Raw genomic sequence first — 55053 nt, 5'->3', positions numbered from 1 at the left:
CGAAAATGAGCCACATCATGGAAGCGCTGTTTAAGGCTTTGCCGGGCGCTTTGGAAGAGAAATGCAGCTTGCGCCGCCGTCCCCCGCTCCGGGGGGCCACGAACCGGTATAAGATGCGCCGACGAACTGTTTTACGCGGGACCGCCCATGCTTTTCGACGCGCCGACCATCGAGCAGCTTTCCATCGTCATCTCCCAGGTGACCGGCCCGGCCTTTCTGCTCGCCGCCGAGGCGCAGCTTTTGGGCGTGCTCGTCTCACGGCAGGATCGGATCGTGGATCGCGCGCGCGAGCTTGCCGATCTCGACGACGGACACGCCCAGGCGCATCGCAAGGTCGAGGTGCCGATCCTGCGGCGGCGCGCCGTGCTGGTCCACCGCTCGATCTATTGGGGCGTGGCGAGCTGCGTCGTGACGAGCTTTCTCGTCATCGTCGCCTTCGCATCGGCGTTTTTCCGCTTCCGTCACGAATTCGGCGCGGGGTTTCTGTTCATGATCGCCATGGGGCTTTTCACTGCGGCGCTCGTCGCCTTCGCCCTGGAGATAAAGCTCGCTTACGCGGAAATCGACGCCGCCGACACGTTGATGAGGCAACGGGACCGGCGGCGCGGCCATCTGAAGGCGCCGGCGCAGGAGTGATACGAGATCCACTCGATTGGTTCGGCGTATCCCGGACGCTCGCGCCGTTTGGACACACAGGACTCACCGCGGTCATTGCGAGGAGGCGGAGCCGACGAAGCAATCCAGCGCCGCATCGCTGCCCTGGATTGCTTCGCTTCGCTCGCAATGACGGGCTCTGGGCAAAACCAGCGCTCTTGTGGCTGTGGAGTCCCGGTCGGGCTTTCAGCCCGCCGGGAATGACACGTCCCCATCTATTCAAACGGAAGCTGCGTCAGCCCTCCCCGAACACGCGCTGGAAAATCGTATCCACATGCTTGAAGTGGTACGAGAGATCGAACAGCTCGTCCAACTCCGCCGGCGAGAGTTTGGCGCTCACATCCTTGTCCTTGCCGAGGAGATCGCGGAACTCGCCCTCGCCCCGCCAGACCGGCATGGCGTTCCGCTGCACCATGGCGTAGGCGTCCTCGCGCGAGACGCCCTTTTGCGTCAATGCGAGCAGCACGCGCTGCGAATGGACGAGGCCGCCGAGCTTGTCCAAATTCTTCTGCATATTCTCGGGGTAAACGAGAAGGTTCTCGACGACATTGGTGAGCCGCGCCAGCGCGAAGTCGAGCGTCACCGTCGCGTCGGGGCCGATCATGCGCTCGACGGAGGAATGCGAAATATCGCGCTCGTGCCAGAGCGCCACATTCTCCATGGCCGGAATCGCCATGCCGCGCACGAGGCGCGCGAGGCCGGTGAGATTTTCAGTCAGCACCGGATTACGCTTATGCGGCATGGCCGACGAGCCCTTCTGGCCCGCGGAGAAATATTCCTCGGCCTCCAGCACTTCCGTGCGCTGCAAATGGCGGATTTCAATGGCGAGCCGCTCGACCGAAGACGCGACGACGCCGAGCGTCGCGAAGAACGCCGCATGGCGGTCGCGCGGAATGACCTGCGTCGAGACGGGCTCGGCGACGAGGCCCATTTTGTGCGCCACATATTCTTCAACGCGCGGGTCGATATTGGCGAAAGTGCCGATGGCGCCGGAGATGGCGCAGGTCGCGACCTCTTTGCGGGCGTGAACGAGGCGTTCGCGAGCGCGGGTGAACTCCGCATAGGCCTGCGCCATTTTGAGCCCGAAGGTGGTGGGCTCGGCGTGAATGCCATGCGAGCGGCCGATGGTCGGCGTGAATTTATGCTCGTAAGCGCGCTTCTTGATTGCCGCGAGCAGCGCGTCGACATCGGCGATCAGCAGATCGGCGGCGCGCGAGAGCTGCACGGCGAGGCAGGTGTCGAGCACGTCCGAGGACGTCATGCCCTGATGCACGAAGCGCGAATCCGGGCCGATGAATTCGGCAAGATGCGTGAGGAAGGCGATGACGTCATGTTTCGTCACCCGCTCGATGTCGTCGATGCGAGCGACGTCGAACTCGACGAAATCCGCCTTGTCCCAGATATTCTTGGCGCTTTCCTTGGGGATGACGCCGAGCTCGGCCAGCGCGTCGCAGGCATAGGCCTCGATCTCGAACCAGATGCGGAAGCGCGTCTGCGGCTCCCAGATCGTGGTCATCTCGGATCTAGAATAGCGAGGGATCATGGGCGCAGCTCAGGTCTGGAACGCATTGGGAGGGCTCGCGCTAGCATAGAGCGGCGGAAAGCGCAAAAGAGCGCCTCGGGACCGCGAGCCTTCGGGCTCGCAGCCCATCCCGTCGTTGCGAGCAGAGCGAAGCAATCCAGAGCGTCATCCAGGCCCTGGATTGCTTCGTCGCTACGCTCCTCGCAATGACGGACGCCAGCGCATGCCCATCATCGCTACTTGGCCGCGCTGGACCAGCTTCCCGGCATTTCCCGGCTTCTCTCCCACCGCCCCAAAAGAAAACGCCCGCATGAGCCATGCGGGCGTTTCTTTGTTCCTAAAGAGAGACGCTTACTTCTTGGCCGGCGCAGGAGCCGCGGCCGGCGCGGCGCTCTTGGCTTCGAGCTTCTTGCGCTCTTCCTCGGCCTTCTTCTGCAGCTCTTCCTGCAGCTTCTTCTGCTGCTCCTCGAGCACCTTGGGGTCGATCGCCGGGCCGTCGAAGGCTTTGCCGAAGTCGTTCAGCGGCAAATAGAAAGTGACCTCGGTATTGGCCTGGTTCTTGACGATGACCGTCATTTGCTGGGCCTTCTTCATGCCGTCGACCGAGGCCTTCTTGACCTTCGCCTCGGCGAAGCAGCCGTTCGGGAAGCAGATCTCGAAGGCGCCGGCCTCCATGGCTCCCTTGTCGATGGCGAAGCGGAAGCCCGGCTTCAGCATCAGGCCCGGCGGCAGCAGCAGACGGATGATCTTGGTGTCGTCGCCCTTGGGATCATAGACCGCGAGCGCGAGCAGCGGCTGCGGCGCGTCGCCTTCCTTCGCGGCGGCGCCGAAATCGCGGGTCGTGTAGCAGACTTCCTTCTTGGTCGCCGGATCGCTGCCGCAGACCTTGGTCCAGTCGGGCTGCACCGCCTGAAGCGTGGCGGTGATGGGGCCCTGCGCCCCGCCTGCGGCAGGCTGCTGCCCGGCAGCGGCCGGAGCCTGCTGGGCTTGCGCCGAAACGCCGGCGAGCAGGAAAGCGCCTGCCAGCGCGACCGCGGCGGACCGCGAGAAGAGGTTCGACATTTCCGAAGTCCCTTTCGATTGCTCTCTAGCCGGCGCTCTTCCGGCTTCTAAACAGCTCTTGTTGTCTCGTCTTGCGGGGGCCGCCCGCCTGCGCGGACGAAAAATGGAACGCCCTTGGAACTTTTGCCCCGACCGCGATTCTCCCCCGGCGCAGCCGCCGCGCCGGAGCGACGGCAAAGCTCTTACCTTGTCGCCGCGGCAAATTCCAGCGGTCCCCGGCGCTCATAAAGCCCCCGCGAGCGCCGATTACGTTAAAATTTCATAAATGAGGCGGAATGACGCCCGGTCTCGGCTTCTTGCCGCCATAGCTTCGACTATTGTCGCAGCATGATCTCTTCCGCGATTCGCGGCCGCCTAAAGAGGCGCCGCCTTCCGAGCCTCGCCCTTGCGCTGCTGACGGCCTTTGCGCCCGGCGGTCCGCTCATGGCGGGCGAGCCTACTCATGGCCTGGCGGCGCATGGCGCGCCGGCGCTGCCGCCGGACTTCGAGCATCTCCCTTACGCCGACCCGCAAGCAAAGAAAGGCGGCAGGCTGCGCGTCGGTCTCGCCGGGACATTCGACAGCCTCAACCCCTTCAATCTCAAATCCGGCTCCACGGCCCAGGGCCTCGTCGGCAATATCTTCCAAGGAATGATGGCGCGGTCGCAGGACGAGCCTTTCACGCTCTATCCGCTCATCGCGCAATCGCTCGACATCGACGCCGCCCGCGCCCATGTGACCTTCCATCTCGACCCGCGGGCGCATTTCTCCGACGGCAAGCCGATCACCTCGGAAGACGTGCTGTTTTCCTTCAATCTCCTCAAGTCGAAGGGCCGCCCGCAGCAGCGGGTCGCCTATGGGCTCGTGAAATCGATCACAGCGCCCGACGCGCAGACTGTCTCCTACGATCTGACGGGCGTCGGCGATCGCGAGCTGCCGCTCATTCTCGCCATCATGCCCGTGCTGCCCAAGCACGCGACCGATCTCGAGCGATTTTCGGACGCAACGCTCGCCAAGCCCCTTGGCTCGGGCCCCTATATCGTTGCGGATGCGCAGGCCGGCGCGCGGCTGCTGTTGAAGCGCGACCCCAACTATTGGGGCGCGGATGTCCCGAGCCAGCGCGGCTTCTACAATTTCGATGAGATCGACATCCAATATTTCCGCGACGGAAACGCGCTGTTCGAGGCCTTCAAGGCCGGCTTGATCGACTATCGCGAAGAGACCAGCACGACCCGCTGGTCGACAGGCTACGACTTCCCAGCGCTACGGGATGGCCGCGTTGCAACCGAGGCGTTGAAGAACGAGAACCCGAAAGGGCTCGAAGGCTTCGTCTTCAACACGCGGCAAACGATCTTCAAAGACATCCGGCTGCGTGAAGCGCTCGGCATGATGTTCGATTTCGAGTGGATCAACGCCAATCTCTATTCGAACCTCTATACGCGCACGAAAAGCTTCTTCGATGAATCGGAGCTTTCCGCCTCCGGACGTCCGGCGAGCGAGAAGGAGCGCGCTTTGCTTGCGCCCTACCCCGACGCCGTGCGCGCCGATATTCTCGACGGAAAATGGCGCCCGCCGGTCAACGACGGTTCGGGCCGCGATCGCGACATGGCCAAGCGCGCGCTCGAATTGCTGGCGGCGGCCGGTTATCATGTGAATGGCGACAGGCTCTCCAAGGATGGCGCGCCGGTTTCCTTCGAGATCATGGTGAAGGACCGCAATCAGGAGCGTCTCGCGCTCAATTACGCGGCCTCTCTCGCGCGCATCGGCGTCGAGGCGCGCGTCAGGCTTGTCGACGAAGTGCAATATCAGCGCCGGCGCCAGAAGTTCGATTTCGACATGATGATCGGGCAGTATCTCGCTTCGGCCTCGCCCGGCAATGAGCAGCGCATGCGTTGGGGCTCGGCGAGCGCGACGCAGGAATCGTCCTTCAATCTCGCCGGCGCCGCCTCGCCCGCGATCGACAGCCTGATCGTTGCGCTTCTCTCCGCGCAAAGCCACGAGGATTTCGTCGCGGCGGTGCGCGCCTATGACCGCGTTCTGCTCTCGGGCTTTTATGTCGTGCCTTTGTTTCACGCCTCCGAGCAATGGATCGCGCATTCGACCGACCTCGCCCGGCCCGAGCGCCTGCCGCGCTACGCAGCGCCGCTCTTTGGCCCGACGCTCGAGAGCTGGTGGAGGAAAAATCCATGACCGCGCGCGCCGCTGTTTCCGAGAGAGAGGAAGCGGCGCTCGTCCGCGCCCATCCGCTGACGCAGTTCGGCTTCGACGCCCTCGTCGCCGGCGCGGCGAGGCCGCGCCCCGGCGGGCTCGCCTTTCTCGATAACGTCGAAGGCGCAACGGACCACGTCACCTACGCCGATCTCTACCAGCGCGTCGGCGCTTGCCTCTCCAAGCTCCGCGCCCTCGATCTCGCGCGCGGCGAGAGAATTCTCATCTGCTCTCCACCCGGGGCGCAAGCCTTTGTAGCGCTCGTCGGCGTGCTCGCCGCGGGTCTTGCGCCAACGCTCGCGCCCATGCCCCTCCCCCAATGGCGCGCAGCCATCGCTCACGGAGCAAAGACATTGCAGATCGCCGCGCTGTTCGCGCCGGCGCAAATCTGCGCCCTCGATTTCGAGGAGGCGCTGCTCGACATCGCCGCCAATACGCCGTCATTGCGCGTGATCGGCGCGCTTCATGGCGCGCTCGACGGCGCCGCTGATTTTTCGGCGCAAGCGCTCGCGGCGCAGATGTCGCCGCGCGTGCCGCTCTCCGAAGATTGGAGCGACGACGAACGCTTCGATGTCGGCGCGCTCGACGAGAGCGGGAATGTCCGTTTCGCTTCGCAAGGCGCGCTGCTCGGCGCGGCGCTCGATCTCGTGCGCGCGACTCGCGCCGCGCGCGAAGCGCCCATTCTTTCACTCTATGCGCCGAGTTCGCTCACCGCTCTCCTCGCGGGCCCGCTCGCCGCGTTGCTCGCAGGCGCGCCGCTGCATTTTCTTGCGCCTTTCACCACGGCGCGCTTTCTCGAAACGCTCGATGCGCTTGGGTCGGCGCGATTGATTGCGCCGGTTTCCATCCTCGCCGATCTCGAACGCGCCGGACTGCTCGACAATGGCGCCATCGCCGCAGTCGTCGCCTTGGGAGATGGCGCCGCTTGCGTCGGCGACTCGCAAGAACGCTGTCCGATTATCGCGCTGCGCGCTGAAGACGACGCGTTCGTTTTGCGCAGACTCTGACAGAGCGTCCGCGCCCCGTCATTGCGAGAAGCGCAAGCGACGAAGCAATCCACAGTCACATCACGGCCCTGGATTGCTTCGCTTTGCTCGCAATGACGGCGGCGAATGATGGGCGCGTCACATTGTCTCGTGTTGACGCCGGTCAATTACAGCCTCGAGTCATCACGTCAAAGTGCGTGCGCGACGAGATCGCGCAGGCGCTTAAGCAATTGCGCGACTCGTCGCCACGAGGGGCGCATGGGGCGTTGGTGTGGAGGAAACTGAATGTCGCTTATCACCTGGACCAAGGAGCAATTCGCGACCAACGTCAGCGCACACGACGCGGAACATCAGGAAATATTCAGGCTGGTGAATGTGCTCGGCGACGCCGTCGCCAGTGGTGACAGAACCTCGATCGGCAAGGAGCTCGATGCGCTCATCGACTATGTGGTGAAGCATTTCGCGGCGGAGGAAGCGAATTTCGCGCAATATGATTATCCAGCCGCAGCCGGCCACAAAGCCGAGCATGACAAGCTGGTGGCGACTTGCGCCGATTTGCAAAAGAAATTCCACGCCGGCGAAGCGGAGGTGACCGGAGAGACGGCCGGCTTCGTGGTCGGCTGGCTGACGGACCACATCCCCAATATCGACCGGCTCTACGGCCCTTATCTGAACGCGAAGGGCGTCGCCTGATAAGTCCGATACTCGAGAGCGCCTTTCCCGCTTAGGCGGGAAAGGTCAGCCGGTTGATAAACCTCTGAGGCGGCCTCGTCCTTCGAGACGCGAGCATTCGCTCGCTCCTCAGGATGAGGCCCAACACCATTTCCGTTTGAACAGCTCGCATCGGGTCTTGTCATTCCCGGCGGGCTGAAGGCCCGACCGGGAATCCAGAGCCATGATAGCCGCCTTTGCTCTGGATTCCCGATCGCTCGCTGCGCGAGCGTCGGGAATGACTCTGGCCGCGCTTATCTGTGTTTTTCCAGCCACTGCAGAACGAGCGGATCGTCGATTGCGCCGGTCACGGCGATCACCCCGCCGTCGGGCGCCACAAGCGCGGTGAACGGCAATTCGCCCCGCCACGTTTTATCAGCCTCGAAATAGAGCTTCTCGACGAAATCATCCGCAAAACCGTAATGCGCCGACTTGCCGAGCCCGGCCTTCTCGGCGCGCGCCGCCGCCCGCGCGCGATCTTCTTCGCTATCGACGTTGACGAAGACGATGTCGACATCCTTGTGTTCGGCCGTCATCTGCGCCCATTGCGCCAGCTCGGCGAGGCAGGGCGGGCAGGTGACGGACCAGAAGTGAATCATCAGCGGCCGCCCCGCATGCGCCTTGGCGATCTGCGAGAAGGCGCCGCGACCATAGGGCTTGAAATCGAGCGCATGGGCGCTCGAAGCGGCGACAACCACGAAGGCCAAGAGAGATAGACCAGCGGCGAGAGTGTGCCATCTGTCATTCCCGGCGAGCCAAAGGCTCGACCGGGAATCCAGAGCAGAGACGCGAAAGCCGCTCCTTGATTCCTGCGCGCGTCGGGAATGACAGGCGGCACGCAGATTGGCGATCACCTTCTTCATCGCACTGCGGCACTCTTCTCGTCCCGGGGAAGCGGCAGCAGGCGATAGCCCTCCTTATGCGTAACCCACGAAAGATAAGCCGCGCCCTTGTAGGCGACGAGCTCCGGATGATCCGAGGCGTCGTCGGTCTGCGCGAGGATTTTCGGCGCGCTCCAGCTTTTGCCGCCATCACGCGAGAGCTGCAGCGGGATGGTCGTCGTCGTCCCGTCGAACTCCTTCCAGACGCGATAGAGACGGCCTTTCGCCCCGAGCACGACGGGGTGGCCCGGGGCCTTGGCGTCGTCGCCGAATTTCTCGGGGCTGGAGAAGCTTTTTCCCGAATCTTCGCTATGCGCGTAGAAAAGCCCCTGCCGATTCTTGCCCTTCGTGAACCAGACCGCGTGCCATCCGCCATGGGCGTCGACGGCGAGGCTGGGGCCGTGGTGCGGGCAGGAATTGATCGCCCAATTATCGTCGGAAACGCGCCCGCCCGTCAGCGTTGCGCCATCGGCGGAAAGCTTCGCGGCGTAGTGATCGCGAACATTGCCGTCGAAGACCTGCCGCCACAGAAACACCGGCAGGCCGTCGCGATCCAGCGCCGCAGACATGCGGCAACATTCGCAGGCGTGGTCCATCAGGATTTTTTTGCCCGCAAAGCTCTGCCCCTTATCGTCCGACCAGGCGAAGGCGACGCCGCTGCCCTCGAACTCCTTGCCCTCGGCCTTGGCCTTCAGAGCGTTGGTCTTGTCGAGCCAGCCGGCGTAGAGGCGCCCCTTGGGCGTGACGACGAAAGTCTCGAAGCGCTGCCCGCCGGACGCGAGCAGCGCCTGGGGCGGGGAGAAGCTTTTGCCGCCGTCGGTCGAGCGCGCCGTGAAGATCGTGCCGATCATCTGCTTGTCGGGCCGCGTCGTATAGCTGGCGAGCAGCGTTCCGTCGTCGAGGGGAACGATCTTCGGCCGTGCGTCGCCATGGGCGTCGATGACGCCGTCGCTGACCGACGCGATCGCGACGGGCGCGGAAAAGCTTTTGGCCCCGTCCGCGGAAGAGGCGACATAGACCGTCTTTTCGATGGCGTAAGCGACCCAAAGCTTGCCCTTGGCGTCGTACGCCGGATTGACGGTCGCGGCGCAATCCGGCTTGCGTTCGGCGCAGGCCAGCGCGCTATGTCGATGCCCTTCGGCCGGCGCCGGAGCCGGCGCGCCGAGCTCGGCGTCGGCGCCGCCGCTCACGCCGAACGCGGCGGCCGATATGATAATCACGCGCGGAATGGCCATCGACCCCATGACTTCCCTCTAATGGTTTCGCTTCAGCGGAACTTGAAGGTCTGACCGACATCCATCGCGCCGCCGGGCGGGGCAGGAACGACAACCGCCGCCAGTATTTTCTTCACCATCTCGGCATGCGCCGGGCTCGTCGTCTTGTCGATCGTCACTTTCTCGATCTTGCCAGAGGCGCCGACGATGAAGCTCGCCCTCACCTCGCCCGGCCCGGAGGCGTTTTCCTCCGGCGTATGCTTGGCGATCTCGGCGTAGAGCAGACCGAGATATTTGCTCTCGGACATGCCAGAGGCGGGCTCGGGCGCCGTTTGAGGCGCGGGTTTCGGCGCGGCTGGCGCAGGCGCCGGCTTTGCCGCTGCGGCGGGAGCTGGGGCGGACGACGGCTTGGGGGCCTCCGCCCGCGCGGCGCCGGTAAGGACGAGCGCGCAAAGAAATGCGACGCGCCCGCTGAGGAGAACCTTCATGGCGTGCTTCCAACAAGAGAAGCGGCGGGCTCTTGCGAGTCCGCCGGCAAAGGTCAATGGAAGGCGAAGGCTTGGCTTACAAAGGCGGAGCCGCAGCTACCCGGACCGCGTGACGAGCCCACGATGCGCCGCGCCAGCGCCGCATGCGCCGGGGTCGAGCCGGAAGCCGAAACGCCCGAAATGCCGCCGCCGGCGTTCACATGAAAGGTCACATGGGCCGTGCCGGCGCCGAGGCTCGTCGAGCCCGGCGTATGCTGGCGCAGCGAGGCGGCGACATGGGCGAGGCAGCTCGCCTGCGACGCGCCGCTGGTGGCGCCGCCCGCATTCGGCGCGCCGGCGCGACGACGCGCCTGCGCTTCGCGGCGTTGCTCGGCGCGCTCGATTTCCTTGCGCTCTTCCTGCTTTTTCTCGAGCTTCTCGGTGTCGTCCTTTTTCACCGCGAGCGGGATCGCGTCCGGCGCCATCACGACCGGCGGCGGCAAGGCGAGGTCCGGCTGCTCGACGGCGACCGGCGGGGGCGTGTCCTCCGCAGCGCTCACTTCCTGCTGCTCGATGAAGTCGCCCTCCTGGACGAGATCCATGGAGAGCGAGTCGAGCGAGATCGTCTTGGGCGCCGGCGCGTAAAGGAAGGCCGCGAAGACAGCGATATGCGCGGCGACGATCACCGTGACGGCGACGGGGCGCAGCCACGGCGGATTGACCGGCGGCGCGCCTTCCGGCTCGTCGGGCTGGCTGGCGTAGTCGGGGCTGAGGGCGAAGTCCGTCATTTCGCCGCCCCTCCCGCCGGAGCCGGCGCGGCGGGCGCAGCAGGCGCAGCGGCTTTCGCCGCCGAGCCGGTCTTGCTGCGCGAATTGGTCATGATGGCGATATGGGTGATGCCATTCGTCGCGAGTCTGTCCATCACCGCGACGACTTCGCCATAGACCGCCTCGGTGTCGCCGCGGACATGCACGACGCGCGTGACGTCCTCGCCCATCATGGCGCGAATGCCGTCGATGAGCGCCTCCTCGGACACCGGATCGGCGCCGAGCGACACCTTGCCGTCCTTGCCGACCGTGACGACGATCGGGTCCTTCTGATTGATCGGCTGCGCGGCGCTGGCCTGAGGCAGATTGACCTTCACGCCTTTGGCGAGCAGCGGCGCGGTCACCATGAAGATGATGAGCAGCACCAGCATCACGTCGACGAGCGGCGTGACATTGATGTCGGCGAGCGGCTGATAAAGGTCGTTGTTGTTCTTGAAGCGGGTCGGGAGCGCCATTTATGCGGCCTCCTTTTGCGAACGGCGGGCGTTCGGCGCGCTGGTCATGCGCAGCGCCTCGTCCTCGATGTAATGCGCAACCTGCTGGCCGAGGCGCGAGAAGGAGGAGCCGATACGGTTATAGCCGACCGAAGCCGGAATGGCGGCGGCGAGGCCATAAGCGGTCGCGGCGAGCGCTTCCGCAATGCCCGGCGCGACAACCGCGAGGCTGGTGTCCTGCGACTGCGCAATCCCGGCGAAGCTCGTCATGATGCCCCAAACCGTGCCGAAGAGGCCGACGAAGGGCGCGACCGAGGAGATCACGGCGAGATTGGGCAGGCCGCCCTCGGCCTTGGTGAGAAATTCGCGGGCAGCGCGGCTCATATTTTCGGCAATTCGCTCACGCTTGTCGCCGGTCGTCTCATCGGGAAGATCGAGCGCGAAAGCTTCCCGGCCAGCAGCGGCGACGGGTTCGAGAAGGCCGACCGGCCCGCCCGCGCGCGCCTCCTTAGTCGCCTTGGCGATGCGAATGACGGCTGTGGCGCCTTCGATGATCAGCACCCAGGTCCAGACCGAAGCGAGAAGCAGAGCCGCCATGACGACCTTGCCGACCGGGCCGGCGTTGAGAAACATGGCGAGCGGGGAAAGCGACGTATGGTCCATAGAACTCACTCATCCTCGACGGCGCGCGCAGAGCAGCAACGGCGTCTGACATTGATTTTATTGTGATCTTGGACGCTCAAGGGCGTCTCTGACCGGCGATCTTACCCGCATGCAGCACGCGAGCCAGCGCTAGGTTCCGCCGATCGGAAAGTTTCTAAACTATAGAGGGTGGCGCTCGGGCCCCATTGATGGACGGCGACGAGCAACCGTCCCGCGCGAATGTCGCCGCCACGCTGTAGGAAACCGGCCTCTGCGCCTGCAGCGGCCGCGTCACCGGCGCGAGCCGCTCTGGCAGAACAGCCGCCGCCATGCTCGCCGCAAGACAGCACGGGCAATGATGCTTGCCGGCGTAGTCGGTCCCGGGCGCCTTGTCGCTCGCGGCGTCGGCGCGCTGCGTCATATGACGCTTGAAGCACGCGAACAGGCCTACGGCAGTTTTATCGTTGTTTTTTAATACGGTGTCAGTCGCGCCCGCGACCGCCGCGCCTGACGCGGACACGCCGAACATCAGCGCCCATACCGCAGCGATGACGATCGCTACGCGTATTCTTTCGCCGATGTCCCGCATGTGTGACATAAAAGTCTCTTAATGGATTTTTTGATTTCTGACAACGCAAGCAATCTTGGAATGCTTCTCGGCCAGCGGCAGAGTTCATTGCGTCGCGCGATCAAGGTTAACGTGATGGACCAAAATCGCGATCACGCCGTGAGGCGCCTTTTTCGCGGGCGCCTTATGGCTTCTCGGGACTGTCTGCCGGCCCATGCGTCAAAGGCTACTCGCATCGCTGATCGTCTGTGTCGCTTTGCTGACACAGCTCGGCGCATCGCTATGGGGCGCCGCCGCGGCGCGCGAGGGCTATGCGGGGTGCCACAAGCAGACGGCGATCGTTTTGGCGCCGGACGCGCGCAACGACCCGCCCGCGCCCTTCGACGCGCCAGCGCCGCATGACCACGCCTCCTGCTCTCTCTGCCAGCTTGGCTTCACGGCGATCGACAGCGACGCGCCGAGCCTGCCGGCGGGACGCCCCGCGCCCTATTGGCGTGTCTCGGCCGCCGAGTTGGCCGTCCCGCCGCGCGCCAAAATATTCAATCGAAACGCGCCCGCCCGAGCGCCGCCATTCCAGGCCTGATCCACTCCGATTAAGCGTAACGGCGCGCCGCGCCGGGATCAGACGCGCCGCCTTGTCCGGCGCGAAGAGGGAACACCAACAATGTACCGCCATTACCTCCTGCGCGGCGTCTCCGCCTGCGCTTTGACTTTCGCCGCTCTGTCGCCCGCGCAGGCGACGCATACGCTGCCGACCATCGACGTCAGCGGCCAGCATCATCATGCGCCCGCTCGCAGTTCGGCTCCTGCCCGCGCCGCCGGGCCAGTCGCCGCGCGGCCCGGCGTCGCCAGCGCGCCCGCGCCATCGCCGATCGTCTCGCGCTGGTCGCCGACCCTGCCCGACGGCCGCCCCGCCTTCGTCGAAAAGTGGCAGTTGCCGAATACGGTCGCGAGCGTCACGCGCAAGCAGATCGAACGGCAGATCAACATCGTCGATACGGAAGACGCGGTGAAATACATGCCGAGCCTTTTCGTGCGTAAACGCAATAACGGCGACACGCAGGCGGTGCTGCAGACCCGCACCTGGGGCGTCAGCTCCTCGGCGCGCAGCCTGGTCTACGCAGACGACCTTCTGCTCACCGCGCTCGTCGGCAACGACAACACCATTGGCGCGCCGCGCTGGGGCCTTGTCGCGCCGGAAGAGATCGAGCGCGTAGATTTCCTCTACGGCCCCTATGCGGCGCAATATCCGGGCAACTCGATGGGGGGCGTGCTGAAGATTACGACGCGCATGCCCGAGAAGCTGGAAGTGTCGATCAAGGACACGCTCGCGGTCCAGGATTTCTCGCAGTATGGAATGAACAAGGGCCTCGTCAACAATGTGACGAGCTTCTTCGCCGGCGATCGCATAGGCGACCTGTCCTGGACGATCTCAGGCAATTGGCAGCGCGGCTCGCAGCAGCCGCTCACCTATGTGACCTCGCCCAATTTCTACCCCAACGCCTATCTGGCGACGAACGTCTATGGGACGACCTTCGCCAATGTGATCGGCTCGACCGGCAATCTGGCGAATGATCAGGTGAATGCGAAACTCAAGCTCGCCTATGACTTCAGCCAGACGATCCGAGGCACTTACACTTTCGGCTTTTGGTCGAATGACGGGACATCGATTCCCGAGAATTACCTTTTCTCCGGATACGGCCCGGTTTGGGGCGTGACGACCGCGGGCCGGGGCTTGAACAACACCGCGCTGCAAAATTTTGCGACTCAGGGCTATTACCGAATCCAGGAAAAGATCATGGTCAACGCGGCCGCGATCCGATCCAACAGCGGCGGCCCTTTCGATTTTGAAGTCTCGGCCTCCAACTTCACCTATCTGCAGTCCGATCAGGTCTCGCCCTGGTCAGCCGCCATTCCCTTCGGCGGCTACACGCAGACAGGCCGCAACACGGTGTTCACCGGCACCTATTGGACGCTCTTCGATATGAAGGGCATTGTTCGCCCCCCCGAAGGGCTGTTGCAGGGCCACGACATCAGCTTCGGCTTGCATGGCGACCAATTCCACCTCAACAATCCTGTGTGGCTGACGGCGAACTGGCCCTCCGGCACGGCCGCGAGCACCGGCGCGGCGGTTTCGATCGCGCAGGGCACGACCCGCACCCAGGCGCTCTGGTTTCAGGACGCCTTCCCGATTGCGCATAATCTGAAGCTCACCGCCGGCTTACGCGGCGAGCATTGGACGGCCTCGGAGGGCTACAATCAGCAGGCCGGCGTCAATAATTTCGGCACCAATCTCACTGGCAATCCGCTAGGTTGGCTCCCGATCTACCAGCCGAACCTGTACAGCACGCGCTTCTCGCCGAAGGGGACGCTCGAATATATCGTCGACGACAAATGGACGATCAGGGGATCAGTCGGCATGGCTAATCGCTTCCCGACGGTGCGCGAGCTCTATAATCTCGCAACCGTGGGGGTGAACGGCGTTGCGACCAACCCCAACCCCAATCTGCGGCCTGAGTCGGCCCTCAGTAAAGAATTAACGGTCGAGCGGAAGCTTGGCCTGGACGGTCTTGCGCGAGTCTCGTTCTTCGACGAAGAGGTGCGCGACGCCATCATCAACCAGCTGACCTTCTCGCCTGGCACGAACATTCCCACGCAGGCGCCAACAAATGTTCAGCGCATCCGCAACAGCGGCGTCGAAGTCGCCTTCCAGAAGGACAATTTTGGCTTCAAGGGGCTGGAGGTGCTGGGCAGCGCAACATGGCTCAATGCGCGGATCATCTCCAATCCGACCTGGGCGCCGAGCGTCGCCAATTTTGAATACCCCTGGGCAATCTCGGTCGCAGGCAAGACTGTGCCAAATGTTCCCGAGTGGCGCGGGACATTAGCTTTCACCTACCGTCCCGACGACCAATGGGCCTTCACACTCGCAGGCCGCTACCAAAGCAAGATGTGGCGCACCATGGCCAATAACGACCGCGCCTATGGCATATATCAGGCTTTCGATCCTTTCTTTGTCGTCGACACAAAGGTCAACTACAAGTGGAGCGAGCGGCTGTCCTTCGACTTCGGCATCGACAACATCGGGAACTACAGATATTTCCTGTTCCATCCCTTCCCGCAGCGAACCTTCTATTTCGCCGCGAAGTATGACTACGGCGCCGCCAAGCATCCCGAGCGGGGAATCTTTTATGCGGGGAATGAGAGCGGCCTGCCCGACGTGAGGAACTGGTTCCAACCGGTCGCTTTCTCGATCGATTGATCGAGAAGGCTGAAAGAGAGAGAGCCCCGGGAGAAAGACTCCCGGGGTTTTTCGTTTTTTGACCCGCTGCTTATTGCCGACTGCGGCAGATCGAAGGCTTGGCCGGGATGTCGAGGAGCAAAAATCCTCCGCGCAGCTTCCGGAAAAGCCAACGTCGGGGAAATCATCGTTCCCTCTTAATGCGCCAGCGCTTTGACGATCGCCTCCACGGTCTTTTTCGCGTCTCCGAAAAGCATCATCGTGTTGGGCCGGAAGAACAGCTCGTTCTCCACTCCCGCATAGCCTGAGCCCATGCCGCGCTTGAGGAAAAGCACCGTCTTCGCCCGTTCGACGTCGAGGATCGGCATCCCGTAGATGGGCGACGCTTTGTCCGTCTTCGCCGCGGGGTTCGTCACGTCATTGGCGCCGATGACGAAAGCCACGTCCGCCTGGGCGAATTGAGAGTTGATGTCGTCGAGCTCGAAGACTTCGTCATAAGGCACATTGGCTTCGGCCAGCAGCACATTCATATGGCCCGGCATGCGGCCCGCGACGGGATGGATGGCGTAGCTGACGTCCACGCCTTCCTTCTTCAGCAAATCCGCCATCTCGCGCAGCGCATGCTGGGCCTGCGCCACCGCCATGCCATAACCCGGCACGATGACGATCTTGCCCGAGTTCTGCATGATATAGGCGGCGTCCTCGGGCGAACCTTGCTTGACGTTGCGCGTCTCCTTGGCGCCGCTCGGCCCCGCCGTCTCGCCGCCGAAACCGCCGAGAATCACGGAGATGAAGCTGCGGTTCATCCCCTTGCACATGATGTAGGAAAGGATCGCGCCCGACGAGCCGACGAGCGCGCCCGTAACGATGAGCGCGAGATTGCCGAGCGTGAAACCAATGCCCGCCGCCGCCCATCCCGAATAGGAGTTGAGCATGGAGACGACGACCGGCATATCGGCGCCGCCGATCGGGATGATGAGCGTGACGCCGAGCGCCAGCGAGACGAGAATGAGCAGAAAGAACCAGAAGCCCGACTCTGTCGTCACGAACAGCAGGATCAGCGCCGCCAGCGCCGCGCCGAGCATGATGTTGATCGTGTGACGTTCGGGCAGCAGGATCGGCTTGCCGCTCATGCGCTCGGAAAGCTTGAGAAAGGCGATGATCGAGCCCGTGAAGGTGATCGCGCCGATCGCCGCGCCGAGCGACATTTCGAACAGGCTCCCGCCTTCGATATGCCCTGCCTGGCCGATGCCGAAAGCCTGCGGCGCGAAAAAGGCGCTGCCTGCGACGAGCACGGCGGCAAGGCCGACGAGCGAATGGAAGAAGGCGACAAGCTCCGGCATCGCCGTCATCGGAATGCGCTGCGCCACATAGGCGCCCGCGCCGCCGCCGGCCGCTGCGCCGACGATGATCAGCACAAAGCCGAAGAGCGGCGGCAGATGGAGCAGCAATGTCGTCGCGACCGCGACCGCCATGCCGATCATGCCGTAGCGATTGCCCTGGCGGGACGTCGCGGGAGACGAAAGCCCGCGCAAGGCCAGAATAAAAAGCACGCCGGCGGCGAGATAAAGGAGGGCTGAGAGATTGGCGCTCATTTGCGTCAGCCCTTCTTTTTATACATGGAGAGCATGCGTTCGGTGACGAGGAAGCCGCCGAATATGTTCACGCTCGCGAGTATCAGCGCGATGAAGCCGAACCATCTTGCGACGCCGGCGCCGTCGTCGCTCGCGCCCGACGGCTCGACGCCGACGGAGAGCAGCGCGCCGACGACGATCACGGAGGAGATGGCGTTCGTCACCGACATCAGCGGCGTATGCAAGGCCGGCGTCACCGACCAGACAACATAGTAGCCGACGAACACCGCCATAACGAAAATCGCGAGGCGGAAGACGACCGGGTCGACCGCGCCGCCGCCCAATCCATGCGCGCTGATCGCCGCCGCCGTTTGTGACAGTTGGTCGGAGTAGTGCTGCGCCTGATCCGCCAGTTGGCGCGCGGCTTCCGCCGCCGCCCGCGCCTTTTCGAGCAATTGCTGCGTTGAATCGGTCATTATTGCGCTCCTTGTTGGAAGGATGCTGCGTTCAGGCCTGTTTGAATCTTGCGTCGACGACCGCGCCGTCGCGCGTGAGCGCGGTGGCTTTCACGAGTTCGTCGTCCCAATCGATGGCGAGCTGCTTCGTCTCCTTGGAAATCAGCGTCTCGACGAAGGCGAGCAAATTTTTGGCGTAGAGGCTGGAGGCAGTCGGCGCCATACGGCCCGCGAGATTGAGCGCGCCGACGATCTTCACGCCATTCTCCACGGCGGTCGCGCCGGGCTTGGTCAATTCGCAATTGCCCCCGCGCTCGGCGGCAAGATCGACGATGACCGAGCCTGTGCGCATGGACCGCACCATTTCGGCCGAAACGAGCTTCGGCGCCGGTCGGCCAGGGATGAGCGCGGTCGTGATGACCACATCCTGCTTGGCGATGTGGCTCGCGGTGAGCTCCGCCTGCGCGGCCTGATAGTCCTTCGACATCTCCTTGGCGTAGCCGCCCGCCGTCTGAGCCTGCTGGAATTCCTCGTTCTCGACCGCAAGAAATTTCGCGCCGAGCGACTCGACCTGTTCTTTCGTCGCCGGGCGCACATCGGTCGCCGTCACAATGGCGCCCAGCCGGCGCGCCGTGGCGATGGCCTGGAGCCCCGCGACGCCGACGCCCATGATGAAGACCTTCGCGGCCGGAACGGTGCCGGCGGCCGTCATCATCATCGGGAAGGAGCGGCCATATTCGGCCGCCGCCTCGATGACGGCGCGATAGCCGGCGAGATTGGCCTGCGACGACAGCACGTCCATGGATTGCGCGCGGGTGATGCGCGGCATGAACTCCATGGCGAAGGCGATCACGCCCGCCTTGGCGAGACCGGCGAGCGCCGCCTCGTTGCCGAACGGATCCATGATGCAGATGAGGGCAAGATTTTGCTTGGCGCCGGCCAGCTCGGCGGCCGAAGGGCGGCGCACGCGGAGCAGAATATCGGCGCCCGCAAGGGTCGTCGCCGGCTCGGCGCCGATCTTGGCGCCTGCCGCGGCGTATTCGGCGTCGGAAACGCCCGCCCCGGCGCCGGCCCCGGATTGAACCGCGACCTCGGCGCCGAGTGAGACGAATTTCTTGACGGTTTCCGGCGTCGCCGCGACGCGCGGCTCAGCTTTGTCCGACTCGGCCAATACGGCAATGCGCATGACGACCTCCGGCTGTTGCGAACCGTCGCCGTCATGGTGGCCCCTGACGGCTGGCGTGAGGGGCTTGGGCTTTTCTTAGCGCGCGAAGAGCACGTAGAGGAGGACGAGGGTTATCGCCGACCCGGCCGCGGAGAATTTCAGCAGCCAGAGGAAACCATTGTAGGTCTTTTCGTGTTCAGCCCAGTCCGCGTCGGTGGACGCCGACCCGCGATTGCTCGCCATCGGAATGCTCCCAAATTTTAAGTTTGCCGCGCGAACAGAACCGCCGCGCGTGAAGGGGATGCTAACCGAGCCTCGACGATCCCGCAACGTCTCGCCGCCGCGCGCTTTCGTCGCTGCCTGCCGCAGCTTATGCGTGCGCCGTCATTGCGAGGAGCGCCGCGACGAAGCAACCCGGCGCCCCGATGTGGCTCTGGATTGCTTCGCTTCGCTCGCAAGGACGGGCGCCGGGGCCGGCCCAAAAAAGAAAAGCCCCGAGGTTTCCCCCGGGGCTCTCCAATCTCTCTGACCGACCGGACTTAGAAGTCCATGCCGCCCATGCCGCCGCCCGGCATCGCCGGCGCGGATTCCTTCTTCGGCTGCTCGGTGATCGTCGCCTCGGTGGTGATGATCAGGCCGGCGATCGACGCGGCGTCCTGCAGCGCGGTGCGCACGACCTTGGTCGGGTCGATGATGCCGAGCTTCACGAGATCGCCATACTCGCCCTTCTGGGCGTCGAAGCCGAAGGCGTAGTCGGCCGACTCGAGCAGCTTGCCGACCACGACGGCGCCGTCGCCGCCGGCGTTGTCGACGATCTGGCGCGCCGGGGCCTGAATGGCCTTGCGCACGATCTCGACGCCGGTCTTCTGGTCGCCATTCGCCGTGGCCACGCCGTCGAGCGCCTTGATGGCGCGCAGCAGAGCCACGCCGCCGCCGGGCGAGACGCCTTCTTCGACGGCCGCGCGGGTCGCGTTGAGGGCGTCGTCGACGCGGTCCTTCTTCTCCTTGACCTCGACTTCCGTCGCGCCGCCGACGCGGATCACCGCGACGCCGCCCGCGAGCTTGGCGAGACGCTCCTGGAGCTTCTCACGATCGTAGTCGGAGCTGGTCTCCTCGATCTGACCCTTGATCTGGCCGATGCGCGCCTCGATGTCGGCCTTCTCGCCGGCGCCGTCGATGATCGTGGTGTTCTCCTTCTCGATGCGCACGCGCTTGGCGCGGCCGAGCATGGGGAGCGTCACGTTCTCGAGCTTGATGCCGAGGTCCTCGGCGATCATCTGGCCGCCCGTGAGGATGGCGATGTCTTCGAGCATGGCCTTGCGGCGATCGCCGAAGCCCGGCGCCTTCACGGCCGCGATCTTCAGGCCGCCGCGCAGCTTGTTGACGACGAGCGTGGCGAGCGCCTCGCCCTCGATGTCCTCGGCGACGATGACGAGCGGCTTGCCGGTCTGAACGACAGACTCGAGGATCGGCAGCAGCGGCTGCAGCGTCGACAGCTTCTTCTCGTGGATGAGAATGTAAGCGTCGTCGAGCTCGGCGATCATCTTCTCGGCGTTGGTGATGAAATACGGCGAGAGATAGCCGCGGTCGAACTGCATGCCTTCGACGATGTCGGTCTCGGTCTCGAGGCTCTTGGCCTCCTCCACCGTGATCACGCCCTCATTGCCGACCTTCTGCATGGCCTTGGCGATTTCTTCGCCGATGAAGCGGTCGCCGTTCGCCGAGATGGTGCCGACCTGGGCGATCTCGTCGTTGGAGGTGACCTTCTTCGAGTTCTTCTTGAGGTCGCCGACAATGGCCTCGACCGCGAGGTCGATGCCGCGCTTCAGGTCCATCGGGTTGAGGCCGGCGGCCACAGCCTTGACGCCTTCCTTGGCGATCGAGGCGGCGAGCACGGTGGCGGTGGTGGTGCCGTCGCCGGCGATGTCGTTCTGCTTGGAGGCGACCTCACGAACGAGCTGGGCGCCGAGATTCTCGAACTTGTCGGAAAGCTCGATCTCCTTGGCGACGGTCACGCCGTCCTTGGTGATGCGCGGCGCGCCGAAGGACTTCTCGATGACGACATTGCGGCCCTTGGGGCCGAGGGTCACCTTGACGGCGTTGGCGAGAATGTCGACGCCGCGCAGAATGCGGTCGCGCGCGTCGGTGGAGAAACGGACGTCTTTGGCAGCCATTTTAAAACTCCTGAATGGGTTGGAAGCGGTTCGGGTCTTGCCGAGTTATTCGACGATGCCGAGAATGTCGCTTTCCTTCATGATCAACAGGTCGTCGCCGTCGATCTTGACCTCGGTGCCGGACCACTTGCCGAACAGAACGCGGTCGCCGGCCTTCACGTCGAGGGGAACGAGCTTGCCGCTCTCGTCGCGAGCGCCGGGGCCAACCGAAATCACCTTGCCCTCCTGGGGCTTTTCCTTGGCGGAGTCGGGAATAATGATGCCGCCTTTGGTCTTCTCTTCGCCTTCGATGCGCTTGACCACGATGCGGTCGTGCAGGGGACGGAACGCCATTGCAATGTCTTCCTTTTCTGCGCGTCGGGCAGGAAATTCCGCCCGTCGCAAGCCATAAGCGAAATTATTGGCACTCTCTTACGACGAGTGCCAACGCGCGATGAGATAGGTTGCGGCCGCGCGGATGTCAAGATTTTTGCGGCGCCGCAACCGGGCAGTCGGCTAGCCGCGACGCCGCCGGGAAGATATGAATAGGCCAAGCCGCCGAGCGGCGTTCCCGCAATCCGCAGAGTCGCCACACAGAGTCGCCGTGCCGCCCTTCCTCACGCCGCCCCGCATTCTCGGCCTCCTCGCCGCCCTCGCGGCGGCGCTCGCCGATCAGGCCCATAAATATTGGATGCTCGACGTCTTCGGCATCGGCGCGCGGCAGCCGATCACGCTGACGCCCTTCCTCGACGTCGTGCTCTCGTGGAACTACGGCGTCTCCTATTCGCTCTTTCAGGCGCATGAGGGCGTCGGACGCGCGCTGCTCCTCGCCGGGCAAGGCGTCATCGTCGCCGGCCTTATCTGGTGGCTCTGGCGGGCCCAAAGCCGGCTGTTGACGCTCGCGATCGGCCTCGTCGTCGGCGGGGCGCTGGGCAACGCGGCCGATCGCCTCGCGCGCGGCGCGGTCGCGGATTTCTTCTATTTCCATACGACGCTCCCGGTGGGGCCGCTCGCCAATTACGTCTTCAACGTCGCCGACGTCGCTATTACGGCAGGAGTCGCGATGCTGCTTTTTGAAACCCTTTTCTCGGAGTCGCCGCCTGCGGAAGGCGCGGCCTAGCGCGCTTCCGCTCGCGAGCGATGAGAAAGCGCGCAGATTCCAAAGCTGGAGCGCATTCTTTTCGCAAAAGTCTGTCAACTTTTGTGGAATGCGCTCTGCGAAGGTTCGAGCGCGCGCCGAAACGCCCCAGTTGCGCGGCCGCCACTAAATCGCCAATAAGTGGGACGCAATCTGCGCCTTTGAGGCGTATTCACGCGGCTGGCGGGGGCGTTTCACGCGCGCCGGCGTTCTGGGCAAGGAGTTGGAATGATGAAGCTCGCACGATCCCGGGGTCGCGCCCTCCTCGCGCTCGCCGGTCTCGCAGCCGCCTATGGCGCGCCGGCCCAGGCAGCGGACGATAAATCGACCATCAGCGCGGTCATGGAGCTTGTCGGGGTTTCCTCGGACCCGAACGCGTCAAAGATCGACTACAACGAGCGCCCCAAACTGGTTCTGCCGCCGCGCATCGGCGACTTGCCGGCTCCGCAGGAGAAGACGAACCGCCCGGATGGCTGGCCGACCGATGTTGCGGCCGCGCGCCGCCGCAACACCGACCGCTACGCAAAGATCCCGAACGCCCCGCCGGAGGAGAAGAAGCCAGGCCTTTTGGACCGGATTCGCGGCCCCAAGCCGGATTACGCGCCTGGCACGGATGATGAGCCCGGCTTCCTGCAGATGGCGCTCAGCGCACGCTCGCGATCGTCCGGGCCGATGACGGAGGAGCCGGCGCGCCGCATGCTGACAGAGCCGCCCACGGGCTATCGCCGCCCCACGATGGACCTCGCCCGGGTTCGCGACTCGGACGGCGGGAAAAGCTCCTCCTGGTGGAATCCCTTGAGCTATTTGGGGGGCGACAGGAACGAGAGCGATCCCGTCGCCCAGACCGCAGGCACGGCGCCTACACAGAAACCGACGGCCAGCAGCGGCGGGTTCTCCAGCATGATGCCGAGTTTCCTCAGAGGCTCCGACAACTAAATTTTTGGGGTCTATATTGGAAAGCAGGTCTTCCGCTTCCAGAAAGGCCGACTCCCGCAAGGAGCCGGCCAAGGATTGAGTTCCGGCGAGGGTCTTTTGGGCCTATATAGGAGATAATGTTCTCCAGCTTCGGGCGGCCACGCGCCGCCAGAAAGGCCCTTCGATGTCGTCTTCCTCTGCGTCGCCGACCGTAGCGCTCACCCCGGGCGCGGCCGGCGACTCGGCGCATGCCGGCGCCAATATTTCCCATTTCAAGCTCGATAATGGTCTCGAAGTCGTCGTCATTCCGGATGTGCGCACGCCCGTCGTGACGCATATGGTCTGGTACAAGAACGGCTCGGCCGACGATCCGCTCGGCAAATCCGGCATCGCCCATTTTCTCGAACATTTGATGTTCAAGGGCACCAAGAGCCATCCGCAGGGCGAATTCTCCAATCTCGTCGCCGAGCTCGGCGGCCAGGAGAACGCCTTCACCAGCTATGATTACACCGCTTATTTCCAGCGCATCGGCAAGGAGCATCTCGGCGCCCTGATGGGGTTCGAGGCCGACCGCATGTCCAATCTCGTCCTGACCGACGAGGTGGTGACGCCCGAGCGTGACGTCGTGCTGGAAGAGCGCCGTATGCGCACCGACAACGACCCGTCTTCCCAGCTCGACGAGGCCGTGCAGGCGGCGCTCTACGCCCACCACCCCTATGGCACGCCGATCATCGGCTGGAACCATGAGATCGAGAGCCTGAACCGCGAGGATGCGCTCGCCTATTACACCCGCTTCTACACGCCCGAGAACGCCATCCTCATCGTCGCGGGCGACATAGATGCGGAGGAGGTCGGGCGGCTCGCCAGGGAAACCTACGGGAAAATTCCGGCGCGCGCCGAGCCGCCGCGCCGCAACCGCACCAAGGAGCCGCCGCATCGCGCGCATCGGCTCGTGTCGCTCTCCGACGAGAAGGTCGAGCAGCCCGCGCATGAGCGCGTTTTCCTCGTGCCCTCCTACACGACCGCCGCGCCCGGCGAGGCCGAGGCGATCGAGACGCTCGCCCATATGCTCGGCGGCGGCGCCACCAGCGCGCTCTACGAAACGCTCGTCGTCGACGAAAAATATGCCGTCGGCGCCGGCGCCTATTATCTCGGCTCCGCCGTCGACGACTCGCGGCTGTGGGTCTACGCCACCCCGGCGCCGGGCGTTTCGCTCGAGGACCTCGACGAGGCGATCGACCGTGTGATCAAGCGCTTCACCGAAAAGCCGATCGACGAAGCGCATCTGCGGCGCGCCAAGACGCGGCTCGTCGCCGACGCCATTTATGCGCAGGACAGCCAGGCCTCGCTCGCCCGCTGGTATGGCGAAGCGCTGGCCACGGGGCTGACCATCGAGGACGTCGCCGCCTGGCCGGAGCGGATGGAGGCCGTCACCGCCGCCGACGTCACCGCCGCAGCGAAGAAATGGCTCGACAAGCGCCGCGCCGTCACGGGCTTCCTGCTGCCGGCGGAAGAAGACGAAGTCGCCTGAGCCCGAAGCCGCCTGAGCCCATTGAGGCCGGCGCCCGGCGCACCGGCCATTCTCTTTCTCTTAGGATTCCGCATGACCGCCCACGCACCCGCCGTCTCCATGGCCTCGCGCGCCGAGCATGTGCAGCGCATCGTCACGCCCGGCGGCGTCACCGCCTGGCTCGTCGAAAGCTACGCCGTGCCGCTCGTCGCTCTGGAATTCTCGTTGCGCGGCGGCGCCGCCCAGGACCCTGCCGACAAGCCGGGCCTCGCGACATTGCTCGCCGGGCTCCTCGACGAAGGCGCGGGGCCCTATGACGCGCGCGGCTTCCACCGCGCCGTGGACGAGCTCGCCATTCACTTGGGCTTCGGCGCCGACCGGGACTCGATCTCGGGGCATCTGCAGACGCTCGCAAAGAACACCGACAAGGCCTTCGCGCTTTTGAAACTGGCGCTCGTCGACGCGCATCTCGCCGAGGCCGACGTCGCGCGCGTGCGCAGCCAGCTCGTCGCCGAATTGAAGCGCGACGCAAATGAGCCGGACTCCATGGCGGCCAAAGCCTTCCGCGAAGCGGCCTTCCCCGAGCATCCCTATGGCCGCCCGGCGCGCGGCGAGCTTTCCTCGATCGAAAGCCTGTCGCGGCCGGATTTGCTCGCCCTACAGCAAAGGCTGTTCGCCAAAAAGGACCTCAAGATCGCGGTCGTCGGCGCCATCGACGCCCAGACCCTCTCGGAGCATCTGGACGCGACCTTCGGCGCCCTGGCGACGGAAAACGACCTCGCGGACGTCGCGCCGATCACGCTCGCCGGCGTCGGCTCGCGCCAAATCGTGACGCTCGACATCCCCCAAACCACGATCCGCTTCGGCCGACCGGGCGTCACCAAGCGCGATCCCGACTATTTCGCCACCGTGGTCGCGAACCACATTCTCGGCGGCGGCTCGTTCACCGCGCGGCTCTTCCGCGAGGTGCGCGAGAAGCGCGGCATGGCCTATAGCGTCTATTCGCAGCTCAACGAATATGACCGCTGCCCGATGCTGATTGGCGCCGCCGCCACCAAGAACGAGCGCGCCGGCGAAGCTTTGCGGATCATCGAAGAGGAAGTGCGCCGCTTCGCGGAAGAAGGCCCGACCGAGGATGAGCTCGACAAGGCGAAGAAATACCTCATCGGCTCCTATGCGCTGCGCTTCGACACTTCGACGAAGATCGCCAGCCAGCTCGTGCATCTGCAGATGGACGGCTTCGAGCCGAGCTATCTCGACGAACGCAACGGCAAAATCGCGGCTGTCGGCATGGAGGAGTGCAAGCGCGCGGCGAAGAAGCTCTTCGGCGACGGCGGGCTGCTGGTGGCGATGGTGGGGCGGCCGGAGGGGGTGTGAGGGCGCGCCTTCACAAGCATCGACCTAAGGCGTTATACCGTTTCCGTTTGAATAGCTCGGATTGGGGCTTGTCATTCCCGACGGGCCGAAGGCCCGATCGGGAATCCAGAGCCACAAAAGCGCTGGTTTGGCTCTGGATTCCCGATCGCTCGCTGCGCGAGCGGAATAAAGGCGGCGTCTGCGTCAGCCGTAGATGTAACGAGTATCCGCGCCACTATCCACGTAGCGCGGCAAGACGCGCTGCGTTCCGCGCCCTATGCTCATCAAGAGTCAGAACGTCGCCACGGGCGACCGCCGCGCGGGCCTCGTCGACCAAAGGCTTCGCCCACGCCATGTCGTCTTCATAGACTGTCGCCAACTCGGCAATGCGCTGGTCGATGAGCAGGCGGGCGGCCTCCTCGACCGACGCGAACTCGCCGGTCGCGACATGCGCCTCGAGCCATGCTTCCTGATCGCGCGTGAGCGTAATCGACATAGGCTCTTATATCACAAAAAGCCGCTATTTGGAGCTAGCCAAAGGAGCCCGCGACGAGCGCGGGCATGGCCCGACCCCTTACTTCACATCCTGCGGCAACAGCGCCAGCAAATCCGCCATCTTCGGCGCAGCAGACGGGTTCATCATGCCGACGACATGATAGCCGGCGTCGACATGCAGGATTTCGCCCGAGACGCCGCGCGACATTGGCGACAGCAGATAAACCGCGCTCTCGCCCACTTCCTCGATTGTCACGACGCGGCGCAGCGGCGAGTTGTATTCGTTCCAGCGCAGAATGTAGCGGAAGTCGCCGATGCCCGAGGCCGCCATGGTCTTGATCGGGCCGGCGGAGATGGCGTTGACGCGGATGTTCTTGGCGCCGAGATCGGCGGCGAGATAGCGCACCGACGCCTCCAACCCCGCCTTGGCGACGCCCATCACGTTATAATGCGGCATCCATTTCTCGGCGCCGTAATAAGAGAGCGTCAGCAGCGAGCCGCCTTCCGGCATCAGCTTTTCGGCGCGCTGGGCGATGGCCGTGAAGCTGTAGCAGGAGATGTTCATCGACATCAGGAAGTTGTCGAGGGTGGTGTCGACGTAGCGGCCGTCGAGCTGGTCCTTGTCGGAATAGGCGAGGCAGTGGACGACGAAATCGACCTTGCCCCAGAGCTTCTCGACCTCGGCGAAGATTTCGTCGATCGTCTCCGGCTGAGCGACGTCGCAGCGCCCGACGACATGGGCGCCAAGCTCGGCGGCGAGCGGGCGCACGCGCTTCTCCAACGCTTCCACCTGATAGGTCAGCGCGAGCTCGGCGCCGGCCTGCGCGCAGGCCTTGGCGATGCCCCAGGCGATCGAGCGATTATTGGCGACGCCCAGGATAAGGCCTTTCTTTCCGGCGAGAATTCCAGCGAAAGGGGCGGGCGCGGCTTGGTCGGTCATCGGGGGCGTCCATTTCAGGTGCAAATAGGTCGAAGCGCCCTTTAGCGTGGATTTTCCACAAAGGAAACCCTGACCGCAGCAGCCGTTCCGTCCGCAAAAATGCTATAATGCGCCCATAGCCATTTGTGGCGCGTTGACCTATCATCCCATAGGAAACGCCACTAATGGCGCTGGTCAAGCCTAACAGGGCCACGGATGGGGAAGAAAGCCGAGATCCTGGAGCGGCTGGGAGGCATAGCGCCTGCCCTGCGCCGATATTCGCGGGCGCTTTGCGCCGGCGCCGGCCATACGCTTTCCGACGAACTCGTGCAAAGCGCATTGCAGAACGTCGGCGCCCGTATCCGCGCCAGGGAGCTGCGCCCCGCCGATCTCCAGGAGGCACGACTCGAAGCCTACGCCGCGCTCACCGCTTCGGCTGGCAAGCGTCTGACGGACGCCTCACGCCCGACCCCGCGTCATCCGCCGATCGTCCACGGCCTCGCAGAGCTTTCCCTCGATGATCGCGCGGCCCTGCTCCTCGTCTCTCTCGAAGGGATGGGGTACGAGGCCGCTGCGCGCGTTCTCGGCATAAGGCGGGAAGCGCTGCTCGCCCAGCTCATGCGCGCCCGGGCGAAGCTTGGCGTCGTGGGCCTGCCGCCAGCGGACGCCGAGAGCGGCGCGCGCCGCGCCGCCTCGCATCTGCGCATCGTGAAATAGGCGCCGCTTGCCCGCTTCCACCATCATTGGCGAGGCCGACCTCCACGCTTTGGTCGACGGCGAGCTCGACGCCGAGCGCCGCCGCAAGGTCGAGGACCACCTCCTCACGCATCCCGCAGACGCCGCCCTCGTCGAGGGGTGGCGACGCCAAAACGCGGCGCTGCGCGCAGCCTTCGAACCGGCGGCGCTGGAGATGTTGCCGCTGTCGCTCAAAGACGCCGCGACCCGCACGCATGCGCCTCAGCAAGGGCCAATCGAGACCGGCGCCATCCATTGGGGGCGGCCGGGCGCCTCGCGCCCCTCCCAGCGGCTCGACGAAATCCGCGCCAGCCGCCGGCGGCAGGCGGCGCTCTCCACTGTTTTGACCCTGCTCGCCGGCGCGGCGGTGGCCGGCCTCGCCGCGCTCGTCTTCGCCGGTCGCAACGAAGCGCCGCGTCCGCCGGTTTCGGCAGTTCTCACCCAAAGCTACGCCGGTCGCGCCAGCCTGACCTATGCGACCTATGCCTCCGACGCCCGCCCGGTCGAGATCGACGTCTCCCGGAAAGGCGAGCTTGTCGCCTGGCTGGCCGAGCGCGTCGGTTTCTCCCGTCCGCCCAATCTCGCCGGGCTCGGCCTGCGCCTCATCGGCGGGCGCGTCTTGCCGGGCGTCGCCGCGCCCGCGGGCCTGCTGATCTATGAGCGCGCCAACGGCGCCCGCCTCGGGCTTTATTTCGAGCGCGCCGAGGCGGCGGGCGCGCCGCTCGCGCCGCGCGCAGCGCAGGGGGTCACGGCGATCGAATGGCGCGCCGGCGGCTTCGCCTTCGTCCTCGTCGGGCCGCTCGCCCAGGAGGAGATGCAGGCCGCCGCGGAGAGCGCCGCCACCGCGATCGCCGCCGCCCCGGACGAAAAGCGCTAGCCTGGCGCGTGGCGCCCTAGAGTCCGCCTCGGATTAGTGCTAGGTGCAGCCGCGATTCATCTCCCATGATCGCTCGGGCGCCTCTATGCGCGCAAAGCGGAATTCTCTAAAACCGGAGCTAGAAGTATGCGTCTCGACGCCATTCCGATCGGCGCGAACCCCCCGCATGAAGTCAATGTCGTGGTCGAAGTGCCGCTCGGCGGCGAGCCGATCAAATATGAGCTGGACAAGGCGTCGGGCACGCTCTTCGTCGATCGCTTCCTCTACACGGCCATGCGCTATCCGGGGAACTACGGCTTCATTCCGCATACGCTCTCCGACGACGGCGACCCCTGTGACGTGCTTGTCGCCAATACGCGCCCCGTGGCGCCCGGCGCGGTTATTTCCGTGCGTCCGATCGGCGTGTTGCGCATGACCGACGAAGCCGGCGGCGACGAGAAGATCGTTGCGGTGCCATCGCCGCGCCTCACCCAGCGTTATGTGGACGTGCACAACTACACCGATCTCCAGGAGATGACCTGGCGGCGCATCGAGCATTTCTTCGTGCACTACAAGGATCTCGAGCCCGGCAAATGGGCCAAGGTCGCCGGCTGGGGAGACGCCGCGGAGGCCCGCGCGTTGATCAGCGCGGGGATCGAGCGCGCGAAGGCGGAAAAGAAGTAATACGCGTCATTGCGAGCGAAGCGAAGCAATCCAGAGCAGCGGTCGCGACTCTGGATTGCTTCGTCGCTTCGCTCCTCGCAATGACGGGAGATGATTTTGCCAACGCCTCCGCGCTCAGCGCCGCTTCTTCGAAGCATTACCCGGCGCGATTGATAAGCGGCGGCGTGCGCGAGATGACGCCTTTCTTGAAGCAGGCAGGCCGATCCTTCCAGGCGACGATGCCATTCTCGCTTTCGGCGTAATGCGCCGCAGAATCGATGGCCTCGTCGACGCTGCTCGCCGGATCGAGATCGCCGATCACATAGGTCCACTTGGTTGCGCTGGCGAGAGCGATTGTCGCCGGCCTCTTGCAGACCGCGAGACAGTCGACCGGCTCCACGCGGAAATCAAGCGCGCGCTCAGCCAGCCGGGACCGCAAGGCGTCGATAAAAGCCGCGCCCGGACGGCGCTCGGGATCGTTGCTGTCACGGCAAGACGTGCAGACGAAAATTGTGACCTCGCTGTTGTTCGACACGTCGCTTCTCCCGTTCTCGGCGGGAGAAGTTTTCATAGCGAAATCCGCAAAGGTCAAGAACTAGCGCGAAACGACACGCGCGCATTTTTCAAAAGAAAGCCGAGACAGAAGAAACAGCTAGTCGCATAGCTCAGCAAGGCGCGAGACGCTTTCGACCAACACGTCGCGCGTCTCCGTGCGCACGCCGTGCTCGCGCAATTTGGCGAAGGCGCGCGACAGCGTTTCCTGCTTCACGCCCAGCCGTGCGGCGATCAGCCTTTTGTCATAGGGCAAGCGAAAGCGGCACTGTTCTTCGCCCGGCGGGCAGAGCGCGAGAATGAAGCTTGCGAGCCGCTGGTCGGCGTTCTGCGCCTTGAGCGCTTCGATCTCCGTGACAAGCGCGGCGATCTTGTCCTTGGCGTCCTGAACGACCGCCGCACAAAGAGACGGCGACTCCTTCATCAGCCGCGAGAAACGCGCTGCGGGGAATTTGAGAACCGAAGTCGGACCGATGGCCTCCGCCGAGACACGGTAGGTTTCATTCGCGCCCGAAGGCGGTTCGCCGACCGTCTCGCCGTCAGAACAGATTCCGACAAGCGTCTCGTCGCCCGAGGATGCGATGCGCAATACTTTGACGTAACCGTGCAGGACGATCACGACAGCGTTCACGAGATCGCCTTGGCGGAAGATCGCGGCGCCTTCGTCGAAGGTTTCAACCTTGGCCTCGAGCGCTAGACGCGAGAGCGTCTCGCTGTCGACGGAAGCGAAAAGCCGCAAATCGCGAAGCGTCGGCGGCTCGGAAAGCGTCGCGCGGGAACTCCGCCGGTTCACGCGGCCTTTGCGGGTTTGAGCAATTTCGAGCGCAATATCTCCATGCATTGTCACGCGGACCTCTCCCCTCGTTAAAAACCAGTCCCGGCGGTTTTGTCGAAGATTGCTCCGGAGCCGCCAGCTCAAATGCAATGGGGCCGATCAGATCAAGCAAAAGCAGGCTAGCGCGATTCAGAGCCGAGCGCACGGGACAAACCGTCGCACAGCCGTAAAAAAATACAATGGCAATGCAGCATTACTCGGAAGGAGCGTCGCGTTCCAAAAGGAAAATCGCTTGTTCGCCCATCAGATTCCAAACCCACCAAGGCGCATTGACGCGAATCGGCGCGCCCGCGTGATCGAGCGCAAAGCCGCGTTCGATATGGGCGCCGAGATTGTCAACAAGCTCCACGAAGTCGCGGATTGTACACAAATGAATGTTCGGCGTGTCGTGCCAGCTATAGGATAAATTGCCGGTCACCGGCATGCGGCCGCGAAAGGCGAGCTGGACGCGCACGCGCCAATAGCCGAAATTAGGGAAAGAGACGATGGCGCGGCGGCCGATGCGCAGCATATTGCCGAGCGCCTCCCGCGGATGGCGCGTCGCCTGCAATGTCTGCGACAGAATCACATAGTCGAAGCCGTCATTGGGATAATCCGCAAGATCCGTGTCCGCGTCGCCCTGGATGACCGACAATCCCTTGGCGACGCATTCGTTCACGCCGCGCTGCGAAAGTTCCACGCCGCGTCCGTCGACATTCTTCGCCCGCGCCAGAAGCTGCAAAAGCGCGCCGTCGCCGCAGCCGACGTCGAGCACGCGGGCGCCCGGCTCCACCATGTCGGCGATGAGTAGATGATCGAGGCGAGGATGTTGAGTGAGGGTCATGGCCGCGCCTTCAGCCCGCGCGCGACGGCGGCCGATTCGAGGAAGCCGCGCGTCGTCGCGATGAACATCGGCTCGTGCAGCAAAAAGGCGTCGTGGCCTTTGTCCGATTCGATCTCGACGAAGGAAACCGAAGCGCCGCCCGCATTCAGCGCATGCACGACGGCGCGCGAATCGGAGGTCGGATAAAGCCAGTCGGAGGTGAAAGAGACGACGCAGAAACGCGTCTTAGTGTCTTTGAAGGCTTTCGCCAGAGAGCCGCCATAGTCTGCCGCGAGATCGAAATAATCGCAGGCGCGCGTCACGAAAAGATAGGAATTGGCGTCGAAGCGCTCGACGAAGGCGACGCCCTGATAGCGCAGATAGCTTTCGACCTGAAAATCGGCGTCAAAAGAGAATGTCGGGGCGGAGCGGTCCTGCAGCTTGCGGCCGAATTTGCGCTGCAGCGCGGCTTCCGAAAGATAGGTGATATGCGCCGACATGCGCGCCACGGCGAGACCCTTTTCGGGGCGCACGCCCTGCTCGAGATAACGGCCGGCCCGCCAATCCGGGTCGGCCATCACGGCCTGGCGGCCGACCTCGTTGAAGCCGATGTTTTGCGCCGAATGTTTCGCCGCCGTCGCGATCGGCATGGCGGAAAAAACGCGATCGGGATAGCTCGCCGCCCATTGCAGCACCTGCATGCCGCCCATCGAGCCGCCCGCCACGCAGAAGAGCGTCTCGATGCCGAGATGATCGATCAGCATCGCCTGAGCGCGCACCATGTCGCGGATAGTCACCACCGGAAAATCGAGGCCATAAGGCTTGCCGGTCGACGAATTCGTCGAGGAAGGCCCCGTCGTGCCCATACAGCCGCCGACGACATTGGAGCAAATGATGAAATATCGCTCCGTGTCGAAGGGCTTGCCGGGACCGACCAAGGCGTCCCACCAGCCGGGCTTGCCGGTGACGGGATGGACGCCCGCGGCATATTGGTCGCCGGTGAGCGCGTGGCAGAGTAGGATGGCGTTGCTGCGGTCGGCGTTCAATTCGCCATAGGTCTCGTAACCGATAGCGAGCGGCGCAATGCTCCGGCCGCCGTCGGTGACGAGCGCGTGATCCATTGGGAAAACGACGCTTTTGCCGTGCGGCTTGCCGTTTGCCCCATTTGCGCAGGGGGCCAGGATCGGCGGGGCGCCGTCGTCGTCCTTCGCCTGCTGAGATTGAGTCAAAACGATCCCCACGTTCGATATGCCGAACGAATTGTTCGGCACCATCGAGGCGCGGGCCGGGACTGTCAAGGCCCGAAATATGAGCGCTTGCTACTGGCTCGCTATCTCGCCCCCGTTTCCGCCGCCGGGGCGCTCATCAGCTCGAGAGCCGCGCCAAGTTGCGCGAGATCCTGCGGGCGCGACAGGCGGTGGTCGCCGTCGGCGACGAAGGTCAGCGTCACCGGATCGGCCGAGAGATGTTCAACGAGGGTCATTGCGTGACGCCAGGGCACGTCCGGGTCCGCCATGCCTTGCAGAATATGCACGGGCGCGTAGGCGCGAATAATGCCGCCGAGCAGGAGATGATTGCGCCCATCCTCGATCAGCCGGCGCGTGATCGGCGTGGGGTCGGGCGCATAGTCGGACAGGCGGCGCCACGCCCCCTTCTCGATGATGTCGCGGCGCGCCGCCGCGTCGAGATTGGCCCAGATGAGCGCTTCCGTGAAATCGACGGCGGGCGCAATTAGGATAAGGCCGGCAAGGCGGCGCTCCTCGCCTCTTTCAGCGAGACGGCGCGCCAGAAGCAGCGCGAGCCATCCGCCCATCGAGCTGCCGACCACGATCTGGGGACCTTGCGTCGATTGCAGGAAGACCGCGGCGGTCTGCTCCAGCCAATCGCCGATGCAGCCATCTTCGAACCGTCCGCCCGATTCGCCATGGCCCGAATAATCGAATCGCAGAAAGGCGCGCCCCCTCTCGCACGCCCATGCGTCGAGATAGCTCGCCTTGGTGGAGGCCATATCGGACGCAAAGCCCCCGAGCCAGACGATTCCCGGCGCGGCGATCCCCGCGTGGGTCGGTTTTCGCAGCCGCCTTGCGATGCGCCAGGGCGGGCCGCCGGCGGGATTGGCTACATGGAGGAAGTCGGTTTGCGTCGGGGTCGGGATCAAGCTCATCTCTTCTTTTCGTCGATGCGGCGACGCGCGTTCTCGCTCCGCGCTTGTTTTGCCGCCATTTGCTCATAGTTGGTAAATAATCCCGTAAGAGAATGCGGCCTCACGAAGTTGGAACTGGTCGCCCGCCCCCTGATGCCGCAAACGCTCGCCCCTCCCAAAGCCCCCGCCGCCGACCAATCGCTGGTCGGGAGAACGGTGCTGCAGATTGTCCCCGACCTTCAATCGGGCGGCGCGGAGCGCGCCACGATCGATATGGCGGAAGCGCTCGCGCTCGCCGGGGGACGCTGTCTCGTCGCCTCGCGCGGCGGCCGCATGGTCAGCGAGCTGCAATCCAAGGGCGGAATCTGGATTCCCTTCCCGGCGGCGACGAAGAACCCATTCGCCATGGCGCTCAACTCCGTGCAGCTCGCCCGCATTCTCCGCGACGAGGGCGTCGACATCGTCCACGCGCGTTCGCGGGCGCCCGCCTGGGTCGCTTATTACGCCACGCGCCAGACCGGCGCCAAATTCGTCACGACCTACCACAGCGCCTACTATGGATCCTCGCCGATCAAGCTGCGCTACAACGCGGTCATGGCGACAGGCGACACGGTCATCGCCATTTCCGAATTCGCGGCGCAGCGTATTCGCCAATTGCATCCGGACGCCAGCGAACGTGTCGTAGTCATTCCGCGCGGCGCCGACCTGCGCGTCTTTTCGCCCAACGCCGTATCGCCCTCCCGCGTTCAGAGGCTGCGCGCGCAATGGAATGTGGCGGCGCATGAGCGCGTCGTGCTGCTGCCCGCGCGGCTGGCCGCGCGCAAAGGCCATGCAGTGATGATCGAGGCGGCCAAGCGCCTCGCAGCGAGCGATATGAGCGACATTCGCATTCTCTTCGTCGGCGATCCCCACAGTGAGAATTTCCGCCAGGCGATCGAAACGCAGATCCAGCGGGCCGGGGTTTCGGATCTGGTCCGCAACGCCGGCCATTGCGACGACATGCCCGCAGCCTATCTCGCCGCCGCCGCCGTCGTCGCGCCCTCCATCGAGCCCGAAGCCTTCGGCCGCGTCGCTATCGAAGCCCAGGCGATGGGCGCGCCGGTCGTCGTTTCCGACATCGGCGCCTCTCCCGAGATCGTGCAAGCGCCGCCGCAGACGCCGCGCCATCAGGCGACAGGCTGGCGCGTGCCGCCGGGCGATCCCGTCGCCCTCGCGCGCGCGATCGGCGAAGCGCTGTCTTTGACGGCTTCGGCGCGCGACGAATTGATGCTGCGCGCCCGCGACAATGTGCAGAGCCGATTCTCGATCGAACAGATGCAGCGCGCGACTCTCGATGTCTATCGGCGCCTTGTGCAGCAATAGGAGCCGCTCAGGATAACGCCGCAGCTTGCGACGGACCGTCCAGTCCACGTCTCATTGCGGTCGAAGATTTGCCCATTTGAAGAGAGACGCTTCCCTCATCGCCACGAGTAAGGAGCGATCGACATGAAGCGTATCCCAGTCTTCGATCTCTTCACGCGTCTTGTGCCCGCAGCCGCCGCCTTGGCGCTTCTCGCCGCGCCGGCGGGAGCGGTCGCCCCCCATGATCCCAACGATCCGCACGGCGTCTGGCTGCGCCCGGAAGGGGGAGAGCAATTCAGCTTCTACGACTGCGGCGCGCAACTGTGCGCCAAGCTCATTTCCGTCGAGAAGGCCGAGGATCAGAAATCCATCGGCACGGTGATCTTGCGCGGCGCCACCAAGAGCGGGCCCAACGAATGGAAGGGCAAGCTTTATAATGCGCAGGACGGCAAGACCTACGATGGCTCGATCACCATCAAATCGGCAAATGAGTTGCGGCTGAAAGGTTGTCTCTGGGGCATTCTCTGCAGCGGCGAAACCTGGACCCGCGTCAGCGCTGCGCCCGCGACCAAGCCGCAGGCCGCGCTCGAGCCGCACGCGAAGGAAGCAAGGGCCGCCAGCGCGGAATAATCGGCCAAGACGGGCGGCGCCGGTTCGCGGGTTAGCTTCCGAGGCGGCCTCGTCCTTCGAGACGCGAGCTGCGCTCGCTCCTCAGGATGAGGCCTAAATGTCTTGCTTGCGCCGATGCAGAAGCCCCTCATGCTGAGGAGCCTGCGCAGCAGGCGTCTCGAAGCACGAGGGGCGTCATCGCCATTTGTATGCACTCTGGTGCCGCCTTTTTGAAAGGCGGCGTTTTTTTGTGCACTCCAACAGCATAGTTTCTGCTTCATTCGTCTCGCAAAACGCGCCATCGCCTTTACATTCGCTTCATCGAATCATCGGGCGTCGGGAGGCTGCGTGGGCGAGAATCCGTTACATCTCGAATCCTACCGCGAGGCGCTCGTCTTTCTCACCACCGCGGGCGTGGTCGTGCCTTTGTTCCATCGGCTGCGAGTCAGCCCGGTGCTGGGCTTCCTCCTTGCCGGCGCGGCGCTCGGGCCGCATGGGCTCGGCAGCATCGCCGAGCGCTACGGATGGCTCGGCTATTTCACCATCGCCGATGTCGAAGGCGTCGGGCGGCTCGCCGAATTCGGGCTCGTCTTCCTGCTCTTCATGATCGGGCTGGAGCTTTCCTGGGAGCGCCTCGTACGCTTGCGGCGGCTCGTTTTCGGCCTGGGGCTTGCCCAGGTCGCCGTTTGCACGACGATACTGGCGCTTGTCGGGCGCTATTGGTTCGGCGTCGACGCCGCGCCCTCGATCCTGATGGGCGTCGCCCTCGCCATGTCCTCGACGGCAGTGGTGATGCCGGTGCTCTCCGAAGGACGGCGCATCAATAAATCGCCGGGGCGCGTCGCTTTTTCGGTGCTGCTGCTGCAGGATTTGATGGTGGCGCCGGCGTTGTTCTTCGTCACCGTCCTGGCCGAAGCCAAAAATGGCTTCAACGCGCTTCAAGCCGTCTACACTCTCCTGCCCGCCTTCGTCGCGCTTGCCGGCCTCATCATTTTCGGCCGGCTGTTGCTGCGGCCGCTGTTCCGTCTCGTCGCCGCGGCGCAATTGGCGGAGCTTTTCGTCGCCGCCTGTCTGCTGGTGATCGTGGGCGAAGCGCTGGTGACGGCTTCGGCCGGCCTCTCCATGGGCCTCGGCGCCTTCGTCGCCGGCCTGCTGCTCGCGGAGACGGAGTTCCGTCGCGAGATCGAGGTGACGATCGAGCCGTTCAAAGGCTTGCTGCTCGGCCTTTTCTTCGTCTCCGTGGGCGCGGGGCTCGACATTGGCGCGGTCGTCGCCGACCCGGCGCCGACGATCATCCATACGCTGGGGCTCATTGCGGTGAAGGCGGCGATCATCTTCGCGCTCGCGCTCTTGTTCCGCATCGACTGGCGGGCCTCGGCCGAAGCCGCCTTGCTGCTCGCGCCCGGCGGCGAATTCGCCTTCGCGCTTCTCACCTCCGCCATGCTCGCCGGCGTCCTGCCCGGCCACAATGGCGCCGAGACCATGGTCGTGGTGACGCTGAGCATCTTCTTCATTCCCTTTCTGGGGCGCCTCGGCGCGCGGCTCTCGCAATCCGCCGAGCGCGCAAGCGATGAAACGAAATTCGCGCATCTCGAGCCGGAAAACGCCGTCGCCGAAGGCCGCGTCCTGATCGTGGGCTATGGGCGCGTCGGCAGCCTGGTCGGCGACATGCTGTCGCGCCACAATGTGCCTTTCGTCGCGGTGGAAAATCTCGTCTCCATCGTCACCGACGCGCGCGCGAAAGGCGTCGAGATTTATTGGGGCAACGCCGCGCGCAAGGACTTCCTGATGCGCTGCGGCCTGGAGCAGGCGCGCGCCCTCGTCGTGACCATCGAGAACGCGGCGGCGGTCGAGGAGATCGTGCGTATCGCCGGCGAGATCAGGACCGATCTGATCATCGTCGCCCGCGCCCGCGACGCGCGCCACGCCACGACGCTCTATGCGCTCGGCGCCAGCGACGCCATCCCCGAGACGATCGAGGCGAGCCTGCAGCTTGCGGAGACGGTGCTCGTCGATGTCGGCGTGCCCATGGGCTATGTGATCGCCTCCATCCACGAGAAGCGCGACGAATACCGCAAGATCCTCCAGCCCACGGGCGAAGAAGCGCGCGCCCGTCAGACGGAAAGACGCAATAAGATAAAACGCGAGCAGGCGCGGCGCCGTATCTCCGGCCGACCGGCGAAAGAGGCGGAGGAGGAGGCGTAGGGCGGCCCCAAGCCGCCGTTCTTCCTGATAATTTTCCTATTTGCGGCGCGCAGAGACAAGGATATATTCCTATTACAGGAACCATCCTTTCCCCAACCCGGTCGCGCCATGACGGACATTCTCTCCCACGCCCAGATTTGGGCGGCCATAGACGCGCTCGGCGAGCGCTATGGGCTCACGCCCTCCGGCCTCGCGCGCAAGGCGGGGCTCGATCCGACGACCTTCAACCGCTCCAAGCGCGAGACGGCTACGGGGCGCCAGCGCTGGCCCTCGACCGAATCGATCGCCAAGGTTCTGCAGGCGACGGGCGCGAGCCTCGACGACTTCATGGCGCTGGTCTCGGCGAGCGGCGAAGCGCGGCGCTACACCCGCCCGCTGATCGGCATGGCGCAGGCCGGCGCGGGCGGCTTTTTCGACGACTCAGGGTTTGCCGTGGGCGCCGGCTGGGACGAGATCGACATTCTCGCCGAGGCCGACGAGCACTCTTATGCGCTGGAGATTGCCGGCGACTCGATGGCGCCGCTCTATCGCGAGGGCGACATCGTCATCGTCTCGCCCGCTGCGCCAATTCGCCGCGGCGACCGCGTCGTAGTGAAGACGACCGCCGGCGAGATCATGGCCAAGGAGCTCAAACGCCAGACGGCGCGCTCGATCGAATTGCGCTCGATCAATCCAGCCTATCCCGACCGCGTCGTGCCGCGCGAGGACGTGAGCTGGATGGCGCGGATTTTATGGGCGAGCCAATAAGGCGCAAGGAAAGAGCTGTGCTATAGAGCGATTTCCTTTCCAAGGAGGTGGGCCCGAACATGCGTCATTCCCTCATCGCCTCGATCTTTGCTCTTTTGTCGGTCGGCGCCGGCACCGCTCATGCCGAGGGCGCCTTGCGCGATCAGGCAAAGGGCCTGTTCGAGCCGATTCCCAAGACCGCGCCGGCGTTCCCCAACAATCCGGCGACGCCGGAAAAGCTCGCGCTCGGCAAGATGCTTTACTTCGAGACGCGCCTGTCCGAGCACCGGGACATGGCCTGCGCCACCTGCCACAACCTCAGCATGAGCGGCGTCGACACGATCGCCAGCAGCCAGCTCGCGGGGCGCGACGTGCAGACGGTGCTCAACGCCGTCTTCAACAAATCCCTATATTGGGACGGCCGCGCGGCTGATCTGCAGGACCAGGTCGTCAATTCGGTCATGGCCAATCCCAAGGCCGTGCTGAAGACGCGCGGCGGGCCCATGGCGATCAATCCGATCGAGCTCGCCGCCACCAAGCAGCATGAAATCGATCAGCTCAAGACCGTGCCTTCGTATGTCGAGGCTTTCAAGACGGCCTTCCCCGGCGAAGCCGACCCTCTCGTCTACAACAATATCGGCAAAGCGATCGCGGTCTTCGAAGCGACGCTGATCACCCCCGATTCCGCCTTCGATCGCTGGCTGACCGGAGACGACGCGGCGCTCGACGACACGCAAAAGGCCGGCCTCGAGCTCTTCATCAACAAGGGCTGCGCCGCTTGCCACAATGGCGTGAACATCGGCGGGGCGAGCTACGCCAAATTCGGCGTCGTCGCGAATCCCGGCCCCGAATATCTGCCGCCCGAGGACGCCGGCCGCTACGCAGTGACCAAGAACAACGCGGACCGTTACGTGTTCAAGGTTGCGTCGTTGCGCAACGTCGAAATGACCCCGCCCTATTTCCACACAGGCTCGACCTTCGATCTGAGGAAAGCGGTGGCGGTGATGGCGGAGGCGCAGCTCGGCGCGAAGCTCTCCGACGACGAGACGACGAAAATCGTGGCTTTCCTGAAGACGCTGACGGGGAAGCAGCCCGACATCGTTCTCCCGGTCCTGCCGCCGCGCGACCGCTGATACTATTTCCGTTTGAACAGCGCGCATTGGGGAATGTCATTCCCGGCGGGCTGAAAGCCCGACCGGGAATCCAGAGCCACAAAAGCGCTGGTTCTGCTCTGGATTCCCGATCGCTCGCTTCGCGAGCGTCGGGAATGACAGCGGGCCCAGCCAACAGCGGCGGGCGCTATACTCAAAAAACAAGCGCCGCTCGCATGAGTCCATGCGAGCGGCGCTGCTGCTTTCGGAGGCTGATTAGTGAGCCTTTTTCAGCTTCAGCAGCTTGAACGGCGGCGGCGGCGTCACCGGCATATATTGCAGATTGAGATTGCCAATGCCGGCCGAGAGATTAAGCCCCGTATCGGCGGAAACGGAAATCGGCTGCAGCGAAATGGAATTGCTGGAGCCGCCGACCAGCACGGCGCCGCCGACCCCGGCGCCGACCGCCACTGATCCCTGCGCGCCCGCGTAATCGCCGGCCAAAGCGCCCGGACCGACCTTATTGGTCGCGGTCACAACTTCCCATATCATTTCACCAGGGCCGCTGATCCCGATATTCGCGCCCACGTTGGTGAGCCGGCCGATATAGTGCTGCGGCGGCGCAGATTGGCCTTTATAGACGCAGTCGGCCACCTGGTTTTCTACCAGGATCATGCCGACCCCACCCGAGAGATGACATTGCAGCGTGCCGACAGTCGCCGTCTGCGCAAGCGCGTTGGCCGGGACGAGCGCCAGGCCCAAAAAGGCCAGGCCGGCGAGCGACAGTTTCTTGGACAAAATCATTGGCGCCTCATTCAGGAAGAATCGGAGCGAGATTAGGAGAGACCAGCTCAGGCTGGGCCCGGCAAGCTAACACGGCCGAGACGTCGTTCAACCTCGCTCTTCGCAATCGCGGTAAGGACAACGTAAACGATCTCGGCTGCCAGCGGCGCGTCAACGCGACGTTAACTCAGTCCGAACCCTTCTCCCGCGCGGCGCGTGAACCGATCGCCCGCGCGATTGTCGTTGTCTTCCGCTTATGCTCGGATATGCGGGGTGACCGAGCTCGGTCACTCCTCGCGTCGCAGTTTTCCTCAACGCTATTCCCGGAGCGTCTCATGAAGCTACGTTATTTCCTTCTCGCTTCTTGCGTCCTCGCCGCCCAGGCGGCCGTCGCCGACACGAAAAAGCCGGTCGCTAAATGGACCTGTGAGGAGTTTCTCGCTGTCCAGGACGACTTCCAGCCCAAGGTCGTCTATTGGGCGACGGCCAAGGCCAAAAGCGGCAAGCCCGATTCCGTCGTCGACATCGAGGGCACGGAAAAAGTCGTGCCGATGATTATCGACGACTGCAAGAAAGCGCCGAGCGAGTCGTTCGTGACCAAGCTTCGGAACGCATGGCGCGCCGTGGAAGCGGACGCGAAAAAACTGAAGGACAAACTGTAACAAACCTACATTCAGCCGCGGCGAGAAAGCATGTCGCCGTCATTGCGAGCGAAGCGAAGCAATCCAGAGCCGCGGTCGCCGCCCTGGATTGCTTCGTCGCTTACGCTCCTCGCAATGACGGCCGCGGCTACGCCGGGGGAGCGGCGTGTTCACGCAGGCTCGAGAACTATCCGCCGAACAGCCGCCGCAAGAAGCCCTTGGGCTTCTCGGGCCGGGCCGGCGGCGCAATAGTCGCCGTCGGCGGCGCCGCGGCTGCGGCGGTCATGCCGACGGCGACGCGGGTCTGCTCCTCCTCGCGCGCCACATCGGCGCGGGCCAGAAGCGACGCAAGCGCCGGCGCCGAGGCCGCGGAAATCCAGCGGCCGGCGCGGCGGGCGGCGAGATATTCCGAAAGCGCCGAGGCGCTCTCGAGGTCGCGCGATTTCTCGAAATGGGCGATGGCGCTTTCGACCGCCGTCAAATCCTCAAGGCGCCGGGCGGCGACAGAGGCGGCGCGCCGGACAACCGGGTCTACAGACAAGCCGATACGCGCAGCGCGCAAAAACGGCATATCCTCTTCCCGGATCAAAACGCCGAGCGCGGCGACTTGCGACATTGCGTCTAGGCCAGGGGGCGTCATTCCCTCGGCGCCGCAAGCAGCGGCGTAGCGCGCGGCGAGCGACGCGCCGCCACGTGGGTCCGCGACAACGCGCGCGCCCTGCGCCAGCGCTCCGCCGCGCATGAGCGCCGTCGCCAGCGCCGGATCGACGCCATAGGCGCCATAAGCGCCCATCTCTTGCAGCGCGGCCCGCGCCGGCGGCGGCGATTGCGTCGCGAGCGTCACGAAGCTCGCCAATTGTAGAGGCTCGAACACGTCCCACAGACCGGCTGCAGAGAAGCGCGTGGAAAAGCCCGCGCGCGTCAGCGCCTCGTTGAAACCGGCGACGAGCTTCTCCCGCCGGCTCTTCAATCCGGCCGCGCGTTCGGCGAAGGCGCGGGCCGCGGCGCTCGTATTGGTGCGGGTGACGGAATGGACGCCGCGGCGCGTCAGCTCTTCGATGAGCGGATCGTCCTCACTAAGGCGCCGGGGAACGAGCCCATCGGCCTCGAAACGAAAGAGCCGCGCAACGAGCGGACCGCCGGGATCGACCGGGGCGATGGCGAGGTCGCCCTGCCGCGCGGCCGGCGCCACAAGCCCCAGATCGTCGCCGAGCGCCGCCCCGTAAAAATCGATCTCGATCGTTTCTCCGGCGCCGGCGCCGTTTTTCTCGAGGCTGCGCCGCACGGCGACGCCGTCGGCCTCCGGCGAATCGGGATCGAGCAGAAGGTTGAGGAGGTTCGCGACGACGATGGCGTCACGGGCCTCCACCGCGTCGGGCAATTCGCCCGCGTCGCCCGTCGCCTCACGAATGTCGTCGAAGGTCAGCGGGTCGATGACCGGCTCGCCAGCCTGCTTTTGCTCATGCATCCAGCCACGCAGGCGGCGGCGTTGGTTGAGGACGAGCGCGACGCTGGCGCCGCCGAGCGCCGCCGCGCTCTCCTCCAGAGAATCGGGAATGCGCAGGCGCAGCATGGCGCGCGGCGCGCCATTTTCGTGCAGCCAATGCTGCATGATGGCGAAGGGCGCCTCGCGGGTGTCGGCGGAAGCCTCGATGTCGAGCCTGCGCGCCTCCAGCAGCAGCCGGCTCTGATAGGCAGGAAAAATGCGCCGCGCCGGCGCGAGCCGCGCGACGAGGGCGCCGCCCGCGCTCTGCTCGAAGGCGCGGCGCTGCCCGAAGGCCCAGACAAGGCGCGGCCCGGCCGTCGTGGCCTGCTCCCGCGCGAGCCGCTCAATATCGCCGCGCGCCGGAAACGCAACGAGCCGGAAGGCGGCCGCATCTGGGCCGCCGCCCTCGGGCAAGAGGGTCATCAACAGGCGATAATCGCCCTCTGGAGGCTGGTCGCGCTCCGAGCCCAGAAAAAGCGTCAGCTCCTCACCGTCGGCGGCGAGCAGGCGCACGAAACGATGTTCGAGCGAAATGTCGGCAATCACGACTCCGGCGCGCCAACGCGCCGCGTCGATCACATCGACGAGCGTGGGCTCGATCACGAAACCGGGGTCGCGCGCCGAAATGACGGTCAGCGCGGGGCGCGCGCCAAGCGGCGACGCGCGTTCGGCGCCGTCGAAGCACCCAATGACGAGCCGTCGCCGACCGTCCCAGAAATAGTCCAACTGCTCACGCCACATTCGCCACAGCGCCCGGTTGAAAGCCCAAGAAAAGCATGACGCCGCGGGCCATGCGCGGAAAAGGCGGCCAAAGAATAGCCGCGCTGCCCCTCGCCGCGCAAATACGATCAAAAATGTCGCGCGCCCGCGTCTTGACGCAGTGCGGGAGGAAGCACATCTTTGTGGTCGTAACCTCTTTCGCGGGAGAGACCGGCTCGCGCCGGCGCCGAAGGCGAAACCGCCCCGGAAACGCTCAGGCAAAAGGACCGCGGAGAGGATAGACTCTGGAAAGCGGCGCGGCGCTCCAAAAGCGCTTCGCCCACCGAAGGGCGTAACTCGCTTGCCTATCGGCAAGCGGGGAAATCTCTCAGGTCACCGGACAGAGGGGGCGCGTCGCGAGCCTGATTCCGCCCGCTGCGCAAACGCCCGAAGCCGGAGAGTCTCTTGTGACCGCTCAGCCCAACCACGATGGCGCCCCGCTGGCGCATTTGCCGCTCGACGCATTGCATCGCAGCCTGGGGGCGCGCATGGCGCCCTTTGCCGGCTATGACATGCCCCTGCAATATGCCTCGGGCATCGTCTCCGAGACGCTGCACACGCGCCAGAAGGCGGGAGTGTTCGACGTGTCGCATATGGGCCAGGCGATCCTTGCCGGCGCGGGCGCTGCGCGCGCGCTCGAAAGCCTCACGCCCGGCGACCTCGTCGGGCTCGCGCCCGGGCGCATGCGCTACACGCAGCTTTTGAACGAAAAAGGCGGCGTTTCCGACGATTTGATGGTGACGCGGCTGCCGGGCGTCGAGGAGCGACTGCTCATTGTCGTCAACGCGTCACGGAAGGCGGATGATTTCGCGCTCATTCGCGAGCGCCTGCCGCAATTCGACTTCATCCCGTTGAACCGCGCGCTGATCGCCCTGCAAGGGCCGCGCGCGGCGGCCGTCCTCGGCGCCCTCCTCCCCGGCGCCGAGGACCTTCCCTTCATGAGCTGGCGCGCTTTCGAAGAGAGCGTGTCGAGCTTCTTCGTTTCGCGCTCCGGCTATACGGGCGAGGACGGTTTCGAGATTTCCATGCGCGCCGACCGCGCCGAGCTTTTCGTGAAGGCGCTTCTGGACAATGAAGGCGTGGCGCCGGCGGGGCTGGGCGCGCGCGACGCGCTGCGGCTGGAGGCCGGACTGCCGCTCTATGGGCATGATCTCGACGAGACCACCGACCCGGTGGAGGCCGGCCTTTCCTGGTCGATTGGCAAAAGGCGGCGCGCGGAAGGCGGCTTCCCCGGCTTCGAGCGCATCGACGCCGCTTTGCGCAATGGACCGCCGCGCCTGCGGGTCGGACTCCTGCCGCAGACCAAAGCGCCGGTGCGCGAGGGCGCCATCCTCGTTTCACAAAGCGGCGAAGTCGCCGGCCATGTCACCTCCGGCGGATTTTCGCCGACGCTGCAGCGGCCGATCGCCATGGGCTATGTCGCGCGCGAATATGCCGCGCCCGGCGTTTCGCTCGCCACGGAATTGCGCGGCAACCGCATCGGCGTCGATGTGGCGCCCCTGCCTTTCGTGGCGCATCGCTACTTCAAAGCCTGATGGGATGGGATGAACCATGCTGCGTTTCACGAGGGACCATGAATATCTTCGGCTCGATGGCGACGTCGCGACCATCGGCATCTCCGACTATGCGCAGGCGCAGCTCGGCGACATTGTTTTCGTCGATCTGCCCAAGATCGGAAAGAAAGTCACCAAAGGCTCGGAGCTCGCTGTCGTCGAAAGCGTGAAAGCCGCGAGCGAAGTCTATGCGCCGGTTACCGGCGAAGTCGTCGAAGTGAACGCGGAACTCGGCGAAAAGCCCGCGCTCGTCAACGATGATCCGCTCGCCGGCGGCTGGCTCGTCAAGCTGCGCCTGGAGAATGCGGGCGAAGTTGAAACGCTGATGGACGAAGGCGCCTACGCCGGTTTCGTGAAGACCTTGTAGCGCCGGAAGGAACAAGAGATGCGCTATCTCCCGCTGTCAGACGCCGACCGGAAGACCATGCTGGCGACGATCGGCGTAGATAAAATAGAAGACCTCTACGCGGACGCGCCGGCCTCGACGCTGCTGAAAGAACCGCTCGGTCTGCCGCGTCACAAATCGGAGCTGGAGGTCGAGCGCATCTTCTCGCAGCTTTCCGCGCGCAATACGCCCGCGGGGCGCGTTCCTTTTTTTATAGGCGCCGGCGCCTATCGGCATCACGTGCCGGCCAGCGTCGATCATCTGATCCAGCGCTCGGAGTTTCTGACGAGCTACACGCCCTATCAGCCGGAGATTTCGCAGGGCACGCTGCAAACGCTCTTCGAGTTCCAGACCCAGGTCGCGCTCCTCACGGGCATGGATGTCGCCAACGCCTCCATGTATGACGGTTCGACGGCGACGGCGGAAGCCGTGCTGATGGCGCACCGGCTGACGAAGCGCCGCAAGGCGCTGCTCTCGGGCGGTCTTCATCCGCATTACGCCGAGGTCGTGCAAACGGTCTCGCGCCTTGCCGAAGACGAGACGATCGTCATGGCGCCCGATGTGTCGGGAGCCGAAGACCTTATCGCGAAAATCGACGATACGGTTTCCTGCGTCGTCGTGCAGACGCCGGATTTTTTCGGCAATCTTCGCGATCTAACGAAGATTGCGGAGACCTGCCACCGCTATGGCGCTCTGCTCGTCGCGGTCTTCACCGAAGCCGTTTCGCTCGGCCTACTGACGCCGCCGGGCGCCATGGGCGCCGACATCGTTGTCGGCGAAGGCCAATCGATCGGCAATGCGCTGAATTTCGGCGGCCCCTATGTCGGACTCTTCGCCACGCGGCACGATTACGTGCGGCAAATGCCGGGGCGTCTTGCGGGCGAAAGCGTCGACGCCGACGGGCGGCGTTCTTTCGTGCTCACGCTCTCGACGCGCGAGCAACATATCCGCCGCGACAAGGCGACGTCGAACATCTGCACCAATTCGGGCCTGTGCGCCCTCGCCTTCACCATTCATCTGACGCTGCTCGGCGAAGCAGGCCTCACGCGTCTCGCGAAACTCAATCACGCCAACGCAGTCGCGCTGGCGGAAATGCTGGAGCGCGTTCCGAGCGTCGACGTGCTCAACAAGAGCTTCTTCAACGAATTCACGCTGCGCGTGAAAGGCGACGCCGCCGCGCTTGTTGAAAGAATGGCGGCAAAGGGCGTGCTCGCAGGCGTCCCCGTCTCGCGGCTGCTGCCAAAAGCCGGCCTCGACGATCTGCTGCTCGTCGCCTGCACTGAAACCAATACGCCAGAAGATCGTGCGGCTTTTGTCGCCGCTCTGGAAGGGTCTCTTTAAGATGCTCGACCGCCCCACTCATATCGACGACGAAACGCCCGACACCTTCACCGGCAATCGCGCGCTCGATCAGGAAGAACCTTTGCTCTTTGAAATCGGCCGCACGGACGCGACCGGCGTCGACGTGGACGAACCGCCACAATTCGCCGCACGCCTCGGCGGGCTGGAGCGAAAAGGGTCCATCGGCCTGCCCGGCCTCAGCGAGCCGGAGACGATGCGCCATTATGTGCGCCTGTCGCGCAAGAACTATTCGATCGACGCGGGCCTTTATCCGCTCGGCTCCTGCACGATGAAGCACAATCCGCGTTCGAACGAAAAGCTCGCGCGGCTGGAGGGCTTCGCCGATCTTCATCCGCTGCAGCCCATGTCCTCCGTGCAGGGGGCGCTGGAGCTGATGGAGACACTTGCGCATTGGCTGCTGACGCTGACGAATATGCAGGCGATCGCGCTTTCTCCGAAAGCGGGCGCGCATGGCGAACTCTGCGGCATGATGGCGATCAAATCTGCCGTCGCGGCGCGCGGCGAAGGCGCGACGCGCAAGGTCGTGCTGATCCCGCAATCGGCCCATGGCACCAATCCGGCGACGGCGGCGCTGCTCGGCTTTTCCGTGCGCGTCGTGCCGGGCGCCGATGATGGAACGGTTCGCGCAGCGGCGGTGCGAGAAGCGCTCGGCCCCGACGTTGCGGCGCTCATGCTGACGAACCCCAACACCTGCGGTCTTTTCGAGCGCGAAATCATCGAGATCGCCGACGCCGTTCATGACGCGGGCGCTTATTTCTACTGCGACGGCGCCAACTTCAACGCCATCGCCGGCGTGGCGCGCCCCGGCGATTTCGGCGTCGACGCCATGCATATCAATCTGCACAAGACCTTCTCGACGCCGCATGGCGGCGGCGGTCCGGGCGCGGGCCCGGTCGTGCTGTCCGAAAGGCTGGCGCCCTTCGCGCCCGTGCCCTTCGTACGCCGTAACGGCGAAACGCTCGAGATTGTCGAACATGTGGAAGGCACACAGAGCTTCGGCCGCATGACTGCTTTTCATGGTCAGATGGGCATGTTCGTGCGCGCGCTCGCCTACCTCCTCGCGCATGGCGGCGACGGCGTGGCGCAGGCGTCCAAGGACGCCGTGCTGTCGGCCAATTATGTGCGCGCGTCATTGCGCGACGTGATGAGCCAGCCTTTCGGCGACCGGCTCTGCATGCATGAAGTCCTGTTCGATGACGCCTGGCTCAAGGGAACCGGCGTCTCGACGCTCGATTTCGCCAAGGCGATGATCGACGAGGGCTACCATCCGATGACGATTTATTTCCCGCTCGTCGCGCATGGCGCCATGCTGATCGAGCCGACGGAATCGGAATCGAGAGCCTCGCTCGATCTCTTCATCGCCACACTGCGCGATCTGGTGAAGCGCGCGAAGGAAGGCGACGCCAAGCGCTTCACCCAGGCGCCGCGCCTCGCGCCCCGCCGGCGCGTGGACGAGACAGCCGCAGCGCGCAAGCCCGTGCTGAGGTGGAGCGCGGAGTCTCCGTCATTGCGAGGAGCGTAGCGACGAAGCAATCCAGAGCAGCCATCGCGGCCCTGGATTGCTTTGCTGCGCTCGCAATGACGGCCTATGTCGCCGAGCGTGCGACGGCGAATCCAGAGCAAGGTCAGCGCTCGCTGCGCGATCTGACCAAGCGCGCCAAAGAAGGCGACCCCAAGCGCTTCACCCGGACGCCGCGCAAGCCCGTTCTGAAGAGGAACGCGGAGTCTCCGTCATTGCGAGGAGCGTAGCGACGAAGCAATCCAGGGCAGCCACCGCGGCCCTGGATTGCTTCGCTGCGCTCGCAATGACGGCTACTTCCGTCCGAAAAGCTTCTCTATGTCGGAAAGCTTCAGCTCCACATAAGTGGGCCTGCCGTGATTGCATTGCGCCGCGCCCGGCGTTGTCTCCATCTCGCGTAGCAGCGCATTCATCTCGGCGGCGCTCAGGCGCCGGCCGGCGCGCACCGAATGATGGCAGGCGCAGGTTGCGAGCACATGGTCGAGACGCCGGGAAAGGCCACGTGCGTCGCCGTCTTCGGCCAGGAGATCGGCAATGTCTTCGACAAGCCGCTTGTGGTTCACCTCGCCCAAAGCCGCCGGCGCCTCGCGCACCATGACGGCGCCGGGCCCGAAGGGCTCGAGCACAAGGCCCAGCGTAGCCAGTTCTTCGAAGGCGCCGGAAAGTGCATTCATGCGCGCCTCGTCGAGATCGACGACGACGGGAATGAGCAGCATCTGCCGCGCGACGCCCGTCTCCGCCCGTTGCTTCTTGAGCTTCTCATAGACGAGCCGCTCATGCGCCGCATGCTGGTCGACGATGACGAGCCCATCGCGCGTCTGCGCGATAATATAGGTTTCATGCAATTGCGCGCGCGCGGCGCCGAGCGGCGCGTCGTCGAGCGTCTCTGTCGGCGCCTCATGCGCGCGCGCCATGGGCGCGCCGGTGTCGAAGGTCGCTTGCGGCGCCTCGGCGAAACCGCTCGGCGCATAGGGAGAGTTGGCTGTGCTCCAATTCGCGGGCGGCGGCGCGCGATAGGGCGTCGGCTCGCGCGGGCCGTTGTAGCGTGCGAGCATGTCGATCGCCGTGCGTGCGTTGGTATTGGCGCTACGATGGCTCTTCTCGGCGAGCGCCTGTTTCAGCGCGCCCACCACGAGGCCGCGCACGAGGCCGGGATCAGCGAAGCGGACTTCCGCCTTGGCCGGATGCACGTTCACATCGACGATGCGCGGATCACAGTCGATGAAAAGCGCAGCGACAGGATGGCGGTCATGCGCGAGAAAATCGAGATAGGCGGCGCGAATGGCGCCGGCGAAGAGCTTGTCGCGCACCGGCCGCCCATTGATATAGACATATTGCGCCTGCGCATTGCCGCGATTGTAGGTGGGGAGACTCGCGAGCCCCACGAGCCGCACGCCTTCGCGCTCGGCGTCGATCTCGAAGGCGTTGGCGCGAAATTCCTCGCCCAGCACCTGCGCGATGCGGCGAGCGGAATCCGCGCCGCAAGCCGGATAGTCGAAGAGCGCGCCGCTGTCGGCGGAGAGCGCGAAGCGCACGTCGGGATGCGCCATGGCGAGGCGCTTGACCACATCGACGACGGCGGCCGTCTCCGTGCGGTCGGTTTTCAGGAATTTCAGCCGCGCTGGCGTCGCGGCGAAGAGCGCGCGGGCTTCGATCCGCGTGCCGCGCGGCCAGCTCGAGGCGATAAGCCCGCGCTTTTCGCCGGCCTCCACGCGAATGGAAAAACCGTGTTGCGCCTCCTTGGCGCGCGTATCGATCGTGAGGTCGGCGACGGCCGCGATGGAGGGCAGCGCCTCGCCGCGAAAGCCGAGCGTCGCAATATGGGTGAGATCGCCGTCAGGAATTTTGGAGGTGGCGTGGCGCTCGATGGCGAGCGCCAGATCATGCTCATCCATGCCGCAGCCGTCGTCGATGACGCGAATGAGCTTGCGGCCGCCGTCTTCGATGGCGACGTCGATGCGCGTGGCGCCGGCGTCGAGCGCATTCTCGACCAGTTCCTTCACCGCCGAAGCCGGCCGCTCGACCACTTCGCCGGCGGCGATGCGGTCGACGAGGATGGGATCGAGACGACGAACGGCCATGGATAATGATCCTGGGAACGAGAGGCTTGTCGTGTTCAGAAAAAAGCCGCTATTGACCCCGCTCCGCCTGCCACCTTGAGCCCTCGACCTGCCACGGCAAAGCGGGCTGCCGACGGATTCTGCGAAGCGATCCGTTAGTAATCCGGTATGTCTCTAACTTGTCAAAAACGCGAGCACGGTCCTCAATCTCTCTAAAAGTTATCAAGAAAATTAGGAGAGGTTTGCCGCAGCCATTCCATTCCTCCCTTATTTTATTGAGGCTAACTTCGCGGTTATCGATATGGGCGTAGCCGATAAATATAGATACATCGCAGCTATCCGCTGCCTCTCGCAGCTTACAAAGCTCGTTCACTTGCGGTCGAAAAACCTGGATCCATTCCCACTCTACTTTTGCCCACAGCCTATCGCTCTCGAATCGTTGAATTACAGCGTCAGTTCGATTTCCGGTTTCAAACCGAGTAAGGAGGCCCAGCAAATCGCTGGACTGTTTTACGACACTCGCGATGTGTGTGGTCCAGTTGGCGCGTGACACCCCGCGTTCTTTTCCATATACTACTGGAAAATCTTTGTACCAAAGTGCATTGAAAAGAGATACGAAATCACGTTCACGCCTTTTCGGGGCATCCCTGATGGTATCCAGCTCATACTCCATGTGACCTTTCCTCAATCTGCTTTTCTTTACTCACCGCGTCGCCCCCGGCTTCCACAGCACGTCGCCCTTTTCGCGATTGGCGTAGCGCGAGGCGACGAATAGGAAGTCGGAGAGACGATTTACATAAGCAAGCGCTACGGCCGAAAGCTCCTCGCCTTCCGTCTGCATCAGCGTCACCATCACGCGCTCGGCGCGGCGGCAGATGGTGCGCGCAAGATGCAGATGCGCGGCGACGGGCGTCCCGGCGGGCAGCACGAAGGAGCGCAGCGGCGCGAGATCGGCGTTGAGTGTATCAATCTCTTTCTCCAGCCGCTCCACCTGCGAGGGGAGGATGACGAGCCGCATCGACGGATCGAGCGGCTTGGCGGGATCGTGCGGGGTCGCAAGCTCGGCGCCGAGATCGAAGAGATCGTTCTGAATGCGCTCCAGCATGGCGTCGAGCGCGGCGTCGGCAACCGCAAGACGCGCCACGCCAATCGCGGCGTTGGTCTCGTCGATTGCGCCGTAAGCCTCGACGCGAATGTCATCCTTGCGACGACGGGCGCCGGTGGCGAGCGAGGTGGCGCCCTTGTCGCCGCCCCTCGTGTAAATCCTGTCGAGCTTCACCACGTCGATCAGCGTCCTTTGAAATAAAGCGCCGCCAGCGCAATGGCGAGCGCGACGAATTGCAGGCCGACGCGCCAGCGCATCAGCGTCTGCGACCGCTGGGGCGCGCCCTCGCCGCCACGAAACATATTGATGAAGCCGGCGAGGAGCACCGCGAAAACCGCCGCGGCGGCGACGAAGACCAGCGTATTGGACAAGGCGATCAACTCCCGGGCAGGTTAATCCGCAGCAAGTAGAGCTCCATACCTCCCCTTTACGGGGAGGTCGGCGGCCAGAGGCCGCCGGGTGGGGTTCACGCCGCTACGACCGTCGTTGGGGCTTTACCCCACCCGACCCCGCTTACGCGGGGCCACCCTCCCCGTAAAGGGGAGGGATTGGCTCACGCCCAGCAATGTCGATCGGGAGCCCCGAATTCGTCAGTTTCACCGCCGCAGCAGGCGTTGCAGATAATCCAGCTCCTCCGTCGGGCGCTCGGGCTGGCCGAGGCGGCGGCGCAGCTCCTCCTGCACGCGATGGGCCCGTTGCGCCGGCGGCAGGCCGAGCGGATCATATTTCTCGTGCGAGGCGCGCTGGCCGCCCGACGAGCGCCCGAGCGGATCGCGCCCCTGGCCGAAGCGCCCGCGCGCCTTGCCATGGCCCTTGCCGCTCTGGCCCTCTTCGCCTTCCTCGCCCTGCTGGCCGTCGCCGCGCATCTGCTCGGCGAGCTTGTCGGCGCCCTTGCGCAGAGACTCCACGGCGCGGCCCTGGGCGTCGACCGCCTTGCCGCGTCCCTCGCCGCCGGGTTTCAGCGCCTCTTCCGCTTCCTTCATCGACTTGCGGGCGTCGTCGAGCGCCTCGCCGGCCTCGCCCGCTTCACCCTTCATTGCATCCTGCTGGCGCTCCAGCTTGTCGCGCAGGCCCTGTTGGCGCTGGCGCTCCGGACCGGCGTCGTCGCCCGCCTGCGCCTGGGCCTTCTTGCCCCCGCGCTGTTGCGGCCTGCGGGCGTCGTCGTCCGTGGGGTTCTTCATCCCCTGGAAGGTGTCGTCGCGCAGTTGCTGCTCTTCGCGCGCAAGCTGGTCGATCTCGGAGAGCGCCCGCTGCATCTCGCGGCGCTTTTTCTCGCGGGCGGCGTTCTGGGCGCCGCTAGCGTCGCCCGTCTGGGCGTTCTCCATAATGTCCTGCAATTCGTCGAGGAGCCGTTGCGCCTCGGCCATATCCCCGGACTTCATCGCCTTTTCGATGTCGTCGAGCATGGCCTGCAGGTCGCTGGGGGTGACGCTGTCCGGATCGCTCGCGCTTTCGCTCTGCTGCTGATCCGGCGGCTGCGCGCGGGCGCCGAGCTGCTCGAGGAATTTATCGAGCGCGGCGCGCAAATCCTGCGTGCGTTTGGCGATCTCCTCGTCATTGGCGCCGCGCGCCAAGGCTTCGCGCAGCGCCTGTTCGGCGGCGCGCAGATCGCGCTCGGCTTCCGGCGCATTGCCGTCTTCGAGACTGAGAGCCATGGCCCAGAGCATGTCGGCGACGCCGCGCAATGCGTCGTCGTCGGGCTTTCCCTCCAGGCTGCGGCGCGCGGCGCGCAGGCCGAGATGGACGGCGGAGGGCGTGTCGAAAACCTCGGGCGCGATCGACAGCGCCTCCAGCGCCGCGCGCACATTGGCGCGTTGGTCGGGATCGAGCGCCAGAATGCGCCGCTGCTCGACGAGCGCCTTGGCGAGCGGCTTGGTGAAGCGGCGCTGCGGCAGCGTCACCTCGGTCGGGTCGGAAGCGCCCTCATTGCCGGCGGCGTCCTTCGCGACGAGACGCATCGTCATCCTGGCGCCCGCATAGGGGCTGTCGGCGAGATCGAGCGTGGCGCGGCCTTCGCCCAATCCGCCGGCGCCAGCCGGAAGCTCCAACGGCAAGCGCGGCGGCTCGTAAAGCGCGCGGCCGGCGGCCGGCTTGCTGAACACGGCCTCGGCGCTCACGACGCCGTAATCGTCCTCGGCGCGGTAGGAGAGCGTCATCGTGCCGCGCGCATTGTTGCGCGGCTTGCCGACAAGCTCGATTGTGGGGACGAGGTCGGGAATGGCGGCGATCGCGAAGCTGCGGCCATCGGAAAGATCGATCCGGGCGTCCCCGGCGAGACCAAAGCCCCGCTCCTTCTTCTCCGCGGAGTCGATTGGCGTCAGCGCGCCTTCGACAGAGACATTGGCGTCCGTCGGCCGCAGCCGCAGCGTCGAATTCACGGGCGCCTGAACCGCGCCGCTCTCCTGCCCGAGCACGATGGGCGGGCGCCCCATGTAAGCCGGCGGATCGAACCAGGCGTCAATGCGCTGCGCCGGCTCCAGCAGATGAATGGCGCGCCAGTCGAAAGCGGCGGCGAGCCGCGCGCGCTTTTCATCCCCTGCAACGAAGGCCGCGGCGACGGCGGCGACCAGCGCCAAAGCGCGCAGCGCATAAGGGTCGCGTTCGGGCAGGCGCGGGCGCGGGGCGGCGACGGGCGTCTGCGCCAGCGCCGTCTCCAGCCGCTTGCGATGCAGAGCCCAGAGGGCGGCGGTGGCGGGATCGGCGTTTTGCGCCGCAAGCGTATCGTCGAGCGAGGCGGCCGGCTTCAGCGGACCATCGGCGGCGGCGTCGAGGCGCGCGGCGGCGGCCCTGCGCTTGGGCAGGCCGCGGGCGATTTCACGGGAGGCGAGGTAAAGCGCCAGAAAGCCGAAGAGTGACACGCCGAGCATACGCGCTTCGACCGGAACCGCGCGCCAAAACCCAAGCCACGACAGCGCCACGAAAAACAGAGCCAGCGTCACCAGCGCCGCGCCGAGCCTCAGCAGCCGCTCGGCCAGGATCGCCGTCACTGAGCGGCGCAGCGCATATTCCAACGGGCCCGCGCTTTTCAGCCGGCTGTTTTCATTCTTCGAGGAAAGGTCCATTCGCGCTCCGGCGAGACGGCGTCCCGGTAGAGATGGCGGTCTGCCGCCGACTATACAATCCATGCGGCCCGAAGGCTAAGCAGAAGAAGGAAGAATTCGCCTTTTGCGGGGCGGCCCGGTTAACATGCGGCATGAAAACGAAAAAAGCCGCGAAGGACGTCGTGTCCGAGCCTTTGACCGATCTCGCCGCGCTGCCGGCGCCGGTGCGGGCGATCCGGGACAAGATCCTGGCCGCGCTGGAGAAGAACGACGTCGAGGCGCTGCGGATTCCGATAGACTGGAACGAGGTTCGGCCGCTCTTTGCGAAAAGCGGGAGCTTCAAAGCGGGAACCGATCCGATCGAAATTTTGAAGGCGCTGTCCTTCGACAAAAAGGGACGCGAGACGATCGCCATAGCGCGCGCCGTTTTCGCGCAGCCTTATGTGACGATCACGCGCGGTCCGGTGACGCTCTATGAGTGGCCGGCCTTCGCCAGCCGGCCGACGCCGCCCGTCAATGAGGACGAGGCTCGCGGGCGCTGGGCCTGTGTGCGCTTCGCCGACCTCGCCCGCTCCAACGCCGAGGGCAGGCCGCGTCCGGCGCGCATCGCCATCGCGTCGGATGGCGTGTGGCATTATTTCTGGAGCGAGGACTAAAAAGCGCTCGGACCTTTTCCGTTTGAATGGCTCGCGTTCACGCTTGTCATTCCCGACGGGCCAAAGGCC

General features: G+C 64.8%; 54 protein-coding genes and 1 riboswitch (1 of these 55 cut by a window edge). Of the genes, 24 read left to right on the top strand and 30 right to left on the bottom strand.

Annotated features, from left to right (window positions below; all coding sequences use genetic code 11):
* Window positions 1–19 carry the beginning of a c-type cytochrome biogenesis protein CcmI gene (gene ccmI, locus JJT62_RS02860; protein WP_202071158.1) on the bottom strand. 1103 nt of this gene lie to the left of the window's left edge, so only the first 19 of its 1122 coding nucleotides appear in the window; the start codon lies at window positions 17–19; its stop codon lies off the left edge, out of view.
* Window positions 20–147: 128 nt separating this feature from the next.
* Between ccmI and JJT62_RS02855 the strand changes: the two genes are divergently transcribed.
* Window positions 148–636 (top strand): DUF2721 domain-containing protein, encoded by a 489-nt coding sequence (locus JJT62_RS02855; RefSeq protein WP_202071157.1) that lies wholly within the window; start codon window positions 148–150, stop codon window positions 634–636.
* Window positions 637–889: 253 nt separating this feature from the next.
* Here the strand turns inward: JJT62_RS02855 and purB are convergent, their stop codons facing one another.
* Both purB and JJT62_RS02845 read right to left on the bottom strand, forming a co-directional pair.
* Window positions 890–2197: an adenylosuccinate lyase gene (gene purB / locus JJT62_RS02850; protein ID WP_202071156.1), complete on the bottom strand. Its 1308-nt coding sequence runs from the start codon at window positions 2195–2197 to the stop codon at window positions 890–892.
* A 330-nt stretch (window positions 2198–2527) separates the two neighbouring features.
* On the bottom strand, window positions 2528–3238 hold the full coding sequence (locus JJT62_RS02845; protein WP_202071155.1) for an invasion associated locus B family protein: 711 nt from the start codon (window positions 3236–3238) through the stop codon (window positions 2528–2530).
* Window positions 3239–3565: 327 nt separating this feature from the next.
* On the opposite strand from JJT62_RS02845, the gene JJT62_RS02840 reads away from it, so the two are divergent.
* The 3 genes from JJT62_RS02840 to JJT62_RS02830 all read left to right on the top strand — a co-directional run bounded on the left by JJT62_RS02840 (window position 3566) and on the right by JJT62_RS02830 (window position 7104).
* Entirely contained in the window at window positions 3566–5407 is a 1842-nt protein-coding gene (locus tag JJT62_RS02840; protein ID WP_202071154.1) for an extracellular solute-binding protein, read from the top strand.
* Entirely contained in the window at window positions 5404–6432 is a 1029-nt protein-coding gene (locus JJT62_RS02835; protein WP_202071153.1) for an AMP-binding protein, read from the top strand. The genes JJT62_RS02840 and JJT62_RS02835 overlap by 4 nt, the downstream gene beginning before the upstream one ends.
* 264 nt (window positions 6433–6696) lie before the next feature.
* The gene (locus tag JJT62_RS02830; protein ID WP_202071152.1) at window positions 6697–7104 is read left to right on the top strand and encodes a bacteriohemerythrin; all 408 of its coding nucleotides are present in this window, start codon (window positions 6697–6699) and stop codon (window positions 7102–7104) included.
* 272 nt (window positions 7105–7376) lie between these two features.
* On the opposite strand, the gene JJT62_RS02825 is transcribed toward JJT62_RS02830, so the two are convergent.
* The 7 genes from JJT62_RS02825 to JJT62_RS02795 all read right to left on the bottom strand — a co-directional run bounded on the left by JJT62_RS02825 (window position 7377) and on the right by JJT62_RS02795 (window position 12176).
* Entirely contained in the window at window positions 7377–7820 is a 444-nt protein-coding gene (locus JJT62_RS02825) for a TlpA family protein disulfide reductase (protein ID WP_370568480.1), read from the bottom strand.
* Window positions 7821–7981: 161 nt separating this feature from the next.
* Window positions 7982–9247 (bottom strand): sialidase family protein, encoded by a 1266-nt coding sequence (locus JJT62_RS02820; protein ID WP_202071150.1) that lies wholly within the window; start codon window positions 9245–9247, stop codon window positions 7982–7984.
* Window positions 9248–9270: 23 nt separating this feature from the next.
* Window positions 9271–9705, bottom strand: a complete 435-nt coding sequence (locus JJT62_RS02815; protein ID WP_202071149.1) for an energy transducer TonB — start codon at window positions 9703–9705, stop codon at window positions 9271–9273.
* A 53-nt stretch (window positions 9706–9758) separates the two neighbouring features.
* Window positions 9759–10472 (bottom strand): energy transducer TonB, encoded by a 714-nt coding sequence (locus JJT62_RS02810; RefSeq protein ID WP_202071148.1) that lies wholly within the window; start codon window positions 10470–10472, stop codon window positions 9759–9761.
* Entirely contained in the window at window positions 10469–10966 is a 498-nt protein-coding gene (locus JJT62_RS02805) for a biopolymer transporter ExbD (protein ID WP_202071147.1), read from the bottom strand. The genes JJT62_RS02810 and JJT62_RS02805 overlap by 4 nt, the downstream gene beginning before the upstream one ends.
* Window positions 10967–11608, bottom strand: a complete 642-nt coding sequence (locus tag JJT62_RS02800) for a MotA/TolQ/ExbB proton channel family protein (RefSeq protein ID WP_202071146.1) — start codon at window positions 11606–11608, stop codon at window positions 10967–10969.
* Between the two features lie 154 nt (window positions 11609–11762).
* Window positions 11763–12176 (bottom strand): DUF2946 family protein, encoded by a 414-nt coding sequence (locus JJT62_RS02795; protein ID WP_202071145.1) that lies wholly within the window; start codon window positions 12174–12176, stop codon window positions 11763–11765.
* Window positions 12177–12369: 193 nt separating this feature from the next.
* Here JJT62_RS02795 and JJT62_RS02790 point away from each other — a divergent pair, with 193 nt between their 5' ends.
* Entirely contained in the window at window positions 12370–12738 is a 369-nt protein-coding gene (locus JJT62_RS02790; RefSeq protein WP_202071144.1) for a hypothetical protein, read from the top strand.
* Window positions 12739–12819: 81 nt separating this feature from the next.
* A complete protein-coding gene (locus JJT62_RS02785; RefSeq protein WP_202071143.1) occupies window positions 12820–15417 on the top strand; it encodes a TonB-dependent receptor in 2598 nt (865 codons plus the stop codon).
* A 176-nt stretch (window positions 15418–15593) separates the two neighbouring features.
* Here JJT62_RS02785 and JJT62_RS02780 read toward each other — a convergent pair whose 3' ends face one another.
* The 6 genes from JJT62_RS02780 to groES all read right to left on the bottom strand — a co-directional run bounded on the left by JJT62_RS02780 (window position 15594) and on the right by groES (window position 21097).
* Window positions 15594–16991 (bottom strand): NAD(P)(+) transhydrogenase (Re/Si-specific) subunit beta, encoded by a 1398-nt coding sequence (locus tag JJT62_RS02780; RefSeq protein WP_202071142.1) that lies wholly within the window; start codon window positions 16989–16991, stop codon window positions 15594–15596.
* A gap of 5 nt (window positions 16992–16996) precedes the next feature.
* On the bottom strand, window positions 16997–17446 hold the full coding sequence (locus JJT62_RS02775) for an NAD(P) transhydrogenase subunit alpha (RefSeq protein ID WP_202071141.1): 450 nt from the start codon (window positions 17444–17446) through the stop codon (window positions 16997–16999).
* Between the two features lie 31 nt (window positions 17447–17477).
* Complete coding sequence (locus tag JJT62_RS02770) at window positions 17478–18611, bottom strand: Re/Si-specific NAD(P)(+) transhydrogenase subunit alpha (protein WP_202071140.1); 1134 nt, start codon at window positions 18609–18611, stop codon at window positions 17478–17480.
* Window positions 18612–18686: 75 nt separating this feature from the next.
* Window positions 18687–18833, bottom strand: coding sequence for an aa3-type cytochrome c oxidase subunit IV (locus JJT62_RS02765; protein ID WP_202071139.1), 147 nt, complete (start codon window positions 18831–18833; stop codon window positions 18687–18689).
* 296 nt (window positions 18834–19129) lie between these two features.
* Window positions 19130–20764, bottom strand: a complete 1635-nt coding sequence (groL, locus tag JJT62_RS02760) for a chaperonin GroEL (protein WP_202071138.1) — start codon at window positions 20762–20764, stop codon at window positions 19130–19132.
* Between the two features lie 45 nt (window positions 20765–20809).
* Entirely contained in the window at window positions 20810–21097 is a 288-nt protein-coding gene (gene groES, locus JJT62_RS02755; RefSeq protein WP_202071137.1) for a co-chaperone GroES, read from the bottom strand.
* Between the two features lie 250 nt (window positions 21098–21347).
* Here groES and lspA point away from each other — a divergent pair, with 250 nt between their 5' ends.
* The 4 genes from lspA to JJT62_RS02735 all read left to right on the top strand — a co-directional run bounded on the left by lspA (window position 21348) and on the right by JJT62_RS02735 (window position 25683).
* A complete protein-coding gene (gene lspA, locus JJT62_RS02750; protein ID WP_283483713.1) occupies window positions 21348–21863 on the top strand; it encodes a signal peptidase II in 516 nt (171 codons plus the stop codon).
* A gap of 246 nt (window positions 21864–22109) precedes the next feature.
* A complete protein-coding gene (locus tag JJT62_RS02745; protein ID WP_246744657.1) occupies window positions 22110–22817 on the top strand; it encodes a hypothetical protein in 708 nt (235 codons plus the stop codon).
* 163 nt (window positions 22818–22980) lie between these two features.
* Window positions 22981–24327, top strand: a complete 1347-nt coding sequence (locus JJT62_RS02740) for a pitrilysin family protein (protein WP_202071135.1) — start codon at window positions 22981–22983, stop codon at window positions 24325–24327.
* A 72-nt stretch (window positions 24328–24399) separates the two neighbouring features.
* Entirely contained in the window at window positions 24400–25683 is a 1284-nt protein-coding gene (locus JJT62_RS02735) for a pitrilysin family protein (RefSeq protein WP_202071134.1), read from the top strand.
* 214 nt (window positions 25684–25897) lie between these two features.
* On the opposite strand, the gene JJT62_RS02730 is transcribed toward JJT62_RS02735, so the two are convergent.
* The gene (locus tag JJT62_RS02730; RefSeq protein WP_202071133.1) at window positions 25898–26158 is read right to left on the bottom strand and encodes a hypothetical protein; all 261 of its coding nucleotides are present in this window, start codon (window positions 26156–26158) and stop codon (window positions 25898–25900) included.
* Between the two features lie 78 nt (window positions 26159–26236).
* Window positions 26237–27097 (bottom strand): enoyl-ACP reductase FabI, encoded by an 861-nt coding sequence (fabI, locus tag JJT62_RS02725; protein WP_202071132.1) that lies wholly within the window; start codon window positions 27095–27097, stop codon window positions 26237–26239.
* A 195-nt stretch (window positions 27098–27292) separates the two neighbouring features.
* On the opposite strand from fabI, the gene JJT62_RS02720 reads away from it, so the two are divergent.
* From JJT62_RS02720 to ppa, 3 genes are all read left to right on the top strand, one after another.
* Window positions 27293–27793 (top strand): sigma factor-like helix-turn-helix DNA-binding protein, encoded by a 501-nt coding sequence (locus JJT62_RS02720; protein ID WP_202071131.1) that lies wholly within the window; start codon window positions 27293–27295, stop codon window positions 27791–27793.
* Window positions 27794–27800: 7 nt separating this feature from the next.
* Window positions 27801–28688 (top strand): anti-sigma factor, encoded by an 888-nt coding sequence (locus JJT62_RS02715; protein ID WP_202071130.1) that lies wholly within the window; start codon window positions 27801–27803, stop codon window positions 28686–28688.
* Window positions 28689–28814: 126 nt separating this feature from the next.
* Window positions 28815–29351, top strand: a complete 537-nt coding sequence (gene ppa, locus JJT62_RS02710) for an inorganic diphosphatase (protein WP_165054910.1) — start codon at window positions 28815–28817, stop codon at window positions 29349–29351.
* Window positions 29352–29487: 136 nt separating this feature from the next.
* Here the strand turns inward: ppa and JJT62_RS02705 are convergent, their stop codons facing one another.
* From JJT62_RS02705 to JJT62_RS02685, 5 genes are all read right to left on the bottom strand, one after another.
* Window positions 29488–29901 carry a DUF1636 domain-containing protein gene (locus JJT62_RS02705; protein WP_202071129.1) on the bottom strand — a complete coding sequence of 138 codons (414 nt, stop codon included), beginning with the start codon at window positions 29899–29901 and terminating at the stop codon, window positions 29488–29490.
* An 81-nt stretch (window positions 29902–29982) separates the two neighbouring features.
* Window positions 29983–30723 carry a Crp/Fnr family transcriptional regulator gene (locus JJT62_RS02700; RefSeq protein WP_202071519.1) on the bottom strand — a complete coding sequence of 247 codons (741 nt, stop codon included), beginning with the start codon at window positions 30721–30723 and terminating at the stop codon, window positions 29983–29985.
* 187 nt (window positions 30724–30910) lie between these two features.
* Complete coding sequence (gene metW / locus JJT62_RS02695) at window positions 30911–31540, bottom strand: methionine biosynthesis protein MetW (protein WP_202071128.1); 630 nt, start codon at window positions 31538–31540, stop codon at window positions 30911–30913.
* The gene (locus JJT62_RS02690) at window positions 31537–32640 is read right to left on the bottom strand and encodes a homoserine O-acetyltransferase (protein ID WP_246744712.1); all 1104 of its coding nucleotides are present in this window, start codon (window positions 32638–32640) and stop codon (window positions 31537–31539) included. The genes metW and JJT62_RS02690 overlap by 4 nt, the downstream gene beginning before the upstream one ends.
* Before the next feature lie 209 nt (window positions 32641–32849).
* A complete protein-coding gene (locus JJT62_RS02685) occupies window positions 32850–33683 on the bottom strand; it encodes a carboxylesterase (RefSeq protein WP_202071127.1) in 834 nt (277 codons plus the stop codon).
* A gap of 132 nt (window positions 33684–33815) precedes the next feature.
* Here JJT62_RS02685 and JJT62_RS02680 point away from each other — a divergent pair, with 132 nt between their 5' ends.
* The 5 genes from JJT62_RS02680 to JJT62_RS02660 all read left to right on the top strand — a co-directional run bounded on the left by JJT62_RS02680 (window position 33816) and on the right by JJT62_RS02660 (window position 39676).
* Complete coding sequence (locus tag JJT62_RS02680; RefSeq protein ID WP_202071517.1) at window positions 33816–35024, top strand: glycosyltransferase family 4 protein; 1209 nt, start codon at window positions 33816–33818, stop codon at window positions 35022–35024.
* 123 nt (window positions 35025–35147) lie between these two features.
* Window positions 35148–35633, top strand: coding sequence for a DUF2147 domain-containing protein (locus JJT62_RS02675; protein WP_202071126.1), 486 nt, complete (start codon window positions 35148–35150; stop codon window positions 35631–35633).
* Window positions 35634–35960: 327 nt separating this feature from the next.
* A complete protein-coding gene (locus JJT62_RS02670; RefSeq protein WP_202071125.1) occupies window positions 35961–37817 on the top strand; it encodes a cation:proton antiporter in 1857 nt (618 codons plus the stop codon).
* A 108-nt stretch (window positions 37818–37925) separates the two neighbouring features.
* Window positions 37926–38564, top strand: a complete 639-nt coding sequence (locus JJT62_RS02665; protein ID WP_202071124.1) for a helix-turn-helix transcriptional regulator — start codon at window positions 37926–37928, stop codon at window positions 38562–38564.
* Window positions 38565–38623: 59 nt separating this feature from the next.
* On the top strand, window positions 38624–39676 hold the full coding sequence (locus JJT62_RS02660; protein ID WP_202071123.1) for a cytochrome-c peroxidase: 1053 nt from the start codon (window positions 38624–38626) through the stop codon (window positions 39674–39676).
* A 234-nt stretch (window positions 39677–39910) separates the two neighbouring features.
* On the opposite strand, the gene JJT62_RS02655 is transcribed toward JJT62_RS02660, so the two are convergent.
* Entirely contained in the window at window positions 39911–40438 is a 528-nt protein-coding gene (locus JJT62_RS02655) for a DUF992 domain-containing protein (RefSeq protein ID WP_202071122.1), read from the bottom strand.
* A 314-nt stretch (window positions 40439–40752) separates the two neighbouring features.
* On the opposite strand from JJT62_RS02655, the gene hdeA reads away from it, so the two are divergent.
* Window positions 40753–41079: an acid-activated periplasmic chaperone HdeA gene (gene hdeA / locus JJT62_RS02650; protein WP_202071121.1), complete on the top strand. Its 327-nt coding sequence runs from the start codon at window positions 40753–40755 to the stop codon at window positions 41077–41079.
* Between the two features lie 166 nt (window positions 41080–41245).
* On the opposite strand, the gene JJT62_RS02645 is transcribed toward hdeA, so the two are convergent.
* A complete protein-coding gene (locus JJT62_RS02645) occupies window positions 41246–43285 on the bottom strand; it encodes a hypothetical protein (RefSeq protein ID WP_202071120.1) in 2040 nt (679 codons plus the stop codon).
* Between the two features lie 170 nt (window positions 43286–43455).
* Window positions 43456–43543, top strand: a riboswitch (glycine riboswitch).
* A gap of 167 nt (window positions 43544–43710) precedes the next feature.
* On the opposite strand from JJT62_RS02645, the gene gcvT reads away from it, so the two are divergent.
* The 4 genes from gcvT to gcvPB are packed head-to-tail and all read left to right on the top strand — an operon-like array spanning window position 43711 to window position 48125.
* Complete coding sequence (gene gcvT, locus JJT62_RS02640) at window positions 43711–44838, top strand: glycine cleavage system aminomethyltransferase GcvT (RefSeq protein ID WP_202071119.1); 1128 nt, start codon at window positions 43711–43713, stop codon at window positions 44836–44838.
* 16 nt (window positions 44839–44854) lie between these two features.
* Entirely contained in the window at window positions 44855–45223 is a 369-nt protein-coding gene (gcvH, locus tag JJT62_RS02635; protein WP_202071118.1) for a glycine cleavage system protein GcvH, read from the top strand.
* 18 nt (window positions 45224–45241) lie between these two features.
* Window positions 45242–46582, top strand: coding sequence for an aminomethyl-transferring glycine dehydrogenase subunit GcvPA (gene gcvPA / locus JJT62_RS02630; protein WP_202071117.1), 1341 nt, complete (start codon window positions 45242–45244; stop codon window positions 46580–46582).
* Between the two features lies 1 nt (window position 46583).
* Window positions 46584–48125 (top strand): aminomethyl-transferring glycine dehydrogenase subunit GcvPB, encoded by a 1542-nt coding sequence (gcvPB, locus tag JJT62_RS02625; protein WP_202071116.1) that lies wholly within the window; start codon window positions 46584–46586, stop codon window positions 48123–48125.
* A gap of 290 nt (window positions 48126–48415) precedes the next feature.
* Here gcvPB and mutL read toward each other — a convergent pair whose 3' ends face one another.
* From mutL to JJT62_RS02600, 5 genes are all read right to left on the bottom strand, one after another.
* Window positions 48416–50203, bottom strand: coding sequence for a DNA mismatch repair endonuclease MutL (gene mutL, locus JJT62_RS02620; protein ID WP_202071115.1), 1788 nt, complete (start codon window positions 50201–50203; stop codon window positions 48416–48418).
* Window positions 50204–50252: 49 nt separating this feature from the next.
* A complete protein-coding gene (locus JJT62_RS02615) occupies window positions 50253–50855 on the bottom strand; it encodes a hypothetical protein (RefSeq protein ID WP_202071114.1) in 603 nt (200 codons plus the stop codon).
* A 30-nt stretch (window positions 50856–50885) separates the two neighbouring features.
* Window positions 50886–51464: a cob(I)yrinic acid a,c-diamide adenosyltransferase gene (locus JJT62_RS02610; protein ID WP_202071113.1), complete on the bottom strand. Its 579-nt coding sequence runs from the start codon at window positions 51462–51464 to the stop codon at window positions 50886–50888.
* Window positions 51465–51469: 5 nt separating this feature from the next.
* A complete protein-coding gene (locus JJT62_RS02605) occupies window positions 51470–51658 on the bottom strand; it encodes a twin transmembrane helix small protein (RefSeq protein ID WP_370568472.1) in 189 nt (62 codons plus the stop codon).
* A gap of 225 nt (window positions 51659–51883) precedes the next feature.
* Window positions 51884–54349: a TIGR02302 family protein gene (locus JJT62_RS02600; RefSeq protein ID WP_202071111.1), complete on the bottom strand. Its 2466-nt coding sequence runs from the start codon at window positions 54347–54349 to the stop codon at window positions 51884–51886.
* A gap of 131 nt (window positions 54350–54480) precedes the next feature.
* Between JJT62_RS02600 and JJT62_RS02595 the strand changes: the two genes are divergently transcribed.
* Window positions 54481–54984 carry a hypothetical protein gene (locus tag JJT62_RS02595; protein ID WP_202071110.1) on the top strand — a complete coding sequence of 168 codons (504 nt, stop codon included), beginning with the start codon at window positions 54481–54483 and terminating at the stop codon, window positions 54982–54984.
* Window positions 54985–55053: the final 69 nt, after the last annotated feature.

This window comes from Methylocystis sp. Sn-Cys (assembly GCF_016745395.1).
Classification (GTDB): domain Bacteria; phylum Pseudomonadota; class Alphaproteobacteria; order Rhizobiales; family Beijerinckiaceae; genus Methylocystis; species Methylocystis iwaonis.
Note: the sequence above shows the minus strand (reverse complement) of the source record. Positions and strands in the feature narration are given on the sequence as shown.

Excerpts from the sequence above, each read along its gene's own strand:
- JJT62_RS02855 (WP_202071157.1), top strand. The coding sequence starts at position 148 with ATGCTTTTCGACGCGCCGACCATCGAGCAGCTTTCCATCGTCATCTCC.
- purB (WP_202071156.1), bottom strand. The coding sequence starts at position 2,197 with ATGATCCCTCGCTATTCTAGATCCGAGATGACCACGATCTGGGAGCCG.
- JJT62_RS02845 (WP_202071155.1), bottom strand. The coding sequence starts at position 3,238 with ATGTCGAACCTCTTCTCGCGGTCCGCCGCGGTCGCGCTGGCAGGCGCT.
- JJT62_RS02840 (WP_202071154.1), top strand. The coding sequence starts at position 3,566 with ATGATCTCTTCCGCGATTCGCGGCCGCCTAAAGAGGCGCCGCCTTCCG.
- JJT62_RS02835 (WP_202071153.1), top strand. The coding sequence starts at position 5,404 with ATGACCGCGCGCGCCGCTGTTTCCGAGAGAGAGGAAGCGGCGCTCGTC.
- JJT62_RS02830 (WP_202071152.1), top strand. The coding sequence starts at position 6,697 with ATGTCGCTTATCACCTGGACCAAGGAGCAATTCGCGACCAACGTCAGC.
- JJT62_RS02820 (WP_202071150.1), bottom strand. The coding sequence starts at position 9,247 with ATGGGGTCGATGGCCATTCCGCGCGTGATTATCATATCGGCCGCCGCG.
- JJT62_RS02815 (WP_202071149.1), bottom strand. The coding sequence starts at position 9,705 with ATGAAGGTTCTCCTCAGCGGGCGCGTCGCATTTCTTTGCGCGCTCGTC.
- JJT62_RS02810 (WP_202071148.1), bottom strand. The coding sequence starts at position 10,472 with ATGACGGACTTCGCCCTCAGCCCCGACTACGCCAGCCAGCCCGACGAG.
- JJT62_RS02805 (WP_202071147.1), bottom strand. The coding sequence starts at position 10,966 with ATGGCGCTCCCGACCCGCTTCAAGAACAACAACGACCTTTATCAGCCG.
- JJT62_RS02800 (WP_202071146.1), bottom strand. The coding sequence starts at position 11,608 with ATGGACCATACGTCGCTTTCCCCGCTCGCCATGTTTCTCAACGCCGGC.
- JJT62_RS02795 (WP_202071145.1), bottom strand. The coding sequence starts at position 12,176 with ATGCGGGACATCGGCGAAAGAATACGCGTAGCGATCGTCATCGCTGCG.
- JJT62_RS02790 (WP_202071144.1), top strand. The coding sequence starts at position 12,370 with ATGCGTCAAAGGCTACTCGCATCGCTGATCGTCTGTGTCGCTTTGCTG.
- JJT62_RS02785 (WP_202071143.1), top strand. The coding sequence starts at position 12,820 with ATGTACCGCCATTACCTCCTGCGCGGCGTCTCCGCCTGCGCTTTGACT.
- JJT62_RS02780 (WP_202071142.1), bottom strand. The coding sequence starts at position 16,991 with ATGAGCGCCAATCTCTCAGCCCTCCTTTATCTCGCCGCCGGCGTGCTT.
- JJT62_RS02775 (WP_202071141.1), bottom strand. The coding sequence starts at position 17,446 with ATGACCGATTCAACGCAGCAATTGCTCGAAAAGGCGCGGGCGGCGGCG.
- JJT62_RS02770 (WP_202071140.1), bottom strand. The coding sequence starts at position 18,611 with ATGCGCATTGCCGTATTGGCCGAGTCGGACAAAGCTGAGCCGCGCGTC.
- JJT62_RS02765 (WP_202071139.1), bottom strand. The coding sequence starts at position 18,833 with ATGGCGAGCAATCGCGGGTCGGCGTCCACCGACGCGGACTGGGCTGAA.
- groL (WP_202071138.1), bottom strand. The coding sequence starts at position 20,764 with ATGGCTGCCAAAGACGTCCGTTTCTCCACCGACGCGCGCGACCGCATT.
- groES (WP_202071137.1), bottom strand. The coding sequence starts at position 21,097 with ATGGCGTTCCGTCCCCTGCACGACCGCATCGTGGTCAAGCGCATCGAA.
- JJT62_RS02745 (WP_246744657.1), top strand. The coding sequence starts at position 22,110 with ATGATGAAGCTCGCACGATCCCGGGGTCGCGCCCTCCTCGCGCTCGCC.
- JJT62_RS02740 (WP_202071135.1), top strand. The coding sequence starts at position 22,981 with ATGTCGTCTTCCTCTGCGTCGCCGACCGTAGCGCTCACCCCGGGCGCG.
- JJT62_RS02735 (WP_202071134.1), top strand. The coding sequence starts at position 24,400 with ATGACCGCCCACGCACCCGCCGTCTCCATGGCCTCGCGCGCCGAGCAT.
- JJT62_RS02730 (WP_202071133.1), bottom strand. The coding sequence starts at position 26,158 with ATGTCGATTACGCTCACGCGCGATCAGGAAGCATGGCTCGAGGCGCAT.
- fabI (WP_202071132.1), bottom strand. The coding sequence starts at position 27,097 with ATGACCGACCAAGCCGCGCCCGCCCCTTTCGCTGGAATTCTCGCCGGA.
- JJT62_RS02720 (WP_202071131.1), top strand. The coding sequence starts at position 27,293 with ATGGGGAAGAAAGCCGAGATCCTGGAGCGGCTGGGAGGCATAGCGCCT.
- ppa (WP_165054910.1), top strand. The coding sequence starts at position 28,815 with ATGCGTCTCGACGCCATTCCGATCGGCGCGAACCCCCCGCATGAAGTC.
- JJT62_RS02705 (WP_202071129.1), bottom strand. The coding sequence starts at position 29,901 with ATGAAAACTTCTCCCGCCGAGAACGGGAGAAGCGACGTGTCGAACAAC.
- JJT62_RS02700 (WP_202071519.1), bottom strand. The coding sequence starts at position 30,723 with ATGCATGGAGATATTGCGCTCGAAATTGCTCAAACCCGCAAAGGCCGC.
- metW (WP_202071128.1), bottom strand. The coding sequence starts at position 31,540 with ATGACCCTCACTCAACATCCTCGCCTCGATCATCTACTCATCGCCGAC.
- JJT62_RS02690 (WP_246744712.1), bottom strand. The coding sequence starts at position 32,640 with ATGGATCACGCGCTCGTCACCGACGGCGGCCGGAGCATTGCGCCGCTC.
- JJT62_RS02685 (WP_202071127.1), bottom strand. The coding sequence starts at position 33,683 with ATGAGCTTGATCCCGACCCCGACGCAAACCGACTTCCTCCATGTAGCC.
- JJT62_RS02680 (WP_202071517.1), top strand. The coding sequence starts at position 33,816 with ATGCCGCAAACGCTCGCCCCTCCCAAAGCCCCCGCCGCCGACCAATCG.
- JJT62_RS02675 (WP_202071126.1), top strand. The coding sequence starts at position 35,148 with ATGAAGCGTATCCCAGTCTTCGATCTCTTCACGCGTCTTGTGCCCGCA.
- JJT62_RS02665 (WP_202071124.1), top strand. The coding sequence starts at position 37,926 with ATGACGGACATTCTCTCCCACGCCCAGATTTGGGCGGCCATAGACGCG.
- JJT62_RS02660 (WP_202071123.1), top strand. The coding sequence starts at position 38,624 with ATGCGTCATTCCCTCATCGCCTCGATCTTTGCTCTTTTGTCGGTCGGC.
- JJT62_RS02655 (WP_202071122.1), bottom strand. The coding sequence starts at position 40,438 with ATGATTTTGTCCAAGAAACTGTCGCTCGCCGGCCTGGCCTTTTTGGGC.
- hdeA (WP_202071121.1), top strand. The coding sequence starts at position 40,753 with ATGAAGCTACGTTATTTCCTTCTCGCTTCTTGCGTCCTCGCCGCCCAG.
- JJT62_RS02645 (WP_202071120.1), bottom strand. The coding sequence starts at position 43,285 with ATGTGGCGTGAGCAGTTGGACTATTTCTGGGACGGTCGGCGACGGCTC.
- gcvH (WP_202071118.1), top strand. The coding sequence starts at position 44,855 with ATGCTGCGTTTCACGAGGGACCATGAATATCTTCGGCTCGATGGCGAC.
- gcvPA (WP_202071117.1), top strand. The coding sequence starts at position 45,242 with ATGCGCTATCTCCCGCTGTCAGACGCCGACCGGAAGACCATGCTGGCG.
- gcvPB (WP_202071116.1), top strand. The coding sequence starts at position 46,584 with ATGCTCGACCGCCCCACTCATATCGACGACGAAACGCCCGACACCTTC.
- mutL (WP_202071115.1), bottom strand. The coding sequence starts at position 50,203 with ATGGCCGTTCGTCGTCTCGATCCCATCCTCGTCGACCGCATCGCCGCC.
- JJT62_RS02615 (WP_202071114.1), bottom strand. The coding sequence starts at position 50,855 with ATGGAGTATGAGCTGGATACCATCAGGGATGCCCCGAAAAGGCGTGAA.
- JJT62_RS02600 (WP_202071111.1), bottom strand. The coding sequence starts at position 54,349 with ATGGACCTTTCCTCGAAGAATGAAAACAGCCGGCTGAAAAGCGCGGGC.
- JJT62_RS02595 (WP_202071110.1), top strand. The coding sequence starts at position 54,481 with ATGAAAACGAAAAAAGCCGCGAAGGACGTCGTGTCCGAGCCTTTGACC.